The 54,408-nt window shown below is 73.8% G+C and carries 59 protein-coding genes and 2 tRNA genes (1 of these 61 running past the window's edge); 24 read left to right on the top strand and 37 right to left on the bottom strand.

Annotation, left to right across the window (positions count from 1 at the left end; translation table 11 throughout):
• Positions 1 to 44: 44 nt before the first annotated feature.
• Positions 45 to 248, top strand: coding sequence for a DUF397 domain-containing protein (locus tag ND486_RS20315; protein ID WP_374231467.1), 204 nt, complete (start codon positions 45 to 47; stop codon positions 246 to 248).
• Positions 249 to 255: 7 nt separating this feature from the next.
• Here ND486_RS20315 and ND486_RS20320 read toward each other — a convergent pair whose 3' ends face one another.
• Positions 256 to 1,305 (bottom strand): nitronate monooxygenase, encoded by a 1,050-nt coding sequence (locus ND486_RS20320; RefSeq protein WP_251785821.1) that lies wholly within the window; start codon positions 1,303 to 1,305, stop codon positions 256 to 258.
• 102 nt (positions 1,306 to 1,407) lie between these two features.
• Between ND486_RS20320 and prcB the strand changes: the two genes are divergently transcribed.
• Complete coding sequence (prcB, locus tag ND486_RS20325; protein ID WP_251785829.1) at positions 1,408 to 2,199, top strand: proteasome subunit beta; 792 nt, start codon at positions 1,408 to 1,410, stop codon at positions 2,197 to 2,199.
• Between the two features lie 9 nt (positions 2,200 to 2,208).
• Here the strand turns inward: prcB and ND486_RS20330 are convergent, their stop codons facing one another.
• Positions 2,209 to 2,766, bottom strand: coding sequence for a GrpB family protein (locus ND486_RS20330; protein WP_251785832.1), 558 nt, complete (start codon positions 2,764 to 2,766; stop codon positions 2,209 to 2,211).
• 29 nt (positions 2,767 to 2,795) lie between these two features.
• Here ND486_RS20330 and ND486_RS20335 point away from each other — a divergent pair, with 29 nt between their 5' ends.
• Complete coding sequence (locus tag ND486_RS20335) at positions 2,796 to 3,149, top strand: VOC family protein (protein ID WP_224403517.1); 354 nt, start codon at positions 2,796 to 2,798, stop codon at positions 3,147 to 3,149.
• 5 nt (positions 3,150 to 3,154) lie between these two features.
• Here ND486_RS20335 and ND486_RS20340 read toward each other — a convergent pair whose 3' ends face one another.
• On the bottom strand, positions 3,155 to 3,361 hold the full coding sequence (locus ND486_RS20340; RefSeq protein ID WP_208818810.1) for a hypothetical protein: 207 nt from the start codon (positions 3,359 to 3,361) through the stop codon (positions 3,155 to 3,157).
• 85 nt (positions 3,362 to 3,446) lie between these two features.
• On the opposite strand from ND486_RS20340, the gene ND486_RS20345 reads away from it, so the two are divergent.
• From ND486_RS20345 to ND486_RS20360, 4 genes are all read left to right on the top strand, one after another.
• Positions 3,447 to 4,046 carry a TetR family transcriptional regulator gene (locus ND486_RS20345; protein WP_224403519.1) on the top strand — a complete coding sequence of 200 codons (600 nt, stop codon included), beginning with the start codon at positions 3,447 to 3,449 and terminating at the stop codon, positions 4,044 to 4,046.
• Between the two features lie 8 nt (positions 4,047 to 4,054).
• Entirely contained in the window at positions 4,055 to 4,549 is a 495-nt protein-coding gene (locus ND486_RS20350; protein WP_251785834.1) for a hypothetical protein, read from the top strand.
• A 182-nt stretch (positions 4,550 to 4,731) separates the two neighbouring features.
• Positions 4,732 to 5,265 carry a putative immunity protein gene (locus ND486_RS20355; RefSeq protein ID WP_251785836.1) on the top strand — a complete coding sequence of 178 codons (534 nt, stop codon included), beginning with the start codon at positions 4,732 to 4,734 and terminating at the stop codon, positions 5,263 to 5,265.
• A gap of 29 nt (positions 5,266 to 5,294) precedes the next feature.
• Positions 5,295 to 5,579: a putative quinol monooxygenase gene (locus ND486_RS20360; protein ID WP_208818807.1), complete on the top strand. Its 285-nt coding sequence runs from the start codon at positions 5,295 to 5,297 to the stop codon at positions 5,577 to 5,579.
• A gap of 152 nt (positions 5,580 to 5,731) precedes the next feature.
• Here ND486_RS20360 and ND486_RS20365 read toward each other — a convergent pair whose 3' ends face one another.
• Both ND486_RS20365 and ND486_RS20370 read right to left on the bottom strand, forming a co-directional pair.
• Positions 5,732 to 6,286, bottom strand: coding sequence for a dihydrofolate reductase family protein (locus ND486_RS20365; RefSeq protein WP_251785838.1), 555 nt, complete (start codon positions 6,284 to 6,286; stop codon positions 5,732 to 5,734).
• 5 nt (positions 6,287 to 6,291) lie between these two features.
• Positions 6,292 to 6,930: a dihydrofolate reductase family protein gene (locus tag ND486_RS20370; RefSeq protein ID WP_251785840.1), complete on the bottom strand. Its 639-nt coding sequence runs from the start codon at positions 6,928 to 6,930 to the stop codon at positions 6,292 to 6,294.
• 393 nt (positions 6,931 to 7,323) lie between these two features.
• Here ND486_RS20370 and ND486_RS20375 point away from each other — a divergent pair, with 393 nt between their 5' ends.
• A complete protein-coding gene (locus tag ND486_RS20375; RefSeq protein WP_251785841.1) occupies positions 7,324 to 8,667 on the top strand; it encodes a GAF domain-containing SpoIIE family protein phosphatase in 1,344 nt (447 codons plus the stop codon).
• 234 nt (positions 8,668 to 8,901) lie between these two features.
• On the opposite strand, the gene ND486_RS20380 is transcribed toward ND486_RS20375, so the two are convergent.
• From ND486_RS20380 to ND486_RS20390, 3 genes are all read right to left on the bottom strand, one after another.
• Entirely contained in the window at positions 8,902 to 9,201 is a 300-nt protein-coding gene (locus ND486_RS20380; protein WP_251785842.1) for a DUF1905 domain-containing protein, read from the bottom strand.
• Positions 9,202 to 9,401: 200 nt separating this feature from the next.
• A complete protein-coding gene (locus ND486_RS20385) occupies positions 9,402 to 9,845 on the bottom strand; it encodes a hypothetical protein (protein ID WP_251785843.1) in 444 nt (147 codons plus the stop codon).
• A 555-nt stretch (positions 9,846 to 10,400) separates the two neighbouring features.
• Positions 10,401 to 10,721, bottom strand: coding sequence for a putative quinol monooxygenase (locus ND486_RS20390; protein WP_251785844.1), 321 nt, complete (start codon positions 10,719 to 10,721; stop codon positions 10,401 to 10,403).
• 179 nt (positions 10,722 to 10,900) lie between these two features.
• Between ND486_RS20390 and ND486_RS20395 the strand changes: the two genes are divergently transcribed.
• Entirely contained in the window at positions 10,901 to 11,062 is a 162-nt protein-coding gene (locus ND486_RS20395) for a hypothetical protein (protein WP_374231474.1), read from the top strand.
• A 130-nt stretch (positions 11,063 to 11,192) separates the two neighbouring features.
• Here the strand turns inward: ND486_RS20395 and ND486_RS20400 are convergent.
• A tRNA-Leu gene (locus ND486_RS20400) sits at positions 11,193 to 11,265 on the bottom strand.
• Positions 11,266 to 11,298: 33 nt separating this feature from the next.
• Between ND486_RS20400 and ND486_RS20405 the strand changes: the two genes are divergently transcribed.
• Positions 11,299 to 12,117 carry a class I SAM-dependent methyltransferase gene (locus ND486_RS20405; RefSeq protein WP_251785845.1) on the top strand — a complete coding sequence of 273 codons (819 nt, stop codon included), beginning with the start codon at positions 11,299 to 11,301 and terminating at the stop codon, positions 12,115 to 12,117.
• 104 nt (positions 12,118 to 12,221) lie between these two features.
• Here ND486_RS20405 and ND486_RS20410 read toward each other — a convergent pair whose 3' ends face one another.
• Complete coding sequence (locus tag ND486_RS20410; RefSeq protein WP_251785846.1) at positions 12,222 to 12,938, bottom strand: uracil-DNA glycosylase; 717 nt, start codon at positions 12,936 to 12,938, stop codon at positions 12,222 to 12,224.
• On the bottom strand, positions 12,935 to 13,888 hold the full coding sequence (locus ND486_RS20415; RefSeq protein ID WP_251785847.1) for a Ppx/GppA phosphatase family protein: 954 nt from the start codon (positions 13,886 to 13,888) through the stop codon (positions 12,935 to 12,937). The genes ND486_RS20410 and ND486_RS20415 overlap by 4 nt, the downstream gene beginning before the upstream one ends.
• A gap of 86 nt (positions 13,889 to 13,974) precedes the next feature.
• Between ND486_RS20415 and ND486_RS20420 the strand changes: the two genes are divergently transcribed.
• On the top strand, positions 13,975 to 15,618 hold the full coding sequence (locus tag ND486_RS20420; protein ID WP_251785849.1) for an acyl-CoA dehydrogenase family protein: 1,644 nt from the start codon (positions 13,975 to 13,977) through the stop codon (positions 15,616 to 15,618).
• Here ND486_RS20420 and ND486_RS20425 read toward each other — a convergent pair.
• From ND486_RS20425 to eno, 3 genes are all read right to left on the bottom strand, one after another.
• On the bottom strand, positions 15,615 to 16,139 hold the full coding sequence (locus ND486_RS20425) for a DUF501 domain-containing protein (RefSeq protein ID WP_062400304.1): 525 nt from the start codon (positions 16,137 to 16,139) through the stop codon (positions 15,615 to 15,617). The two genes, ND486_RS20420 and ND486_RS20425, sit on opposite strands and share 4 nt — an antisense overlap.
• A 4-nt stretch (positions 16,140 to 16,143) precedes the next feature.
• A complete protein-coding gene (locus ND486_RS20430) occupies positions 16,144 to 16,515 on the bottom strand; it encodes a septum formation initiator family protein (protein ID WP_251785851.1) in 372 nt (123 codons plus the stop codon).
• A gap of 398 nt (positions 16,516 to 16,913) precedes the next feature.
• Positions 16,914 to 18,209: a phosphopyruvate hydratase gene (gene eno, locus ND486_RS20435; protein ID WP_062400300.1), complete on the bottom strand. Its 1,296-nt coding sequence runs from the start codon at positions 18,207 to 18,209 to the stop codon at positions 16,914 to 16,916.
• Between the two features lie 153 nt (positions 18,210 to 18,362).
• On the opposite strand from eno, the gene ND486_RS20440 reads away from it, so the two are divergent.
• From ND486_RS20440 to efeB, 4 genes are all read left to right on the top strand, one after another.
• The gene (locus ND486_RS20440; protein WP_043279643.1) at positions 18,363 to 18,773 is read left to right on the top strand and encodes a tetratricopeptide repeat protein; all 411 of its coding nucleotides are present in this window, start codon (positions 18,363 to 18,365) and stop codon (positions 18,771 to 18,773) included.
• Positions 18,774 to 18,906: 133 nt separating this feature from the next.
• Positions 18,907 to 19,731 (top strand): iron uptake transporter permease EfeU, encoded by an 825-nt coding sequence (efeU, locus tag ND486_RS20445; RefSeq protein ID WP_251785853.1) that lies wholly within the window; start codon positions 18,907 to 18,909, stop codon positions 19,729 to 19,731.
• Positions 19,732 to 19,775: 44 nt separating this feature from the next.
• On the top strand, positions 19,776 to 20,924 hold the full coding sequence (gene efeO, locus ND486_RS20450) for an iron uptake system protein EfeO (RefSeq protein WP_251785855.1): 1,149 nt from the start codon (positions 19,776 to 19,778) through the stop codon (positions 20,922 to 20,924).
• Complete coding sequence (gene efeB, locus ND486_RS20455) at positions 20,921 to 22,150, top strand: iron uptake transporter deferrochelatase/peroxidase subunit (protein WP_251785857.1); 1,230 nt, start codon at positions 20,921 to 20,923, stop codon at positions 22,148 to 22,150. Before efeO ends, efeB begins: the two co-directional genes overlap by 4 nt.
• 67 nt (positions 22,151 to 22,217) lie before the next feature.
• Here the strand turns inward: efeB and ND486_RS20460 are convergent, their stop codons facing one another.
• From ND486_RS20460 to ND486_RS20490, 7 genes are all read right to left on the bottom strand, one after another.
• Positions 22,218 to 22,955, bottom strand: coding sequence for a lytic transglycosylase domain-containing protein (locus ND486_RS20460; protein ID WP_251785859.1), 738 nt, complete (start codon positions 22,953 to 22,955; stop codon positions 22,218 to 22,220).
• A gap of 42 nt (positions 22,956 to 22,997) precedes the next feature.
• The gene (locus ND486_RS20465; protein WP_251785861.1) at positions 22,998 to 23,924 is read right to left on the bottom strand and encodes a MazG family protein; all 927 of its coding nucleotides are present in this window, start codon (positions 23,922 to 23,924) and stop codon (positions 22,998 to 23,000) included.
• Positions 23,924 to 24,847, bottom strand: coding sequence for a SurA N-terminal domain-containing protein (locus ND486_RS20470; RefSeq protein WP_251785863.1), 924 nt, complete (start codon positions 24,845 to 24,847; stop codon positions 23,924 to 23,926). The genes ND486_RS20465 and ND486_RS20470 overlap by 1 nt, the downstream gene beginning before the upstream one ends.
• A 13-nt stretch (positions 24,848 to 24,860) precedes the next feature.
• Positions 24,861 to 28,430 (bottom strand): S41 family peptidase, encoded by a 3,570-nt coding sequence (locus tag ND486_RS20475; protein WP_251785865.1) that lies wholly within the window; start codon positions 28,428 to 28,430, stop codon positions 24,861 to 24,863.
• Complete coding sequence (locus ND486_RS20480; RefSeq protein ID WP_251785866.1) at positions 28,427 to 29,614, bottom strand: type III PLP-dependent enzyme; 1,188 nt, start codon at positions 29,612 to 29,614, stop codon at positions 28,427 to 28,429. Before ND486_RS20480 ends, ND486_RS20475 begins: the two co-directional genes overlap by 4 nt.
• A 285-nt stretch (positions 29,615 to 29,899) precedes the next feature.
• On the bottom strand, positions 29,900 to 33,523 hold the full coding sequence (gene mfd / locus ND486_RS20485; RefSeq protein ID WP_251785951.1) for a transcription-repair coupling factor: 3,624 nt from the start codon (positions 33,521 to 33,523) through the stop codon (positions 29,900 to 29,902).
• A gap of 197 nt (positions 33,524 to 33,720) precedes the next feature.
• Positions 33,721 to 34,545 (bottom strand): siderophore-interacting protein, encoded by an 825-nt coding sequence (locus ND486_RS20490; RefSeq protein ID WP_251785868.1) that lies wholly within the window; start codon positions 34,543 to 34,545, stop codon positions 33,721 to 33,723.
• 190 nt (positions 34,546 to 34,735) lie between these two features.
• Between ND486_RS20490 and ND486_RS20495 the strand changes: the two genes are divergently transcribed.
• The 4 genes from ND486_RS20495 to ND486_RS20510 all read left to right on the top strand — a co-directional run bounded on the left by ND486_RS20495 (position 34,736) and on the right by ND486_RS20510 (position 37,236).
• Positions 34,736 to 35,617, top strand: coding sequence for a hypothetical protein (locus ND486_RS20495; RefSeq protein WP_062400283.1), 882 nt, complete (start codon positions 34,736 to 34,738; stop codon positions 35,615 to 35,617).
• An 89-nt stretch (positions 35,618 to 35,706) separates the two neighbouring features.
• On the top strand, positions 35,707 to 36,288 hold the full coding sequence (gene nthA, locus ND486_RS20500; protein WP_178374482.1) for a nitrile hydratase subunit alpha: 582 nt from the start codon (positions 35,707 to 35,709) through the stop codon (positions 36,286 to 36,288).
• Entirely contained in the window at positions 36,285 to 36,944 is a 660-nt protein-coding gene (gene nthB, locus ND486_RS20505; protein ID WP_251785870.1) for a nitrile hydratase subunit beta, read from the top strand. Before nthA ends, nthB begins: the two co-directional genes overlap by 4 nt.
• On the top strand, positions 36,931 to 37,236 hold the full coding sequence (locus tag ND486_RS20510) for a nitrile hydratase accessory protein (protein WP_062400279.1): 306 nt from the start codon (positions 36,931 to 36,933) through the stop codon (positions 37,234 to 37,236). Before nthB ends, ND486_RS20510 begins: the two co-directional genes overlap by 14 nt.
• Here ND486_RS20510 and ND486_RS20515 read toward each other — a convergent pair.
• The 3 genes from ND486_RS20515 to ND486_RS20525 are packed head-to-tail and all read right to left on the bottom strand — an operon-like array spanning position 37,233 to position 41,613.
• A complete protein-coding gene (locus tag ND486_RS20515) occupies positions 37,233 to 38,738 on the bottom strand; it encodes a GntP family permease (protein ID WP_251785872.1) in 1,506 nt (501 codons plus the stop codon). The genes ND486_RS20510 and ND486_RS20515 overlap by 4 nt on opposite strands.
• On the bottom strand, positions 38,735 to 40,366 hold the full coding sequence (locus tag ND486_RS20520; RefSeq protein WP_251785874.1) for an amidohydrolase family protein: 1,632 nt from the start codon (positions 40,364 to 40,366) through the stop codon (positions 38,735 to 38,737). The genes ND486_RS20515 and ND486_RS20520 overlap by 4 nt, the downstream gene beginning before the upstream one ends.
• The gene (locus tag ND486_RS20525; protein WP_251785876.1) at positions 40,366 to 41,613 is read right to left on the bottom strand and encodes an amino acid deaminase; all 1,248 of its coding nucleotides are present in this window, start codon (positions 41,611 to 41,613) and stop codon (positions 40,366 to 40,368) included. The genes ND486_RS20520 and ND486_RS20525 overlap by 1 nt, the downstream gene beginning before the upstream one ends.
• A 120-nt stretch (positions 41,614 to 41,733) precedes the next feature.
• Here ND486_RS20525 and ND486_RS20530 point away from each other — a divergent pair, with 120 nt between their 5' ends.
• The 3 genes from ND486_RS20530 to ND486_RS20540 are packed head-to-tail and all read left to right on the top strand — an operon-like array spanning position 41,734 to position 43,882.
• Positions 41,734 to 42,708: a sugar kinase gene (locus ND486_RS20530; RefSeq protein ID WP_226369402.1), complete on the top strand. Its 975-nt coding sequence runs from the start codon at positions 41,734 to 41,736 to the stop codon at positions 42,706 to 42,708.
• Positions 42,705 to 43,469: an IclR family transcriptional regulator gene (locus ND486_RS20535; protein WP_251785878.1), complete on the top strand. Its 765-nt coding sequence runs from the start codon at positions 42,705 to 42,707 to the stop codon at positions 43,467 to 43,469. The genes ND486_RS20530 and ND486_RS20535 overlap by 4 nt, the downstream gene beginning before the upstream one ends.
• Positions 43,466 to 43,882: a RidA family protein gene (locus tag ND486_RS20540; protein ID WP_167379109.1), complete on the top strand. Its 417-nt coding sequence runs from the start codon at positions 43,466 to 43,468 to the stop codon at positions 43,880 to 43,882. Before ND486_RS20535 ends, ND486_RS20540 begins: the two co-directional genes overlap by 4 nt.
• A gap of 144 nt (positions 43,883 to 44,026) precedes the next feature.
• Here the strand turns inward: ND486_RS20540 and ND486_RS20545 are convergent, their stop codons facing one another.
• The 5 genes from ND486_RS20545 to ND486_RS20565 all read right to left on the bottom strand — a co-directional run bounded on the left by ND486_RS20545 (position 44,027) and on the right by ND486_RS20565 (position 48,243).
• Positions 44,027 to 44,296, bottom strand: coding sequence for a DUF2277 domain-containing protein (locus ND486_RS20545; RefSeq protein ID WP_251785880.1), 270 nt, complete (start codon positions 44,294 to 44,296; stop codon positions 44,027 to 44,029).
• 71 nt (positions 44,297 to 44,367) lie between these two features.
• Complete coding sequence (locus ND486_RS20550) at positions 44,368 to 45,393, bottom strand: NAD(P)-dependent oxidoreductase (RefSeq protein WP_251785882.1); 1,026 nt, start codon at positions 45,391 to 45,393, stop codon at positions 44,368 to 44,370.
• A 31-nt stretch (positions 45,394 to 45,424) separates the two neighbouring features.
• Complete coding sequence (locus ND486_RS20555) at positions 45,425 to 46,099, bottom strand: PIG-L deacetylase family protein (protein WP_251785884.1); 675 nt, start codon at positions 46,097 to 46,099, stop codon at positions 45,425 to 45,427.
• Between the two features lie 28 nt (positions 46,100 to 46,127).
• Positions 46,128 to 46,967: a sugar phosphate nucleotidyltransferase gene (locus ND486_RS20560; RefSeq protein ID WP_251785885.1), complete on the bottom strand. Its 840-nt coding sequence runs from the start codon at positions 46,965 to 46,967 to the stop codon at positions 46,128 to 46,130.
• A gap of 1 nt (position 46,968) precedes the next feature.
• Positions 46,969 to 48,243 (bottom strand): class I SAM-dependent methyltransferase, encoded by a 1,275-nt coding sequence (locus ND486_RS20565; protein ID WP_251785887.1) that lies wholly within the window; start codon positions 48,241 to 48,243, stop codon positions 46,969 to 46,971.
• Positions 48,244 to 48,405: 162 nt separating this feature from the next.
• Here ND486_RS20565 and ND486_RS20570 point away from each other — a divergent pair.
• Both ND486_RS20570 and ND486_RS20575 read left to right on the top strand, forming a co-directional pair.
• Positions 48,406 to 48,476: transfer RNA gene (locus ND486_RS20570), tRNA-Gln, on the top strand.
• Positions 48,477 to 48,670: 194 nt separating this feature from the next.
• Positions 48,671 to 48,958 (top strand): hypothetical protein, encoded by a 288-nt coding sequence (locus ND486_RS20575; protein ID WP_251785889.1) that lies wholly within the window; start codon positions 48,671 to 48,673, stop codon positions 48,956 to 48,958.
• Between the two features lie 13 nt (positions 48,959 to 48,971).
• Here the strand turns inward: ND486_RS20575 and ND486_RS20580 are convergent, their stop codons facing one another.
• The 8 genes from ND486_RS20580 to ND486_RS20615 form a co-directional block, all read right to left on the bottom strand.
• Entirely contained in the window at positions 48,972 to 50,126 is a 1,155-nt protein-coding gene (locus tag ND486_RS20580; RefSeq protein ID WP_251785891.1) for a tyrosine-type recombinase/integrase, read from the bottom strand.
• Positions 50,126 to 50,314 (bottom strand): excisionase family DNA-binding protein, encoded by a 189-nt coding sequence (locus tag ND486_RS20585; RefSeq protein ID WP_062404163.1) that lies wholly within the window; start codon positions 50,312 to 50,314, stop codon positions 50,126 to 50,128. The genes ND486_RS20580 and ND486_RS20585 overlap by 1 nt, the downstream gene beginning before the upstream one ends.
• Positions 50,314 to 51,675, bottom strand: coding sequence for a replication initiator (locus ND486_RS20590; protein ID WP_251785893.1), 1,362 nt, complete (start codon positions 51,673 to 51,675; stop codon positions 50,314 to 50,316). The genes ND486_RS20585 and ND486_RS20590 overlap by 1 nt, the downstream gene beginning before the upstream one ends.
• A 99-nt stretch (positions 51,676 to 51,774) precedes the next feature.
• Entirely contained in the window at positions 51,775 to 52,431 is a 657-nt protein-coding gene (locus ND486_RS20595) for a hypothetical protein (RefSeq protein WP_251785895.1), read from the bottom strand.
• Entirely contained in the window at positions 52,428 to 52,643 is a 216-nt protein-coding gene (locus ND486_RS20600; RefSeq protein ID WP_251785897.1) for a hypothetical protein, read from the bottom strand. The genes ND486_RS20595 and ND486_RS20600 overlap by 4 nt, the downstream gene beginning before the upstream one ends.
• Complete coding sequence (locus tag ND486_RS20605; RefSeq protein ID WP_251785899.1) at positions 52,643 to 53,746, bottom strand: FtsK/SpoIIIE domain-containing protein; 1,104 nt, start codon at positions 53,744 to 53,746, stop codon at positions 52,643 to 52,645. The genes ND486_RS20600 and ND486_RS20605 overlap by 1 nt, the downstream gene beginning before the upstream one ends.
• A gap of 430 nt (positions 53,747 to 54,176) precedes the next feature.
• Complete coding sequence (locus ND486_RS20610; protein ID WP_161152823.1) at positions 54,177 to 54,365, bottom strand: hypothetical protein; 189 nt, start codon at positions 54,363 to 54,365, stop codon at positions 54,177 to 54,179.
• Between the two features lie 3 nt (positions 54,366 to 54,368).
• A protein-coding gene (locus ND486_RS20615; protein WP_251785906.1) for a hypothetical protein crosses the window boundary here: on the bottom strand, positions 54,369 to 54,408 show its 3' portion. Its footprint extends 299 nt past the window's final position; only the last 40 of its 339 coding nucleotides appear in the window; its start codon lies off the right edge, out of view; the stop codon is at positions 54,369 to 54,371.

The raw sequence follows: 54,408 nt of genomic DNA on the forward strand, positions 1-54,408 counted from the left end.
CCATGTCCCACCCGAACGGCACGCGCGCAGCGGATCTCGGCCCCGTGACGTGGCGCCGCCCGGCCGGCGGGACCGCCGACAAGCAGAACGTGGAGTTCGCCGTCCTGGACGACGGCCAGGTCGCGGTCCGCAACGCCCGCGACCCCGAGGGCCCGGTGCTCGTCTACACCCCGGCCGAGATCTCCGCGTTCGTCGACGGCGCCAAGAAGGGCGAGTTCGACGACATGGTCGACCCCTTCCGCGACTGAGCCGGGCTCACGGCAGCAGCGGGTCCGCCTCGCGCCACAGCCGGGCGACGACCTCGGCCGCCGGGTCGGTCGTCGCACGTCCGGCGGCCTGCCCGGCCCAGTGGTTGACCCGGTCGACCGCGCCCGGCTCGCCCGCGCGGTAGCGGGCCACCAGGCGTCGCTGATGGGGATAGGGCGCCGGGGCCGGGGCGCCCGGCACGGTCCAGGCGCGGACGTAGTCGGTGGCGATGCCGCGGGCCAGCCGGCCGGTGTAGGCACGGGTGGTCGTCGTGCCGGTGGGGTCGAGGCCGTCGAGCCGGGCGGACCAGCCGTCGTCGATCCCGGCCTCGGGGCTGCGCAGCAGCGCCGTCCCCACCTGCACCGCGCTCGCGCCGAGGGTGAGCGCGGCGGCCAGGGCCCGGCCGTCGCCGATCGCGCCGGCGGCGACCACCGGGACACCGACGGCGTCGGCCACCCACGGGACGAGCGCGAGCAGCCCGACCGAGACGGCCTCGGCGTCGGCGGGGTCGGTGGTCCCGCGGTGCCCGCCGGCCTCCATGCCCTGCACGACGACGGCGTCCGCCCCCGCCCGCTCCGCCGCGAGGGCCTCGGCGCGGGTCGTGACCGTCGCGAACCAGGCGCAGCCCGCACCGTGCACCGCGGCGACCTGCTCGGCCGTGAACAGGCCCATGATCGTCGAGACGACCGCGGGCCGGGCGGCCAGGACGGCGGCGAGCTGGTCGGGGAACGACGGTCCGGGGCCGCCGGCCGGTGCGGGTGTGCCGCCCAGGGTGTCGAGGTAGGCGGTCTGCAGGCCCACGTCGTCGTCGGCGGGCGGGTCGGGGATCCACAGGTTGAGCTGGAACGGCGCGGTCCCGGCGAGCGCGCGGAAGCGGGCGGCCCAGTCGGCGATCGCCTCCGGGGTGTCGTTCACGACGCCCGCGGCACCCATGCCGCCCGCCGCGGCCACCGCGGCCGCCAGCTCCGGTGGGCAGGCCCCGGCCATCGGGGCCTCCAGGACGGGCACCCGCAGCCCGTGGCGTGTGCAGAAGGACTCGGCCCGGCTCCGTGCGCTCACCGCCCTGAGTGTGCCATTGCACCGCGGGTGGACCGGGGCGCCGCGGACGGGAAGGATCGGTCCCGTCCCCGCCCCGCAGTGCGAAGGAGCCCGCTCCCCCTCATGACCGGACCCTCGTTCCTCGAGCAGCTGCGTGCCCACGCCCCGGAGCTGCTGCCCTCGCACCTCCCGCGCGACCCCGCCCAGCGGGTCCCCGCCGACCTGGACGTCCCGCACGGCACCACGATCATCGCCCTGACCTGGGCCGACGGCGTGCTGCTCGCCGGTGACCGGCGCGCCACCTCCGGCAACCTCATCGCCCAGAAGGACCTGGTGAAGGTCGTCGGCATCGACGACACCTCCGCCGCCGGGTTCGCCGGGTCGGTCGGGCACGCGCTGCAGATGCTGAAGATGTTCGCGGCCGAGGTGGAGCAGTACGAGAAGGTCGAGGGCGCGCCGATCAGCCAGGACGGCAAGGTCCGCAGGCTGTCGAGCATCGTGCGGGAGAACCTGGGCGCGGCGATGCAGGGCTTCGTCGCGCTGCCGCTGTTCGTCGGCTACGACCCGACCGACCCCGACCCGGTCCGCATCGTCACCTACGACCCGACCGGCAGCATCAAGCGCGCCCGGTCCGGCTACGTCGGCATCGGGTCCGGCTCGCAGTTCGCCGAGGCGTCGCTGAAGAAGCGGCACGATCCGGGCGTCGACCGGGCCGGCGCGATCGCGCTCGCGGTCAACGCGCTGTGGGACGCCGCCGACGACGACACCGCCACCGCGGGCCCCGACCTCACCCGGGCGATCTTCCCGAACCTGATCACGGTGACCGCCGACGGCGTCGAGGAGATCGGTGTCGACGAGGTCCGGGCGGCGACCGAGCGGATGCTCGCCGAGCGGGCGGAGCGTCCCGGCGGCTGATCCGGCGGGTCAGGGCCGGGGCGGGCCGCCGGCCCGGCCGATGATCTCCTCGACGACCGGACCCTTGGCGTCGGCGTAGAGGTTCATGTCGGCCCACTCCCGTCCGGCGAGGCCGCGCTTGTGCGCCTCGTAGCGCGCGCGCTCGTCGTCGTGGGCGCGGAGCCGGTCGCGGAACACCAGGTAGCGGGTGATCTCCGGGCTGCCCTGTGCGTAGCAGTGCAGGTTCACCGGCAGGTCCCCGACGGCGCCGCGCAGGCAGCGGTGCCCGGGCTCGCGGACCCGCAGGTCGTAGCCGTCGGCGAGCAGGTCGGACAGGTAGGCCGCCTCGTCGTCGGGATCGTCGAGCGCCACGACGACGTCGATCACCGGCTTCGCCGCGAGCCCCGGCACCGCGGTGGATCCGATGTGCTCGATCCGGTGGGCCCGCTCCCCCAGCGCCGCACGCAGCCGGGCCGCCGCCGCGTCGAAGGCGGCGGGCCAGGCCGGGTCGGGCTCGGCGAGCTCGACGACGACCGGACGCATCCCGTGCACGAGTGCCCGGTTCAGCTCGTCGTGGCGTCTGGTCACGGCGGCGAGCATGCGGGCAGACTGCCTCGGTGTCCACGCTGCGCTCGGTCGCCCCGGTCTTCGCCACCACCGATCTCGACCGGTGGCTGGACCACTACCGGGCGCTCGGGTTCACCGTCGAGCGCTACGACGACGGTTACGGCTTCGCCGTCCTCGGCGGCGTCGAGCTGCACGTCTCGGTGCTGCCCGACCACGACCCGGCCCGCACCGCGGGTTGCGCCTACCTGCACGTCGACGACGCGGACGCGCTCCACACCCGCTGGTCCGCCGTGCCCGGCGGCCGCGAGGTGGCGCCGGTCGACACCTCCTACGGGCTGCGCGAGGGCGCGCACCACGACCCGGACAACAACCTGCTGCGCTACGGCTCGCCGCGGCAGGACTGACCGGGTCAGCCCGCCTTCTCCCGCCGGTCGGCCACCACGACCACGACCGCGGTGACCACGAGCAGAACCGCGGGGTAGGCCCACGGCAGCGGCGGCGCGTCGCCGACCACGAAGGACCACAGGCCGATCCGGCCGGTGACCAGGTACTGCAGCAGCGGGATCACGCCGAGGACCACCCCGAGGAACCCGGCGACGTTCTGTGCCGTCTTCACATACCCTCCCCAGATTGCAATGCACTCGCATTGCAACAGGGTGCGGCGTGAGTTGTCAATGCGACCGCATTGCTACGGTGGCGTCGTGCCCCGCTCCGTCGACCATGACACCCGACGCTCCGAGATCGCCGACGCCGTGCTCGCGCTCGTCGCACGGTCGGGCACCGAGGCGGTCTCGCTGCGCTCGGTCGCAGCCGAGGCCGGCATCTCGATGGGCCGCGTCCAGCACTACTTCGCCAGCAAGGACGCACTGCTGCTGCACGCCCTGGACCGGTCGCACCGGCAGATGGAGGAGCGCATCGAGGCCAGGGCCCGGGCTGTGGGCGGCGGCGACCGGACCGTCCTCGCGACGATCCTCGACGAGCTGCTCGGCGAGCACCCGCGGACCCGCGACGCGCTGCGCATCCACGCCGCCTTCGCCACCCGCGAGGTCGACGAGCGCGCGCGGGCGATCCTCACCGACGGCGACGACGAGATCCGCGCCCTCGCCGTCCGGGTCGTCGCCGACGCCGGATCGGCCGACCCCGACACCGACGCGCACGCCCTGCTCGCCCTGACCGGGGGGCTCAGCGCGGAGGTCGCGCTGCACGGCGCCCCCGTCGACCGCGCCCGGCGGACCCTGACCGCGATGCTCGACCGGCTCGCCCCCGCCACGGCGCGCGGACCGGCCGGCGACCCGGAATGATCCGGGCGGTGCGCCCCTGGTTCCCGCTCCTCGCCGGTTCGGTGTTCTACGCGTTCGCCCTGGTGTGGGCGGCCGGGGAGCTCCCCGAGGACGGGGTGCCGCTGCACTTCGACCCCACGGGCGCGCCGACCGCGTTCGGCAGCCGCGCCTGGTTCCTGACGCTCGGCACGCTGTTCGGGCTGCTCGTCGCCGGGATCGGCGCCGGGCTCTACCGCCTCGTCGCGACCGGCTCGCTGGCGCGGGTGTCGGTGCCGCACCGCGACTACTGGATGCGGCCCCAGCGGATCGGGCGGCTGCGCCGCATGCTCGCCGAGGACATGGGCCGGATCTTCGGCGCGACCCTGTTCCTGCTCACCGTGGTCCCGGTGACGGCGGTGTACGCCACCCGCACCGATCCGCCACGGCTGCCGGTCGGACCGCTCTGGGTGGTGCTGGCGCTGCTGGTCGCCGGGATCGTCGGGTACTGCCTCTACCTGGCGCGCTACCGGTACCGCCCGGCCTGAGCGCCCGTGATCACCGCGTCGGTGACGGGCCGGCGCAGGACGTGCGCAGCTTCTCCGGGGCCGTCCGGCGGGGTCGCCGAGGTGGATCTCGTGGTGGCGGCCGGTCATGCGCAGCCCGGTTCCACCGTCGTCGGCCCGAGCCCGTCCTGGCGGAGGTGCGCACGGTACGGGAAGGTGCGGCGATGGCACGGATCGGACCGGGGGACGTCACCCTCACCATGGCCGACCTGCGGGTCGTGACCCGGTTCGCCGCGGAGTGCGCCGCCGAGGCCCTCCCCCTGTTCGACGTGCCCGGCGACGGCCGCCCCCGCGCGGCGCTCGCCGCGGCGTGGGCCTTCGCCGACGGCGCCGAGCGGTCGCGGCTGCAGCGGGTGACCGCCGTCGACGCGGCGCGGGCGGCGAAGGACGCCCACACCCCGGCCGGCAGGCACGCCGCGCTGGCCGCCGCCGACGCCGCCGCGTCCGCCTACCTGCACCCGCTGGCGAAGGCCGCCCAGGTCGGGCACATCCTGCGCGCGGCCGCCCACGCCGCGCACGCCGTCGAGCTGGCCGACGGCGACGCGCCCCGCAGCGGCGACGCGCAGCTCGACCGTGCCCGGCGGCGCGCGACACCGGAGCTGGTCGACGTCCTGTGCCGCTACCCGCGCGCCGCGGCCGGGCGCAGCCGCGTCGCCGCGCTGACCACCGCACTGGACGACGCGCTGCGAGACCGATGAGTCCGGGGCCGAGCTGCGGTCTCTCCTGCATGCTGATCGTCGCGGGCCACCTGCTCACCGACCCTGCCGACCGGGACGCCCTCGTCGCCGAGGGGACGCGGGCGGTCGCGCTCGCGCGCTCGGCGCCGGGCTGTCTGGACTTCGCCCTGACCGCGGACACCCTGGACCCGGCGCGGGTGAACGTCTTCGAGCGCTGGGCGTCGGAGGAGGAGCTGCTCGCGTTCCGCGGCTCCGGGCCGGACGGGGACACCGCGGCCCGGATCCTGGGCGCGGACGTGCGGCGCTATGCCATCTCCTCGGTCGGCGACGCCTGACGCCCACGCGCCGCGGGCGCCCCGGCGGGTGCGTCCTTCGGCGAACGCCTCCGGCCGTCCGCCGGGCACGAGGTGCCCGGCGCCGTCGACGGTCCCGATGTGCGGTCCGGGGCGACGGCGGCGCAGGTCGGCGTACCACGCGCTGCTCCGGGTCAGCGGACCCGCTGGTAACGCAGGTGCACGGTCCCGCCGTCGAACACGCGCTGCTCCACCAGCCGCAGCCGCAGGTCCGCGCCGAGCGGCAGGTACCGCTTCCCGCCGCCGAGGACGACCGGCACCACCCGCGGGCGGAACTCGTCGATCAGGTCCACCAGCGACGCGGCCAGCCCGGGCCCGCCCACGGCCAGCTCGCCGTCGGTCTCCTCCTTCAGCCGGGCCACCTCCTCCAGGGCGTCGGCGCGGCGGACGAGACGGCACCCGGGCGCGACGGAGGTCAGCGAGTCGGAGAACACCACCCGGGGGATCGCGGTGTAGAGCTGCGCGAACTCCGCCTCCACCGGGTGGCCGTCGGCCCGCTCGGGGGCGGTCCAGAAGTCCTCCATGACGTCGTAGAGGTTGCGGCCGAACAGGAACACCGACGTCGCCCGGGTCTGGTCGTTGGACAGGCGGTGCACCTCCTCGTCGGGGTCGCCGAAGGCGATGCTGCCGGCGGGGTCCTCGACGAAGCCGTCGAGGGACATGCTCATGGAGTAGCTGAGGAAACCCACGGGCGTCAGACCTTCCGGTTCCAGAACTGGTGGATGCGCCCACTCGGCGAGGCGACCGACTCGACCGTGAACCGGTCCTCGACGCCGGTCAGTCCCTCCCACGGGGACACCCCACGCCCCAGCACGATCGGCAGGATCACCACGTGCATGACGTCGACGAGGTCGGCGTCGAGGAACTGCCGGATCGTCGAGGGTCCCCCACCGAGTCGCACGTCGAGGTCGCCCGCGGCCTCCTGCGCGACCGTCAGCACCTCCTGCGCCGACCCGTCGACGAAGTGGAAGCTCGTCCCGTTCGCGAACTCGATCGGCGGCCGCGGGTGGTGGGTCATGACGAACACCGGGGTGTGGAACGGGGGCTCGTCGTCCCACCAGCCCTGCCAGCCGTCGTCGGTCCAGGGGCCGGTCTGCGGGCCGAACTTGCGCCGCCCCATGATCTCGGCCCCGACGCCCTGGGCCCACGTGCTGGTCAGGGCGCGGTCCAGGGTGACCGGGGCGTCCACCCCGCCGATCCCGTGGATGAACCGCCCGTCGAACCCGGCGAAGAGCCGTCCGGCGTCGCCGATCGGGGCGTCGAGGGCCACGTGGTCGCCGGCGGCGTAGCCGTCGAGCGAGATGAACAGGTTGTGCACCCGGGTGCGGGGCATGGGGCCTCCTCGGAGAACACGCGGACCGCGTCACGACGGTGGACCGCAGGGGGCGGCGGAACTCATCGGTCGACGCGGGGTCCGGCTGCCGGCCGGCGTCGTCCGGGGCCGGTTCGTCGTCGAGGCGGGGCGCGGTCCGGCACGGGCCGACGCCCGCAAGGGAGCGCATCGTGGACACCGTCGTGGCCGGACCGGCCGAGCAGCACCGCGTCCTCGACGAGCTGCTCACCCCGTCGACGCCGGACCGGTCGTCGCGGCTGGAGCGGGAGACCGTGCGCGTGACGGACCCGGCCGCCCTACGCTGTGCCATCGGAGGGCCCCGCACCGATCTCGCGGGCGGGGGTCGGTCCGCCGGGTCGTGGACCGGCCGATCACGTGGGCCAGGAGGCGGTTGTGGGCGAGGCGGTCGTCGGCGGGCTGACCCAGGCGGGCGGGTACCCGGACGCCGAGCGGGCCGTGTGCGACCGGGCGCGGCTGCTGGCGCTGGCCAGGACCGGGCTCGGTCCGGCGGCCGACCCCGAGATGGACCGCATCGCGGACTGGGTGCGCCGCGCGCTCGGTGTGCCGACGGCGCTGGTGTCGCTGGTGCAGGTCGACCGACAGGTCTTCCCGGGGATGGTCGGCCTGCCGGAGCCTGCTGCCGCCGAGCGGGCGACGCCGCTGACGCATTCGTTCTGCCAGCACGTCGTCGCGTCGGCGCAGCCGTTGGTGATCCGCGACGCCCGCGCGCATCCGCTCGTGTGGGACAGCCTCGCGATCCCGGATCTCGGCGTCGTCGCCTATGCGGGTGTCCCCCTGACCGACGAGCGGGGCAGGGTCCTCGGCTCGCTGTGCGCGATCGACGGGCGACCGCGCGACTGGTCCGACGACGACCTCGCCACGCTGCACGACATCGCCCGCTCCTGTTCGGCCGAGCTCCGGCTGCGGCTGGCCCGGTACGACGCCGGTATCGAGGCCGGGCGCCGCGACCTGGTCGAGCAGTGGCAGCAACAGGTCGTCCGCGAGCTGCAGGCGGCCATGCTGACCGTCCTGCCCGCCATCGACGGGTTGTCGATGGCCGCCCGCTACCGGCCCGCGGACTCGCGCCTGAACGTGGGGGGCGACTGGTACGACGCGATCGCGCTTCGCGGTGCCCGCGACCGGGACGGTCAGGCGGTGGCCGTCTCGGTCGGTGATGTGATCGGGCACGACCTCCCGGCGGTCACGCTCATGGGGCAGGTCCGGTGGATGCTGCGCCAAGCGGCGTGGGACCACTCGGCGGGGCCTCCGACGGCGGTCTTCGGCGCCTTCGAAGCCGCCAACCGGGGGATCGGCCCGGGCGCCGCGGGCACCGCGGTGGTGGCCCACATGCACCGCCCGCCGGGCGCCCCGTGGGTGGTGCGCTGGACCAACGCGGGGCACCCCGCTCCCCTCCTGCTGCGGCCCGACGGCCGGACCGAGCTCCTGGCCGAACACGACGCCCTGTTCGGTTTCGCGATCACCGACGGGCTCACGCGCACCGACCACGAGCTGGTCGTGGAACCGGGATCGACGCTGTTCCTCTACAGCGACGGACTGGTCGAGCGACCCGGTTCCGACATCGACGAGACGACCCGGTCTCTGGTCGCGCTCCTCGACGGTGTCCGCGACGACGGACCGGAGGCCGTCGTCACCGCGGCGATGGAGTCGCTGCCCGAGAACACCCACGACGACGTCGTCGCCTTCGCCGTGCACTTCCACGCCGATCCGTCCGGATGAGGGTGGAGCCCGTGACCCTGCCGGGCGCTCGGTAGCCGATCGCGACGAACACGCCGAGGACGACGCCGAGAACGAGGTCTCGGACCAGCTCCACGACCACGGTCGCGCCCACCGAGCGGCAGGGCCCGGCGCCGGCCGGGAGGAGGCCCGTCGGCCGGGACCCGGGTACGGCGTGGGAGACGCTGCCGAGCACGAACGCCGCGACCACCGCACCGAGCGTGGCGAGGACGGAGGTCAGTGACAGCCCAGGCGCTCGTCGAGATGGACGGTGACGGTGTCCCCGGTCTGCTTGCCGATCGTCGTCCGCACCGCAGCGGTCACGGGCAGCTTGTGCGTCCCGTCGCCGAGCGCCATGAAGGAACTCCGGAACGGGTGGCCGTCGATCGTGCCCCGGACCTTGACCGGTCCGCGGGTGCCGAAGAACTCGGCCGACCAGTCGGTGCGCAGGTAGACCCACCCGCCCGGTGCGTCGCTCTTCTCGAGCGTGGCGGTGAACGTGTGGTCGAGGGCGTGGGGGGCGACGGGATCGCTCATCGGGTTCTCCTTGTCGGACGGCTGTCCACGGGTCGGCCGACCTGGACAACGAGGGAGACCGGCACGGGGCCGGGGAATCATCGACGGCGAAGCCGTGGCGACACCGCAGGCACCACCCCTGCGGCCGGCGCCGCGGACAGTCGGTCCGTCGGGGCCGACCGGCTCGCTGTCCCGCCTCGAGGGTCACGAGCGGGAATGCACTACCCCTCCGGGAATCGCTGACACGCCTCGGTGACGGACTGATTCGTCCCGGTGTTCAGATTGACGTCCGGAACGTACCCGGTCTCCGTGCGGTACCAGAGCGTGCTTCCGACGTTCTGTGAGTTCACGACGTACTCGCCCTGCACGCTGCAGAAGAGGTTGATCGATACACCGGAGTTGACCTGTCCTACGGTCGGCGCGGTCGACAACGGATCCGAATAGATGAGAGCACCGTGTCCGGCAGGGACGAGAACGGTCGCGACGAACGGAGCGGGCGCGGCCGACACGCTCGGCTCCGGAGGAGGCACGGGATCGCTCGGCCGAGGTTGTGCTCGGGGAATCTTCGAACCGATGTCGGCCAGACCGAGGACGAGCGCCAGGAGTAGAAGAACCGAGCCGACGGCGAAACAGGCCACTCGCGGAGCGCGCCCCACCGTCGGCATGACGGAACCCGAGAACGTGAAACCACCACCTATCAACCCGACCAGCAGGAGAACGACACCCGCTCCCCCCGTGCGGCACGAAGCGACCCCGGTTCAGGGCGACGATGGTGTCACCTTCCTCAACGAGGCTGTCGATGATGACCTCAGCGCTACCGGTGCCCAAGTCCTCCAGACCTATCAGCCCATGTGATCCGGCCCGACGATCGTGGAGTCACGCCACCCTAAAACTCGTTGTCGAGGGATCGGTTCTACAGAGAGCTGCCAAACCAGCCCTGACCTGCAGCTTAAGCACGGACCACCCGCCCGCGTACGCGTATCGTCCGTGAGCGGCACCGACGGGGGCTTCTCCCCCACATGCCCGGCCTGCTGGTGATCTCCTCGCGGCGCGGGTTCACCCCTGCCAGGCCGGGGAGTGGGGTGCAGGGCACGGGGTCCCGCCTTGCACCCCACTCCCCGGCCTGGTTGCCGTCTCGGCGCGCCGTGAGGAGATCACCGGCCCCTGCCGCACTTCCCTGATCTCCGAGCGGTGTCGGGTCCGGGCGGAGCCCATTGGTTCTAGAACGGCGACCCAGACGATGAGATCAGGTGCAGTTGCACCTCGTCGCGAATGATGGGGGGCACGTCGGCCGGCACAGGCGCCATCGCTCGCCATTCCTGCAGTCGCTCGTCTGACTCCCACAGCTCGAAGAGGTAGACCCGGGCGGCATCGACGGGGTCAGGCGTGACGGCGATGTCCAGGCATCCCGGGAAGGCCCGGGCCGCACGAATGAGGTCCTTATGAGCATCGACGAACGCTCGCTGTTGACGTGGGTCGACGTAGACCGCTCCGGCGATCACGAGCGTTCCGCTGTGGTCCGGCTTGTGTGCTGGGGTCATGTGAGGGTCGACCGCTCGGATCGTGCGGAGTCATCGGTCGATCGGCCCCCGGGGTCAGTCGCTGCCCCGCGAGGTGGGGGCCGCGTAGCCGGACCACGGCGCCGCGAACGGGCCGGGGGTGTAGTGAGCGAGCGACGGGGGCCGGCGTGGCCGGCCCCCACGCCGCCGGAGGCGGCGCCTTGACGTGGCTCAACGCAGGTGTGCCGTCGACCCAGGTCGCCGAGTGGGCCGGACACAGCGTCGGGGTCCTGCATCAGATGTACGCGAAGTGCATCGTCGGCCAGGAGGACGCGGCACGGGAGCGGATCGCAGCGGCGCTCGGGGACGACTCCGGTGCCTGAGTTCTCAGCGCCTATTCAGCGCAGGCACCCGGTGAACCCCGATCAGCACCAGTGCCCGCCGGACAACATCATCGTGGTCGTGGCGGGTGTAACGGCTGCTCAGAGGCGTAGTCTCGAAGTGGACTCGGGGTGCCCCCGGTCGGACTCGAACCGACACTGGGACCCTTTTAAGGGGCCTGCCTCTGCCGTTGGGCTACGGGGGCGCCGCGACAGCGTAGCCAGGGCGGGAAGGACTCATGCCGAGCACCGAGAAGGTCGACCTCCGGGGCGCCGCGGCGACCCTGCTGATGACCCTCTACATGCGACGCCTGGACGCCCGGTCCCGCCGCCCGATCCTGGGCGACCCGTGGGCGGAGCCCGTCTGGGACCGCATCGACCACGACGTCCACGGCCTCTGGCAGTTCACCGGCGACGTCTCGACCATCGTGTGCCGCGCCGCGATCCTCGACGGCTGGACACGGGAGTTCCTCTCCGCCGAGCCCGCCGGGCAGGTCCTGCACCTGGGCTGCGGGCTGGACAGCAGGCCGTTGCGGGTCGGGGTGCCCTCGACGTGCCGCTGGGTCGACGTCGACCAGCCCGAGGTGATGGAGGTCCGACGCCGGCTCTACGACCTCCCCGACAGCATCGAGCAGGTCTCCGGCTCCGTCACCGACGACGACTGGTGGCCCGCCGTCGACCCGACGCTGCCGACGCTCGTCGTCGCCGAGGGGCTGTTCATGTACGTCCCGGCCGAGGCCGTGCACGCCACCGTCGACCGGGTCGTGTCCGGAACCCCCGCGGCGACGCTGGCGTTCGACGCCGTCGCCCCGTGGACGGTGCGTGCCTCGCGGTGGACGCCGACGTTCCGCGCCGTCGGTACCGAGTTCCGGTGGTCGTGGAGTCCCGCGGAGTTCGCGCACCGGCACCCGTCGCTGACCGAGCGCGACGACATCTCGATCTACGACGAGGTGTCCCTGCGTGAGCCGCGGGTGTGGCTGCGCCCGCTGTTGTCGGCGGCCGGACACCTCCCCGCCATGCAGGACGCGATGCGCCTGCACCGCTTCACCACCGGCTGAGCCCCGGGACCGGGACGCCCGCCGAGATGCAGCTCAGCGGGCGGCGCCCCGTACCGGAACCCCGCTGAGCTGCATCTCGGCGGCGGCAGCGGCGGCGACGACGTTCATCGTCGGATCGGCGACAATCCCGCGGCCCGCGCGGTGTCCGCCAGGACCTGCTCGACCATGGCCGGGGTCAGCCGGCCGGTGAAGGTGTTCTGCTGACTCACGTGGTAGCAGCCGAACAGCTCCAGCGGCTCCCGGTCGGGCCGGGCCGGGGCCAGCGTCACCGACGCCCCGTGCCCGAACTTCGGGGCCGGCCGCGGGACCGTCCACCCCGCCCCGGCGAGCACCGGCAGCAGCGCCTGCCACCCGAAGCCGCCGAGCACCATGACCCCGCGGACCGTCGGCGCGAGCAGGTCGAGCTCCTGCTCCAGCCAGTTCCGGCAGGCGTCGCGCTCCGCCGGGGTCGGCTTGTTCGCCGGCGGTGCGCAGTGCACGGGCGCGGTGATCCGGACCCCGTGGAGCTCCAGGCCGTCGCCGATGTGGGAGGCGGTCGGCTGCGAGGCCAGTCCGACGGCGTGCAGCGCGGCGTAGAGCACGTCGCCGCTGCGGTCGCCGGTGAACATGCGCCCGGTCCGGTTGGCGCCGTGCGCGGCGGGAGCCAGCCCGACGATCAGCATCTGCGCGTCGGGCGGGCCGAAGCCGGGCACCGGGCGTCCCCAGTAGGTCTCGTCGCGGAACGCGGCCCGCCTGTCCCGGGCCACCTGCTCGCGCCACTCGACCAGCCGCGGACAGGCCCGGCACTCGGAGATCCGCTGGTCCAGGACCGCCAGGTTCATGCGATCGATCGCGCGATCCCGTCGAGGATGTCGTGCTCGGAGACGACGACCCGGTCGATCCCGGCGCGCGCATGCAACTCGTCGGCCAGGGCCTGCACGACCAGCGCCCCGGCACCGATGACGTCGACGCGGCCCGGGTGCAGCGAACCGTGCTTCTCCCGCTCCGCCCGCGACGACCGGATCAGCAGGTCGGCGACCCGGTGCAGGTCCTCGCGGGTCAGCGTCGAGCCGTGCACCTGCTCGCGGTCGTAGGCGGGCAGCTCCTGGGCGATCCCGGACAGCGAGGTGATCGTCCCGGCCACCCCGACCCAGGTCGTCGCGGTCTCGAGCGGCACCGATGCGAACGCCTCGGCCAGCACCTCGGCGGCGACCGCACGCGCGGAGTCGATCTCGGCGTCCGACGGCGGGTCAGAGGGCAGGCAGCGCTCGGTCAGCCGCACCGACCCCATGTCGACCGACTTCGCCGCGGTCACCACGGCGACCCCGTCGCGCAGCTCCCCCACGACGACCTCGGTGGACCCGCCGCCGACGTCGGTCACCACGAACGGGCCGTCGTCGGGGTCGAGGTCGCCGACGGCGCCGACGAACGACAGGCGCGCCTCCTCGTCGCCGGAGATGATCTCCGCCTCGACGCCCAGGGTGTCGCGGACCATCGCGAAGAAGTCCTCGCGGTTCGACGCGTCCCGGGTCGCCGACGTCGCGACCATCCGGATCCGCTCGGCTCCCTTGCGGCGGGCGGCGACGGCGTAGTCCACCAGCGCGACCCGGGTCCGCTCCAGCGCCTCCGGGTCGAGCCGGCCGGTCGCGTCGACGCCCTTGCCCAGCCGCACGATCCGCATCTCGCGGTGCAGGTCGCGCAGCTCCTTCTGCCCGTCGAAGGCCTCGGTCACGTCGGCGACCAGCAGCCGGATCGAATTGGTTCCGCAGTCGATGGCGGCGACCCGCGACATCGGCACTCCCTGCTCTCGGCGACCGTCGGGCCTCACCGTAGTCGGGATCGGCCGGTGGAGCCGCCCGTCCGGGTTACCCTCCGGTAATGGCGACGACGCACACCCCGGCCCCGGTGTCCGACCTCGGCACCCACGAGGTCCTCAACCAGGTCCCGCCGCGCTCGGACGGCGACCTGCTCTCCGCGGACCCGGCCGTCGTCGAGGCGCTCGCGCGGGAGGGCGGGGACGCGGCGGCGCTGGAGTCGGTGGCCGCGGCCGTCGGGACCGCGGAGCACCGCGAGCACGCCCGCTCCGCGAACGCCTGCGAGCCGGAGCTGCGCACGCACGACCGGACGGGGCACCGCGTCGACGAGGTCACGTTCCACCCGTCCTGGCACGCGCTGATGCGCACCAGCGTCGGACACGGCCTCGCCGCCGCTCCGTGGGCGGAGGAGCCCGGGACCGGCGCGCACGTCACCCGCGCGGCGGGCTTCTACCTCACCTCGCAGGTCGAGCAGGGTCACCTGTGCCCGATCTCGATGACCTACGCGTCGGTGCCCGCGCTGCGGCACGCGCCCGAGCTCGCCGCCGCCTACGAACCCGGTCTGACCGCCCGCCGCTACGTGCCCGGCCTCGCGGTCCCGGCCGGCAAGGACGGCCTGCTCGCGGGCATGTCGATGACCGAGAAGCAGGGCGGCTCCGACGTCCGCGCCGGCACCACCGTCGCCACCCCGCAGCCCGACGGCAGCTACCGCCTGACCGGGCACAAGTGGTTCACCAGCGCCCCGATGAACGACCTGTTCCTCACCCTCGCCCAGGCCCCCGGCGGCCTGACCTGCCTGGTCCTGCCCCGGGTGCTGCCCGACGGCACCCGCAACGCGATCCGGCTGCAGCGGCTCAAGGACAAGCTCGGCAACCGGTCCAACGCGTCGTCGGAGATCGAGTACGCGGGTGCGGTCGGCTGGCGGGTCGGCGACGAGGGCCGCGGCGTCCGGACGATCATCGAGATGGTCTCGATGACCCGGCTGGACTGTGTGCTGGGCTCCGCGGCGACCGCGCGGGCCGCGGTCACCGAGGCCGCGCACCACGTCGCGCACCGGTCCGCGTTCGGGGCGCGGCTCGCCGACCAGCCCCTGATGCGGGAGGTCCTCGCCGAGCTCGCCGCCGAGACCGAGGCCGCGACCGTCCTGGCGCTGCGGCTGGCCGGCGCCGTCGACCGGGGTGAGTCGGCGCTGCTGCGCCTGGCCCTGCCGGTGTCGAAGTACCTGGTGTGCAAGCGGACCTCGACCGTCGTCGCCGAGGCGCTGGAGTGCCTGGGCGGCAACGGCTACGTCGAGGAGTCCGACCTGCCCCGGCTCTACCGGGAGGCGCCGCTGAACTCGATCTGGGAGGGCTCGGGCAACGTCACCGCGCTCGACGCGCTGCGCGCCATCGCCCGCGAGCCGCACGCCGTCGAGGCGCTGCTCGCCGAGATCGACCTCGCCGCGGGAGCCGACCCGCGGCTGGACGCGACGGTCACCGCGCTGCGCGCCGAGCTGACCGCGCCGGAGGAGCGCCGGGCCCGCCGTCTCGCGGAGCTGGCCGCGCTGGCGCTGCAGGGGTCGTTGCTGGTGCGCCACGCCCCGACGGCCGTCGCGGACGTCTTCCTCGCGACCCGGCTCGACGCCGACGGGCCGCTGCGCACCGCCGGGACCCGGCCGGGCAAGGGCAGCGTCGGGGTGCTGCTGGAGCGGGCGACGCCGGGGATCTAGAGGCAGGGCGGTCCGGACCGCCACCACTCCCCGATCTCGTCGAGGGCCTCGTCGCCGAACGGGTTCACCCCGGACCCGGCGGCGAGGGCGTGCGCGACGTGCACGTGCAGGCACTTGACCCGGTCCGGCATCCCCCCGGCCGTGACGTCGGGGTGCGTGGCGAGCGGCTCGATGGCGTCGCGCTCGGCGAGGTAGGTCTCGTGGGCGCGACGGTAGGCGGCGGCCAGCTCGTCGTCGACGGCCAGCCGCTCCTCCATCTCCCGCATCCGGCCCTCGGCCTCGAGGGTCCCGATCCGCGACGCCAGCCGGGCGCAGGTCAGGTAGTACAGCGTCGGGAACGGGGTGCCGTCGGGCAGCCGCGGCGCGGTCTGCACGACCGCCGGGTGCCCGGACGGGCAGCGGTAGGCGACCGCGAGGACCCCGCGCGGGGCGCGACCGAGCTGGTCGGCGACGGCGTCGAGGTCGGCCTGGGCGACCGGGCCCGGCTCCAGACCGGGCGGACGGGAACGAGTGCTGCTCACGCCCTCATCGTCGCGGGTCGCCCGTGACGTCGTTCCAGAGGGTGTGGAACCAGGGCACGCCGGGCTCGGCCTGGCCGTCCTCGACGACCGGCGCCGGCGGAGCCGGGAACTGCACGACGTAGGGGGTCTCCCCCGGCTGGACCATCCCGAGCCGGGACCGGGCCTGGGCCTCGACCTCGGCCGGGTCCGAGAGCCGGGCGCGGTCGGAGGACAGCCGCGCGACGTCGGCCTCCAGCGCCTGCTGCCGGTCGGAGACGTCGGCCAGCTCCTGGCGCTGGGCGACGAAGTTGTGCAGCGGCACCGCGACGGTCAGCGCGAGCGCGCAGACCACGATGGCCAGGATGGCGGCCCGCTTCGTCGACGACAGGCCCAGCATCCCGGTCGTGCGGGCGACGACCTCACCGGCGCGGGACCGGGCGCGGGTCAGACGGGGCCGGGCGCCCTGCGGTCCGGCCGGCCGCGACCGCGCACCGGAGCCGCCCGTCGACGCGGGGGCCCGCGCCGAGCGTGCGGTCGTGGTCCGCGGCTTGGCCGCGGCACGGCCACGCCCCGTGCCGGTCGTGCGCGCACGAGCGTCCCGTCCACGTCCCCGACGGTCCGCCATGCACCCTCCCGTCCGTCCCGGGTTCCCTCACCCGTCGGTGCCGCCCGTGCCCCTCCGTGGCGACCCGTCCAGCATGCCGCCCGATCGGGCACCGGTGGGGGTGCCGCGCCGGACCGTCCGCAGACGATCCGGGCGGCACCGGTGTCACCGACGGGGGAACGACCGGAGCGTCAGCTCTGGCCGGGCACCTGGTAGCGCGGGAACGCCAGCTCGCCGTTGTAGCGCGCGGCGTCACCGAGCAGCTCCTCGATGCGCAGCAGCTGGTTGTACTTCGCCACCCGCTCGGACCGCGCCGGGGCGCCGGTCTTGATCTGGCCGCAGCCGGTCGCGACGGCGAGGTCCGCGATGGTGACGTCCTCGGTCTCCCCGGAACGGTGACTCATCATGCAGCGGTACCCCGCGTTGTGCGCCATCGTCACCGCATCGAGGGTCTCGGACAGGGTGCCGATCTGGTTGACCTTCACCAGCAGCGCGTTCGCGGCGCCCCGGGCGATGCCGTCCTCGAGCCGCTCCGGGTTGGTGACGAACAGGTCGTCGCCGACGAGCTGCACCTTGTCGCCGATGGCCTCGGTGAGGCCGACCCAGCCGTCCCAGTCGTTCTCGTCCAGCGGGTCCTCGATGGACACCAGCGGGTAGGAGTCGACCAGCTCGGCCCACACCTCGGACAGCTTGTCCGCGGTGATCTTCTTGCCCTCGAAGGAGTACTTGCCGGCGTCGTGGAACTCGGTCGCCGCGACGTCGAGCGCCAGCACGACGTCGGTACCCAGGGTGTAGCCGGCCCGCTGCACGGCGGCGGCGATCAGGTCGAGCGCCCCGCGGGTGCCGCCCTTGACGTCGGGGGCGAAACCACCCTCGTCGCCGAGGCCGGTCGACAGGCCCTTGTCCTTCAGCTCCGACTTCAGCGCGTGGTAGACCTCCGCGCCCCAGCGCAGCGCCTCGCGGAAGGTCTCCGCACCGATCGGGGCGACCATGAACTCCTGCACGTCGACGGAGGTGTCGGCGTGCGCACCACCGTTGAGGATGTTCATCATCGGGACCGGCAGGACGTGCGCGTTGGAGCCGCCGACGTAGCGGAACAGCTCCAGGCCCGAGGACTCCGCCCCGGCCTTCGCGACGGCCAGCGACACGCCCAGCAGGGCGTTCGCGCCGAACTTCGACTTGTCCGGGGTGCCGTCGAGGTCGACGAGGCGCTGGTCGACCAGTCGCTGGTCCACCGCCTCGACGCCGACGAGCTCCGGCCCGATCTCGTCGAGGACGGCCGCGACGGCCTTCTCGACGCCCTTGCCGCCGTAGCGGTTCTTGTCGCCGTCCCGCAGCTCGACGGCCTCGTGTTCGCCGGTCGAGGCGCCCGACGGGACCGCGGCACGCGCCAGCGTGCCGTCGTCCAGCGCGACCTCGACCTCCACCGTGGGGTTGCCCCGGGAATCGAGGATCTCGCGTGCCCCGACCTGCTCGATGACCGCCACCGTGACTCCTGTTCTGATCGCGGGTGTCGTCCGGTGCGTCAGCGTAGTCACCGGTCGGCCCCCGGCGGGGGACGCTTGCGTCACCCTGCTCCGCACCGGCGGTCTGTCAAGACCTCGCATCCCGCCCGGATCGCACCTAACGTAAGGGTGACCATGAGCAGTCCCCGTGCGAACCACCAGGACCCGGTCGCGGCGTTCCGCCGTGCCGACCGGCTGCTCTCGCGGCACCGCCCGCTCGAGGCGCTCGACGCGCTCCGCCCGGTCCTCGACGCCCACGGTCCGGACGAACCCGGCGACGCCTCGGTGCACCTGCTCGCCGGCCGCGCCTACCTCGACTCGGCACAGCTGCGGAAGGCCGAGGCGGCGTTCGTCCGGGTCGTCGAGATGGATCCGGCCGACCACTACGCCCGCTTCGCACTCGGCAAGACGCTGCAGCGCCAGGGCAGGCTCGGCGAGGCCGAGACGCAGCTGAAGATCGCCTCGGCGATGGATCCGCGCCCGGAGTACCAGGAGGCACTGGGCGAGGTGCGGGCCCGCATCGCGCTCGCACCCGACCGTCCCTGACGTGCGAAAACGGATCTTCCGGGGCGAATGCCGCGCGACACTTCCCCGCTCGATCGGGTGAGGTTAGCCTTCCCGCCCGGCAGCACACCCTCACCTGGTGACTGCTCGTCGTGGTCACGCTGCAGGAGGTCGCATGCTGGGGAACGCGCTCATCGGGCTGCGCGAAGGGCTCGAGGCCGCACTGGTCGTGGCGATCCTGGTCGCGTTCCTGGTCCGCACCGGGCGTCGCTCCGAGCTGCCCAGGGTGTGGGCGGGCGTCGCGCTCGCCGTCGCCGTCAGCGTCGGCGTCACGCTCGGGCTGACCCTGACCCAGCAGGCACTGACCTTTGAGGCCCAGGAGGCGCTCGGCGGCTCGCTCTCGATCATCGCGGTCGGCTTCGTCACCTGGATGATCTTCTGGATGCGCTCGCACGGCCGGACCCTGTCCCGGGAGCTGGAGGGCGCCCTGGACCGGGCCGTGTCGATGGGGCCGTGGGCCGTCGTCGTGATGGCGGCACTCGCCGTCGGCCGCGAGGGCCTGGAGACCGCGATCTTCTTCTTCGCCGCCGCGCAGGCCGCGGGCGAGACGGCCGGGCCGCTGGTCGGGTTCCTGATCGGCATCGCGATCGCCGTCGCGCTGGCGTACGCGATCTACCGTGGCGCGCTGAAGATCGACCTGGGCCGGTTCTTCACCGTCACCGGCTTCCTGCTGATCTTCGTCGCCGCCGGGATCCTCGCCTACGGCGTGCACGACCTGCAGGAGGCCGGGATCCTGCCGGGGCTGACCACGTTGGCCTTCGACGTCAGCGACGTGATCCCCGCCGACTCCTGGTACGGCACGCTCCTCAAGGGGATCTTCAACTTCTCACCGCAGACGACCGTGCTCGAGGCCGTCGTCTGGTCGCTCTACGTCGTGGTGGTCCTGGCGCTGTTCCTGCGCCCCGCCCGCCGGCGCGCCCACGCCACCACCGACGCCTGAACCCCGCACCGTCCACGGTGTCGACCCCTCTAGGAGAACGCACGATGTCCCCCGTCACGCGCACGGCCGCCGGCCTGGCGTCGCTCACCGTCGCCGGCGCGCTGCTGGCCGGCTGCACCTCGACCGCCCCCACGGCGCAGGGGGCGGGCGACGGCGGCCCGATCACCGTGAACGCCACCGACACCGCCTGCGAGATCTCGACCGCGCAGGCCCCGGCCGGCACCGTCACCTTCCGGATCACCAACGCCGGCAGCAAGGTCACCGAGTTCTACCTCTACGCCACCGGTGACCGGATCATGGGCGAGGTCGAGAACATCGGCCCGGGGCTGTCCCGCGACCTGATCGTCGAGGTCCCCGACGGCGGCACCTACACCACCGCCTGCAAGCCCGGCATGTCCGGCGACGGCATCCGCGCGCCGTTCACCGTGACCGGCTCCGCGCAGCGCGCCACCGACACCGACGCCGAGCTCGCCGCCGCCACCGCCGGCTACAAGCGCTACGTCGACTCCCAGGTCGGCGCGCTCGTCCCGAAGACCCAGGAGTTCGCCGACGCGGTCAAGGCCGGCGAGGTCGAGAAGGCCAAGGCGCTGTTCCCGGTCGCGCGCACCTACTGGGAGCGCATCGAGCCCGTCGCCGAGTCCTTCGGCGACATCGACCCGAGGATCGACGGCCGGGAGGACGACGAGCGTGACCCGGGCGTCGGCTTCACCGGGTACCACCGGCTGGAGAAGGACCTGTGGGTCACCGGCCTGCAGCCCGACTCGGCCGCGATCGCCGACCGGCTCACCGCCGACATCACCGACCTGGCCGCGCGCACCCGGACCGTCGAGCTGACCCCGGTCCAGCTCGCGAACGGCGCGAAGGAGCTCCTCGACGAGGTCGCCACCGGCAAGATCACCGGCGAGGAGGACCGCTACTCCCACACCGACCTGTGGGACTTCGCCGCGAACGTCGAGGGCTCCCGCGCCGCGGTCGCCGCACTCCGCCCGACGATCGACGCCAACGACCCCGCGCTCGGCCCGGTGCTCGACCAGCGGTTCGAGGCCGTCGAGACGCTGCTGCAGGGCTACCGGGTCGGCGACGGCTACCGGCTCTACACCCAGCTGACCCCGGAGGACACCCGCGCGATGACCGCGGCCGTCGACGCGCTGTCCGAGCCGGTCAGCAAGGTCGCGGGCACCGTGACGGCATGAGCCCGTGGCACCTGTCCCGGCGACGGCTGTTCGGCCTGGCCGGCGCCGGAGCGGCGCTGGCCGGGGCGGGCGCGGCCGCGGGCTACGGGCTGTCCGGCGCGCCCGCCGCCGACGGCGTCGTCGCCTTCCGCGGCGAGCACCAGGCCGGGATCGTCACCCCGGCCCAGGACCGGCTGCACTTCGTCGCGCTCGACCTCACCTCGACCGACCGCGCCGCCGTCGCCGACCTGCTGCGCCGCTGGACCGCCGCGGCCGAGCGCATGACGAGTGGCCGGGAGACCGCCGAGGGCGGCGCGATCCCGGCCAACCGCTACGCCGCCCCGGCCGACACCGGCGAGGCGCTCGGGCTCCCGGCCGCGTCGCTGACGCTGACCTTCGGCGTGGGCCCGGGGTTCTTCGACAAGCTCGGGATCGCCGACCGCCGCCCGCCCCAGCTCGCCGGGCTCCCCCGGTTCCAGAGCGACCGGCTCGACCCGGCCCGCTCCGGCGGGGACCTGTGCATCCAGGCCTGCGCCGACGACCCGCAGGTGGCCGTGCACGCGGTCCGCAACCTGGTCCGCGACGGCTTCGGCGTCACCGAGGTGCGCTGGTCGCAGCTGGGGTTCGGGCGGACGTCGTCGACCTCGACCGGGCAGGCGACCCCGCGCAACCTCTTCGGCTTCAAGGACGGCACGAACAACCTCAAGGCCGAGGAACCCGATCTGCTCGCGCAGCACGTGTGGGTCGGCGACGAGGGCCCGGACTGGCTGCGCGGCGGGTCCTACCTGGTTGCCCGCCGGATCCGGATGCACATCGAGACCTGGGACCGCTCCGGGCTCGACGAGCAGGAGCAGATCATCGGCCGAGACAAGGGTGAGGGCGCTCCGTTGACCGGCACGGCCGAGTTCGACCTCGCCGACCTGGCCGCCTCCGGTCCGTCGGGGCCGGTCATCCCGGACGACAGCCACATCCGGCTCGCCTCCGCCGAGGCGAACGGTGGCGCTCGGATGCTGCGGCGCGGCTACAACTTCGTCGACGGCACCGACGGCCGCGGCCACCTCGACGCCGGGCTGTTCTTCGTCGCGTTCGTGCGCGACCCGCTGGCGCAGTACGTGCCGATGCAGCGCAGGCTGGCCCGGTCCGACGCGCTCAGCGAGTACCTGGAGCACAACGGCTCGGCGGTGTTCGCGGTCCCACCCGGCCTCGCCGAGGGCGACGACCACTGGGGCCGCGCGCTCCTCGGCTGACCCGCACGCCGCGTCCCGGCACGGCCGCGCCCGCCGGGGTGCGGGCCGGGCCAGGGGGCGGGCCGGGTCAGGGGGCCGGCGGCGCGGGGGCGGTGGTGCGCTGCGCGTAGTCCGCGGCGGCGGCCCACACGTCGCGGGCGTAGTCGCCCGAGGCGTTGTAGGCGAGCACCCCTCGCCACCAGTCGTCGGCGTCGGCGACGTCGCGCCCGTTCGCGCACAGGTACCCGGCCGCGGCGAGCGCGGCGTCGTCGACCTGCTGCGGGTCGGCGACGCCGTCACCGTTGCCGTCCGCGCCGTAGCGCGCCCAGGTCCCGGGCAGGAACTGCATCGGCCCGACCGCGCGGTCCAGCACCGGGTCGCCGTCGAGGCGGCCGCCGTCGGTGTCGGCCACCCGGCGGGTGCCGCCGGTGCCGTCGAGCGGGATGCCGATGATCGGCGGGTCGACGCGGCCGTCCGGGCCGGGCTCGGCACCGCGGAAGGTCGCGTGCCGGGACTCGATCCGCCCGACCCCGGCCAGCGTCGCCCAGCTCAGCCGGCAGTCCGGGGTGCGCTCGCGCTGGCGCAGCTCGGCGTTCGCGTAGGCCTGCAGGGTCCGCTCGGGGATGTCGGCCTCGGCCGCGGTCGCCCGGGCCCACGCGACGACGTCGGTGCCCGCGGGCAGCGGCGCGGACGCGGGCGGGGCGGACTGCCTGTCGACCGGGGTCCGGGGCAGCGACGGCCCGAAGTCCGGGCCGGTCGCCAGCGAGACGAGCACGATCAGGGCCAGGATGCCGCCGATGGCCGCGAGCAGCGACTGGGTGCGCACGCTCACACGTTACCGGCGGGTATCACCCGATCGGGGTGGGGGTCAGGGACCGTCCCAGTAGCGGCGCCAGTCCTCGGCGGTCAGCGCGTGCGGGTCGAGCCCGTCGGCGGCGGCGGCCTTCTCCGCCGACCGCACCCGCGCCTCGAACTCCCGGGCGGCCGTGCGCAGCGCGGCCTCCGGGTCGGCACCGCCGAGCTGTGCGGCCGCGGCCAGCCGGAACAGCGCCGCACCGGCACCGTCGTCGGCGGGCAGCAGGTCCGCGGGCAGCCCCGCCTTCGCCGTGCGGGAGGTCAGCTTCGCGGCGAGCGCGACGGCCGGCTGCACCGTCGCGATGCCGTCGACACTGGACTCGCGCTGCTTCTCGGCGCGCTTGAGCTCGTCCCAGCGGCGGTCCTGGTCGGCGGCCGTGGCGACCTGCTCCCCCGCGGCGAACACGTGCGGGTGGCGGCCGACGAGCTTGTCGACCAGCCCGGTCGCGACCTCGTCGATCCCGAACGGGGCGCCGTCGTGCTCGGTGGCGACGCGGGCGTGGAACAGCACCTGCAGCAGGACGTCGCCGAGCTCCTCGCGCAGCTCGGTGCGGTCACCGTCCTCGATGGACTGGTAGAGCTCGTAGCACTCCTCGACGAGGTAGCGCAGCAGCGAGGTGTGGGTCTGCTCGGCGTCCCACGGGCAGCCGCCGGGCGAGCGCAGCCGGTCCATCACCGCGACGGCGTCGAGCACCGCGTGCCCGGTGGGCGGCGGCACCGCACCGGGGTGCACGGCGGCGGGGTGGCCCGCCGGGACCAGCAGCACCGTGCCGTCGGCGAGCCCGGCGGGGTCGGTGCCGGTCCAGTCGGCGGCTCCGGCGGCGGCGCCGGCGTCGAGACCGGGCACGGCGAGCACGTCGGTCGCGGAGCGCAGCAGCGGCAGCGCCGCGGCCGGGAGCGCGGCCCCGCGCCGAGGGCAGACGACGACCGTGGCGGCCATCAGGGAGCGGGCGGGGTCGGGTTGCCCGCGGCGACCGGGAACACCACGGAGGCGTCCTCGGCGGTCGGTACGGCGAGCATCTGGATCGGGTCCCACTCGCCGTAGCGGGGGTTGAGCTGCACCCCCGTGCGCAGCGCGGTGGGGGTGAGCATGCGGATCCCCGCCTCGGACAGCGACCGCTGGTCCAGCTGGCCGACCGCGTCGCCCGGGGCGGGGGCGCCGAGGTCGCGCTCGGTCACCCGCACCACGACCCAGCCCTGGCCGCTGCCCAGCGGGAACGCCGCGACCCAGCCGGCCGGGATCCCGATCAGCGGGGTGAGCGCGGCCTGCGGGGTCTCGGCCGGGCGGATCGCGAGCCCGCGCTGGGTGGTGCCGGCACCGGCCAACGCCGTCTCGGCCCGCTGCCCGCCGGCGGCGACCTCACGGGCCAGCGTGGTGGCCTGTGCCCGGTCCTGGGCGACCGCGACGTCCGCGGTCACCGACAGCCGCGGCAGCTCGCGGCGGGCGAGCTCGGACAGGGTCAGCTCGTCCCGGGTGGCGGCCTGCGCACCGCCGACCGCCAGCGACGACTCCTGCACCGCCTGCTCGCCGCCCTGCCGGGCGATCGCCGCGGCGACCTGCTGGTCGGACACGGTGACACCCTGCTCCGGGGCGGTCAGGCCGATCAGGTCGCGGATCACCAGCTGGGACACCACGGCCCGCCCGATGTCGGCCTCGGACCCGCCCTGGGCCTTGAGACCGTCGACCAGCCCGGGCCGGGTGAGCACCGAGGTGATCGCGGGCTGCACGGTGGCGAGCGGGATCGACGTCTCGCCGACGATCGCGGCTGAGTCGACCCGGCTCGGTCCGGTGCCGCAGCCGGCCCCGGTGACAGCGACGGCCCCGACGATCAGCAGGGCGGCGGTGATCCTGCGAGTGCGCACGGCGGTCAGCCTCTCACGCGATGTGGTGCCGATCTCCCCCGCCCGGCCGACCCGGTAGCGCGGGCCGGGCCGCCGACGGCCGCCCCGCGAGGTCCGGCGGCCGCGCGGGCGGGTGCTCGTCGAGCCGGGCCAGGGCGATCGCGATCGCCCGGTCCAGCTGCGGGTCCCGTCCCGCCGCCCGGTCCTGCGGGGTCACCACCACCTCCACGTCGGGGTCGACGCCGTGGTTCTCCATCGTCCAGCCGACGTCGTCGAACCAGGTGGCGTAGCGGGGCTGGGTCACCAGGGTGCCGTCGACGAGCCGGTAGCGGCTGTCGATGCCGATCACCCCGCCCCAGGTGCGGGTCCCGACGACCGGGCCGACCCCGAGCCGCTTGATGGCGGCGGTGACGATGTCGCCGTCGGAGCCCGAGCGCTCGTCGGCCAGGGTCACCACCGGCCCGCGCGGCGCCTGCTCGGGGTAGGTGGCGGGTGCGCCGTGCCGGGGCAGGTCCCACCCGATGACGCGGCGGGCGAGCTTCTCCACCACCAGCTGCGAGGTGTGGCCGCCGCGGTTGCCGCGCACGTCGAGCAGCAGGCCGTCCTTCGCGGTCTCGCGGGCGAGGTCGCGGTGCAGCTGGGCCCAGCCGTAGCCCATCATGTCCGGCACGTGCAGGTAGCCCAGCCGCCCGCCGGAACGCCCGGCGACCTCGGCGCGCAGCCGGGCCACCCGGTCCTGGTAGCGCAGCTCGTCCTCGGAGTGCAGCGGGCGCACCGCGACGCGGCGGACGGTGCCCGCGTCGGGCCGGTCGGGACCGGAGCGCACGGTGAGCTCCACGGTGCTCCCGGCCGTCGCGACGAGCAGTGGCGCGACCCCCCAGTGCGGGTCCAGCGGGCGCCCGTTCACCTCCAGCAGCACGTCCCCGGCCCGCACGTCGACGCCCGGCCCGGACAGCGGGCTGCGCGCGGCGGGCGCGGAGGTCTCCGGCGGCAGGACGCGCCGGACCCGCCACCCCGGTCCGCCTGCCGGGTCGGGTTCCAGGTCCGCCCCGAGCAGGCCGGGGCGCCCGGTCGGGTCGCCGCCGGCGCCGCCGCCCAGGACGTAGGCGTGCGAGGTCCCCAGCTCGCCGTGCAGCTCCCACAGCACGTCGAGCAGGTCGTCGTGGCTCCCGGCCCGGTCGACCAGCGGCCGGTACCGGGCGGTCTCGGCGGCCCAGTCGACCCCGGCCATGTCCTCGACCCAGAAGTGGTCGCGCATGAGGCGGGCGGTCTCGTCGAACATCTGCCGCCACTGGGCGACCGGGTCGACGGTGACCACGAGCCGGCGGGTGTCGATCGTGAACTCGTCGCCGCCCGCGTCGTCCTCGGGTGCCGCGGAGCCGCCCCGGTCGGCGCGCAGCAGCCGCACCGTGCCCCGGTCGCGGACGACGAGCCGGGTGCCGTCGCCGCTCACCGCGAACGACGACGCCGGATCGGCGACCACGGTGACCGTGCGCCGGGCCAGGTCGAACCGCTCCAGCACGGCGCGGTCGGGCTCGGCGTCGTCGTCGGGGAGGCTGTCGCCGAGCACGCCGGTGCCGCCGGGCAGCCGCAGCCACACCAGGCCGCCCCGGACCGCGGAGAGCCGGGTGTAGCGGGCGGCCTCGACCGGCACGCCGACGATCCGGTCGGCCAGCCCCTCGACGTCGACGACGACCTCCGGTGGTACCTCGTCGGCGTCGCGTCCGGACCGGCGACGGCCGCCGCGCGCCCCGCTCCGGGCCTGCGTCCCGGCCCCGGTCGCCGCGGCCACCGCGCGGCCCGCACCGTCGGCGGCTCCGTCACCGGACGGCTCGGGCTCGTCGCCGGGCTCCGGCGGGGCCGGGGGCGTCGGCGGGGTCGCGGGCGGGTCGTCCGGGCCTTCGTCGGCCGGGTCCACCGGGCGGCCGTCCGGCCCCGCCCCGAACGGCGACGGCGTCCGCGCGGCCAGCGGCACCAGGAACGGCTTCCAGCCGGTGCCGAAGGTCAGGTCGAAGGAGTGCTCGTCGTAGCTGGGGTCGAACACCCGCCGGGACAGGAACGCCAGGTGCCTGCCGTCCGCGGTGAAGACCGGGTCGCTGTCGTGGAAGCGGGCCGGGGTGACCTCGGCGTGCTCGCCGTCGGCGACCCGGGTGAGCACGATCCGCGACAGCCCCTCGGGGGCCGGGTCGCACCAGGCCAGCCAGGCCGAGTCCGGTGACCAGGACACGTCGGAGGGCTCGCCCGCGGTGCCGCGGTGCAGCTCGCGCAGCTCCCCCACCGCCCGGGCCGGGACGGCCTCGTCGACCACGCCGTCGTCGGGCCGGTCGTCGGGGCCGGGCGCCGGGTCCGGTGCGGGATCGGCGCCGGTGTGCAGCACCAGCAGCCTGCCGTCGTGCGTGGTGAGCGCGACGGCGGACCCGTCCGGTGCCGGGGCCAGCTCCAGGACCCGTCCGATGCCGCCCGCGGCGTACCGCGCCCGCTCCGGGGCGTCCGGGAGGTGCGGGTCGAGCGGGGCCACGACCACGGCGTCCTCACCGGTCGCGTCGTCCACCCACACGGCGCGGTGCGTGCCGAGCGGGTGCGCGAGCCGGGCCCGCACACCGGGCTCGGCGAGCAGCGCGCGGGCGGGACCGTCGCGGTGGGTGAGCCGGTGCACGGTCCCGCGCACCGACACGATGCTCGTGCGGCCGGTGCGGTCGGGCCGGACCGGGCCGAGGTCGGCGGGCAGCGACGCGCGGAACGTCTCGCGGGCGCGCCGCGGCCCGCCGGGCCGGACGTCGATCCGGCGCGGCTGCGAGACGGCGGACAGGTCGTCCAGCAGGAAGATCTCCCCGGCCGACTCGTAGACCACCCGGCGCCCGTCGGTGCTGGCGTGCCGGGCGTAGAAGTCGGTGCCGCCGCCGGAGCCGTGGTCGGTGTGCCGGCGCAGGTCGGTGCCGGGGTCGGCGAGCGGGACGGAGTAGACGTTCCCCCAGCCCTCGTGGTCGGAGACGAACGCCAGCCGCGGGCCCGACCCGTCGTCGACGATCATGGGGCACTCCAGCTGCCCGGCCAGAGCGGCGAGGACCCGGGTGAACTCCCCCGTCCCGGCGGTGTCGAGCCACAGCCGGCCGGCGCGCCCACCGCGGTAGCGCTTCCAGTGGGCCGCGTCGCGCCCGCCCTCGACCTGGGTGAGCACGGCGGGTCCGCCGGGCTGGTGGGCGAGCGCGGTGAGCGTGCCGTACGGCAGCAGCCGCGGCGCCCCGCCGGTCGCCGGGACCGCGTACGCCCACAGCCGCGAGGTCGCGTCGCCGTGCGCGGACAGCGCGACCACCGCGCCGTCGGGGGTCCAGCCCGCGGCGCGCGTCGGCGCCTCGCCCCACCAGGTCAGCCGGGTGGGCGTGCCCCCCTCGGCGTCGACCCGGTACACCTCGGGTGCGCCGTCGCGCCGGGACGCGAACGCGACGGACCCGCCGTCGGGCGAGAAGCGCGGTGCGGTGACGGGCACCCCGTCCGCGGTCAGGCGGTGGGCCCGCCCGCCCTCGACCGGAGCCGTCCACAGGTCGTCCTCCGCGACCAGGACGACCGTGTCACCCGACAGATGGGGATGGCGCAGGAAGCTCACACGGCGACGTTAGCCGCACGCACCGACGATCCGGGCCCGCCCGCGGCGGGGTCGCCGGTGCAGACGCAGCGCAGCGGGGCGAAGCCGTTGAAGCCCACCGAGGAGTAGCTGGCGGTGTAGGCGCCGGTGTGCAGCAGCCGGACCACGTCACCGGCGCACAGGTCGTCGGGGAGCAGGTAGGGGTGCCTGCGGTAGAGCACGTCGGCGCTGTCGCAGGTCGGCCCGGCCAGGACGACCGGGGAGCGGGGGCCGTCGTCGTGCGCGGTGCGGATCGGGTAGCGGACCAGCTCGCCCTCGGTCTCGGCGAGCCCGCCGAAGCGGCCGACGTCGAGGTAGACCCAGCGCGGACCGGCGTCACCGTCCCGGTCGGACACGAGCACGACCTCGCTGTGGAGCGTCCCCGCGTCGGCGACGAGACCCCGGCCCGGTTCGATCATCAACTCCGGCCGGTCGTCGCCGAACTCCGCGGCGACCGCCTCGTGGATCGCGTCGCCGTAGTCCGACAGCGGGCGGACCTGCGTGTCGTAGTGCGCGGGGAAGCCGCCGCCGAGGTCGAGCAGGTCGGGTCGCAGCCCGCGGGCGCGGACCCGGCGGAACACCTCCGCGGCGTCGGCGATCCCGGCCCGCCACGCCCCCGGGTCGAGCTGCTGGGAGCCGACGTGGAACGACACGCCCGCGGCGCGCAGACCGGCCGCGTCGGCGTCGAGGAGCAACGACGCGGCCGCGGCCGTCGAACACCCGAACTTGCGGTCCAGCGGGAAACAGGAGCCCGCGCCGGTGCAGGTGACCCGGACGAACACCTCCGCCCCCGGCGCGCAGCGCGCGATCTTGGCCAGCTCGGCGGCCGAGTCGACGGCGAACCGGCGGACCCCGCTGCGGTGCGCGAACGCGATGTCGCGTTCCTTCTTCACGGTGCTGCCGTAGGAGATGTCAGCGGGCCGCGCGCCGGCCGCGAGGCACAGTTCCAGCTCCGGCCGGCTGGCGACGTCGAATCGCGCGCCGAGACCGACCAGGAATGCGACGAGCCGCGGGGCCGGATTCGCCTTGACCGCATAGAAAAGTTCCGCTCCGGGAAGTGCACATCCGAATTCGGCATACCGTTCCCGGACGGCGTCCAGGTCCAGCACCAGGTACGGAGTGCAGAGTTCGACGGATTCGGTGGAGACGGGACGGCGATCGGACATCGGACACACCTCTTTCCCGGAAACGGGGGGTTCACGACGGAAACGGCGTTCTGATCCGCCGTTGATCCGATCGTAAAACAGTGTGGATCACGCGCGTGGGGTGCCGTGGATCACCGGAGGAAACGGGAACCCACGTCGCGCGATTGATCCCGACAACTCCGGCGAGCAGTTCGCCGGCGTCCGTCCCGTTCCGTCCCGGAAACGGCACGGACGCCGACACCCGATGTTCTCCGGTGCAGCACCCGGTGTTCATCAACGCGGCGTCAACGCCGCGTCGGGGCCGCGTCAGGACGAGGCTGAGCTGTGCACCGGGGTGGAGGTCGGCACGATCTGCAGCAGCAGCTCCGCGCACCAGCCGAGCAGCTCGACGTCGCGCATGGCGGCGCCGCCGATCCGGTTGCCGTGCACCGGCTTGGGCACCGTGACGACCTGCGCGGCCGCCTTGTACTGCGCCTTGGGGTAGAGCCGGCGCAGCCGCAGCTGGGCGGAGTCGGGCAGCTGCATCGGACCGATCCGCAGCTGGGTGCCCGCCGAGGCGACCTCGCGGATGCCGAGGCGGCGGCAGAGCTGGCGGAACCGGGCGACCTCCAGCAGGTTGCGCACCGGGGTCGGCGGCTCGCCGTAGCGGTCGGTCAGCTCCTCGACGATCGCGGTGAGCGCGGCGTCGTCCGGCGCCTCGGCGATCTTGCGGTAGACCTCCAGGCGCAGCCGCTCGCCGTCGACGTAGTCGTGCGGGACGTGTGCGTCGACCGGGAGGTCGACCCGGACCTCCTGCAGCTCCTCCGGCTCGGCCCCGATCTCCCCGCCCGCCTGCCTGCGGAACGCCGCGACGGCCTCCCCGACCAGGCGGATGTAGAGGTCGAACCCGACGCCCGCGATGTGGCCGGACTGCTCGGCACCGAGGATGTTGCCCGCGCCGCGGATCTCCAGGTCCTTCATCGCGACGGCCGCGCCGGAGCCGAGCTCGGAGTGCTGGGCGATGGTGGCGAGCCGGTCGTGCGCGGTCTCGGTGAGCGGGTGCTCCGCCGGGAACAGGAAGTAGGCGTAGCCGCGGTCACGGCCACGCCCGACCCGGCCGCGCAGCTGGTGGAGCTGGGACAGGCCCAGCGTGTCGGAGCGCTCGACGATCAGGGTGTTGGCGTTGGAGATGTCCAGGCCGTTCTCGACGATCGTGGTGCAGATCAGGACGTCGAACTCGCGGTGCCAGAACGCGCTGACGGTCCGCTCCAGCAGGTCCTCGTTCATCTGCCCGTGCGCGACGGCGACCCGCGCCTCGGGGACGAGGTCCTGGATCTTCTTGGCCGCCCGGTCGATCGAGCTGACCCGGTTGTGCACGTAGAACACCTGGCCGTCGCGCAGCAGCTCGCGGCGCAGGGCGGCGGCGACCTGCTTGTCGTCGTAGGCGCCGACGTAGGTCAGGGTCGGGTGCCGCTCCTCGGGCGGGGTGGTGATCGCCGACATCTCGCGGATGCCGGCCAGGCTCATCTCCAGGGTCCGCGGGATCGGCGTCGCCGACAGGGTCAGCACGTCGACGTGCGCCCGGAGCGCGGTGATGTGCTCCTTGTGCTCGACGCCGAAGCGCTGCTCCTCGTCGACGATCACCAGGCCGAGGTCCTTGTAGCGGATGCCGGTCTGGAGCAGCCGGTGCGTCCCGACGACGACGTCGACCTGCCCGTCGGCGAGCTTCTCGATCGTCTCGCGCGCCTCGGCCGGGTCGGTGAACCGCGACAGCCCGCGCACGGTCACCGGGAACTGGCGCATCCGCTCGGAGAACGTCGACAGGTGCTGGGTGGCGAGCAGCGTCGTCGGGACGAGGACCGCGACCTGCTTGCCGTCCTGCACCGCCTTGAACGCCGCCCGCACCGCGATCTCGGTCTTGCCGAACCCGACGTCGCCGGAGATGACACGGTCCATCGGGACCGGACGCTCCATGTCCCGCTTGACCTCGTCGATCGCGGAGAGCTGGTCGGGGGTCTCGGTGTAGGGGAAGGCGTCCTCGAGCTCGCGCTGCCACGGGGTGTCCGCGCCGAACGCGTGCCCCGGCGAGGCCTGGCGCGCCGCGTAGAGCTGCACCAGACCGGCCGCGATGTCCTTGACCGCCTTGCGGGCGCGGCTCTTGGTCTTGGCCCAGTCCCCGCCGCCGAGCTTGTTGACGGCGGGCTGCTCGCCGCCCACGTAGCGGCTGATCTCGTCGAGGGCGTCGGTCGGCACGAACAGCCGGTCGGCGGGCTGGCCGCGCTTGGAGCTGGCGTACTCCAGCACCAGGTACTCGCGGGTGGCGCCCTGGACGGTGCGTTCCTTCATCTCGATGAAGCGACCGATGCCGTGCTGGTTGTGGACGACGAAGTCGCCGGGCTGCAGCACGGCCAGGTCGACGGCGTTGCGCTTGCGGGGGGTGGTCTTGCGCGGCGCGGTGTCGAGCCCGGCGCGGCTGCCGGTCAGGTCGGCCTCAGAGACGACGACCAGCCCGACCTCCGGCGCGGTGAACCCGTTCAGCACGCGCCCGCAGGTGACGGTGACGATCCCCTTCTCCGGGGCGTCGGCGAGCACCGGGACGGCGGAGGCGGGGACCTCGGCCTCGCGCAGCTGCTCCAGCGAGCGGTCGGCGGTGCCCTGCCCGGCCAGCACGAGCACCGCGGCGCCGCCGGTGGCGACGTGCGCGCGCAGGTCGGTCAGCGCGCGGTCGGTGTCGCCCCGGTAGGGCTCGATCTCGTGCACGCCCGCCACGACGACGTCGTCGGAGCCCGACAGCAGCGGCGACAGCGAGACCACGGGGCGGCCGGTCGCCGTCGCGTGGTCCAGCGTGACGCGCAGGTCGCGGTAGGCCGACCCGGAGACGTCGATCGGGGCCTCGCCGCCGGAGCCGGACGCCAGCCAGGACGCCTCCAGGAACTCCTGCCCGGTGCGCACGAGGTCCGCGCAGCGGGTGCGGATGCGCTCGGGGTCGGCGAGCAGCACCCGCGTCCCGTCCGGGAGCAGGTCGGTGAGCGTCTGCATCTCCCCGCCGACCAGCGCCGGGATCAGCGACTCCATGCCCTCACCGGGGATGCCCTCGGACAGCTTCTCCAGCAGCTCGCGCAGCGGGTTGCGGTTGAGGCCCGCGGTCTCGGGCTGCTCCAGGGCCAGCTCGCCGGCCCGCTCGCGCACCGGCGTGGTGAGCAGCAGCTCGCGGCACGGCGGCACGTCGATCCGCGTGACCTCGCCGACCGAGCGCTGGTCCGCGACGGAGAACGACCGCACCTCGGAGACCTCGTCGCCCCAGAACTCGACACGCACCGGGTGCTCGGCGGTCGGCGGGAAGATGTCGAGGATGCCGCCGCGCACGGCGAACTCGCCGCGGGTGGTGACCATCTCGGCGCGGCTGTAGGCCAGCTCGACCAGCCGCACCAGCAGCTGCTCGAAGTCGTACTCCTCGCCGACGGCCAGCGTCACCGGGGCGAGCGTGCCCAGCCCGGGCGCGACCGGCTGGATCAGGCTGCGCGCCGCGGTCACGACCACCCGAGGGGCGGTCTCCGCCGAGGAGAGCCGGTGGAAGATCGTCAGCCGGCGGGCGACGGTGTCCGGGCGCGGGGACAGCTTCTCGTGCGGCAGCGTCTCCCAGCTCGGCAGTACGACGACCGGCGCGCCCGCGCAGTCGTGCACCGTGTCGGCGGCGGCGCCCGGCGCCTCGCCGTGGCCGAGCAGGTCCGACACCGCGGCCGCGAGGTCCTCGGCCTCCCGGTCGGTGGCGGTCACGGCGAGCACCGTGGAGGTCTCGGCGAGCCCGGCGGCGAGCAGCGGACGCACCGCGGAGGGGCCCTCGACCTGCACGGCAGGCGTCTCACCGGCGCGGGTGTCCGCGGCACGGGCGGCGTCGACGGCGGCGCGGAGACCGGCGTCGGACAGGGCGGAGGTGAGCAGACCGGACAGGATGGCCACGACGGCGCTGGCTCCTCGGTGGAGGTGGGCTGGCGGTGCGCGCGGCGACGGGGACCGGCCGCGGGCAGGACAGACCCCTGCCCGGGTCGCGGTAGGGCTCCCGACCCGGTCGGGGTGCCGACCTCCGAGTTTACGCCTGACCCACGCGGGCGCCGACCGAGGCGTCCGTGTCCCGCGGCACGCCTCGCTCAGAGCAGCCCGTCGCGCTCCAGGGTCGCCTCGTAGATGTCGAGCATCCGCTCGTCGTCGCCCCCGGCGGCGACGGCCGCGTCGGCGTAGGCCTTCTCGAAGCGCTCCTGATTGGCCTGCCAGGTGCGACGGAAGGTGTCGGCGTCACGACGCCAGTAGCCGAGCACGCCGTAGGCGCCGGGCGGCAGGCCGCGCTCGTGGCGCAGGTGCTTGCGGGCGGCACGGGTCGCGGACGCCTCACCGCCGACGTAGACGTAGCCGGGCCCGTCCGGCAGCGCCAGCCCGGCGACGATCTCCGCCAGCCGACTGCCGGTCTCGCTCGCGGGCTCGCGCCGGACCCGCGCCCGCGTGGGGAAGTCGGCCGGGACCTCGTCGATCTCCAGGACGACCTCGGTGTCGATGCCCTCGGGGGTCTCGGTGACGATCCGGGCGAGCGCGGGGAGCGCGGCCGCGTCGCCGACGAGGATCTGCCAGCCGACGCCGGCCGGGCGCTTGAACCAGCTGTTCGAGTGCGAGACCTCGATCTCGTCGCCGACGCAGGCCCGCCGGGCCCAGCCCGCGCCGACCCCGCCGGGGTGGCAGACCAGGTCGATGGACGCCCGGGTGCGGCAGGGGCTGACCTCGCGCAGGGTGTACCAGCGACCGTGGTCGTCGCGGCCGCCGTCGGGCAGCGGGAAGTGGAAGACGCAGGCCTCGTCGGGGACGCCCGGCAGGCCGAGACCGGCGAGCCCCTCCCCCTCGAGCTCGGCCCGGACGAAGACGTCCGAGAGCCGCTGCAGACCCACCACGCGGACCGCCGCCCGGTCCTCGGTCACGACCGACATCGCCGCCTCCTCCATAGGTGAGGCTCAGCTAACCACGACGGAGCGGGCCACACCAAACGGATCTTCCGGACACGGTGTCGCACAGCACGACTACTACGACGCATCGTAGATGCTCACCCGATCGTGTGCGCTAGCGTCGACAGGCGTCAGGCGGGTTTACGACCCCCGAGCCAGCACGGAGGAGCAAGCGGTGATCACGGTCTACCTCAACCGCCGGATCGACGACGACGCGCGCCGCGAGTCCCTGTTCCGGGGCGACTTCCACCTCTACAGCGGGATCGGCGGCGCGAACGCCCTCGCCGACCACGCCAAGGACCTGATCGGTCAGGCCTTCGAGGGTCTGGACCCGGAGCGGGCCCAGTACGAGATGGACGTCGACGAGTTCGTCCGCCGCGTCGAGCCGCTCAAGCGCGAGTTCACCAACGGCGACCGGACCAAGGCGCTCTGCCAGCAGTTCGCCGTCGACTTCGGCGTCGACCCCGAGCGCACCTACTTCGACATCCCGCGGCTGCGCGTGATCCCGGCCGACCAGTTCCTCACCGCCGGTGTGTCCTACAACTACAAGGCGCACCGCGACATGTGGTACGGCCACCCGCAGCAGCTCGTGAACTACTGGACCCCGGTGTTCGACGTCGTCGGCGACAACGTCATGAGCATGTACACCGACTACTTCGACCGCCCGGTGAAGAACGGCTCGAACCAGTACGACTACGACGAGTGGGTCGCCAAGCACCGCACCGCGGCCGCCGGCGAGAAGACCACCGACACCCGTCCGCACCCGCTCCCGCTGGAGGACTTCGAGTCCCGCGGCGAGATCCGGATCGCCGGGCAGTCGGGTGACGTGTTCATGTTCTCGTCGAACCACCTGCACGCGTCGGCGCCGAACACCTCCGACGTCACCCGGTTCTCCTACGACCTGCGCACGATCAACCTCGACGACGTCAGGGCCGGCCGCGGCCCGCGCAACGTCGACTCGGGCGCGACCGGCACCACGCTGGGCGACTTCCTGCGGGTCTCCGACCTCGCCCCGCTGAAGGCCGAGGAGTTCGAGGACGCACTCACGCACGCCTGAGCCCACCGCCCTCCCGACGGCCCGGTACCGCGAGGTGCCGGGCCGTCGTGCTCTCGACGCCCCGGCCCCGCCTGGCTAGCGTCCTCCCGATGAGCGGTGAGCTGCGACCGGTGGACGCCCGCGTGCGGGCACTCGAGTCGATCCTGGTCGAGAAGGGCTACGTCGACCCGGCCGCACTCGACGAGATCATCGAGACCTACCAGCACCGGGTCGGCCCGCGGAACGGCGCGCACGTCGTCGCCCGGTCCTGGACCGACCCGGACTTCGCGGCCCGGCTCGCCGACGACGCGACCGCGGCGGTCGCCGAGCTCGGCTACGGCGGTCGCGGCGGCGAGCACCTCGCCGCGGTGTTCAACTCACCGCGCGAGCACCACCTCGTCGTCTGCACCCTGTGCTCCTGCTACCCGTGGCCGGTGCTGGGCCTGCCGCCGGTCTGGTACAAGTCGCCGGCCTACCGGTCGCGCGCGGTGCTGGACCCGCGCGGCGTGCTCGCCGACTTCGGGACCGTGCTCGACGACGACGTCGCCATCCGGGTGCACGACTCCACCTCCGAGCTGCGCTACCTGGTCGTCCCGCAGCGCCCGGCCGGTACCGACGGCTGGTCCGCCGACGAGCTCGCCGCGATCGTCTCCCGCGACGCCATGATCGGTACCCGGCTGGTGTCGGCGTGAACGGCGCGCACGACCTCGGCGGCGCGATGGGCTTCGGACCGGTGGAGCCCGAGCCGGAGGACGTCCGGTTCCACGCGGGCTGGGAGCCGCTGGTGCTGGCTCTGACCCTCGCCGCGGCCCGCCCGGGCGGCTGGTCGATCGACGAGTCCCGGCACGCCCGCGAGTCGCTCCCGCCGCCGGTCTACCTGACCCTGACCTACTACGAGATCTGGCTCGCGGCGACCGAGGAGCTGCTGGTCACCCACGGTCTGGTCGGCGCCGACGAGCTCGACGCCGGGCGTTCCCTGCGCCCGCGCTCCGACGCCCCGGCCGCGCTGGACGCCGACGCCGCCGCCCGGGTGCTGGCCACCGGCGCCCCCACCGAGCGCGACGGCACCGGCCCACCCCGGTTCGCCCCCGGCGACCGCGTGCGGGCCCGGGTGATGCACCCGCGCGGGCACACCCGGCTCCCCCGCTACGTCCGCGGCCGGTGCGGGACCGTCGAGACCCACCGCGGGACCCACGTGCTGCCCGACGCCCGCGCGCACGGCCACGGCGAGTGCCCGGAGCCGCTCTACACCGTGGTGTTCACCGGCCCCGAGCTGTGGGGCCCGGACGCCGACCCGACCACGACCGTCTCCGTCGACGCCTGGGAGTCCTACCTTGAGCCCGCCTGACGGCCCGGTCTTCGACGAGCCGTGGCAGGCGAGCGCGTTCGCGCTGGCCGTGGCCCTGCAGGACACCGGGACGCTGGACCGGCAGGAGTTCGCCGAGACCCTGGGCGCCGAGCTGGACACCGGCCTGGCCTACTGGGACGCCTGGCTCGCCGCGCTGGAGCACCTGCTCGACGGGCTCGGCGTCGCCGACCGCGGCTCGGTCGAGGAGCGGACCGGCGCCTGGCTGCGTGCCGCCGTCGCGACCCCGCACGGCGCGCCGGTCACGCTCGACGCCGACCCGCTGCGCTCCTAGACGACGGCCCACACCAGCGCGGCCGCGGCGAACCCGACGACGGACAGGATCGTCTCCAGCACCGTCCAGGTCATCAGGGTCTGCTTCACCGTCATGTTGAAGTACTTGGCGACGATCCAGAACCCGCCGTCGTTGACGTGACTGGCGATGATCGACCCGGCCGACACGGCGACGACGATCAGCGCGAGCTGCGGCTGGCTGTAGCCGCCCGCGGCGACGGTCGGGCCGATGATGCCCGCCGTCGTCACGATGGCGACGGTCGCCGAGCCCTGGGCGATCCGCAGCGCCGCGCTGATCAGGTACGCCGAGGCGATCACCGGCAGCCCGATCGCGGTCATCGAGCCGGCCAGTGCGTCGCCGACGCCGGTGGTCTGCAGGACCTTGCCGAAGAACGCCCCCGCCCCGACGACGAGCAGGATCATCCCGACCGGGCGCAGCGACTCGCCGGAGATCCGGCCGAGCTCGGCCATCGACGTCCCGCGCCGGATGCCGAGCAGGTACAGCGCGAGCAGCACCGACAGCGTCAGCGCGATGGCCGGGGTGCCGAGCAGCACGAGGACGTCGCGGAGCACCGTGCCCTCGGGGAGCGTCACCCCCGCGACGGTCGCGGCGAGGATGAGCACCAGCGGGACCGCGATGATCGAGGAGATGAGCGCGACCGACGGGGGCGCGGCCACCCCGACCGCGGTCTGCGGGCCGGCCGTCTCCGCGGTGCGGACACCGGCCGTCCCGCCGCCCGGGTCGCCGTCGCCGTCGCCGGTGTCGCGCGCGGAACCGGCCGGGCCGGGGGCCGCGGCCGGGGCGGCCCCGCCGGGCAGGTCCTCGGGCACGCCGACCTGGATCCGCCGCCCGATGAACGAGCCCCACCAGACGCCGCTGACCAGCCAGGCGGGGATGCCGCAGAGCAGGCCCATCGCGATCACCCAGCCCATCCCGACGCCGAGCAGCCCGCCCGCGGTGACCGGTCCGGGGTGCGGCGGCAGGAACGCGTGGGTCATCGACAGCCCGGCGAGCATCGGCATCGCGTAGAGGACCAGCGAGCGGCCGCCGCGGCGCGCGGCCACGTAGACCAGCGGCGCGAGCACGAAGATGCCGATGTCGAAGAACACCGGGATGCCGAGCACCAGCCCGGTGACCCCCATCGCGAGCGGTGCGCCCTTCGGCCCGAACAGCCGGAGCAGCCGTTCGGTCAGGGCGTCCGCGCCACCGGAGCGCTCCATGATCGCGCCGAGCACGGTGCCCAGCCCGATGATCGGGGCGATGTGGCCGAGGATCCCGGCGAAGCCGGTCTCGAACAGCGAGTCCGACGCCTTGATCGGGGTGCCGACGAGGTCGGTGACCGACACGCCCGCGACGAGCGCGACCAGCACGCCGGTGACGATCAGCGCGATGAACGGCTCCAGCCGTAGTCGCATGATCATGATCAGCAGCAGCGCGACGCTGACGGCGGCGAGGGTGAGCAGGCCGGCCGTGTCGTTCTGCAGCCAGTCGAGGAAGGTCATCGTCGTCCTCCGGTGGGGTGGGTGCCCGGTGCGGTCCGGCCGTCGGCCCGGCGGCGCAGCGCGCGGCCGGCGAGCGCGTCGGTGCGCTCCCCGCCGTCGACCGCGAAGGCCCCGTTGACCAGGACGTACGGGATGCCGGCCGCCTGCTGGGCGGGCTCGGCGAAGGTGGCGGTGTCGGTGACGGTGTCCGGGTCGAACACGACCAGGTCGGCGGCCAGGCCCGGCCGGACGCGACCGCGGTCGGCCAGGCGGAGCCGGTCGGCGGCGCGCCCGGTGAGGTGGTGGACGCACTCCTCCAGGGAGAACAGCCCGAGCTCGCGGCAGTAGTGACCGAGGTAGCGGGGGAAGGTCCCCCAGGCCCGCGGGTGCGGCTTCGCGCCGACGAGCAGGCCGTCGCTGCCGCCGGTGTGCCGCGGGTGGCGCATGATCGCGCGGACGTTCTCCTCGTGCCCGACGTGCTGCAGGATGCCGGTCCCGAAGTCGTCGCGGAGCAGGATGTCCACGCAGGTGTCGAACGGATCCGCTCCGGTCGCGCCCGCGATGTCGGCGACCGTCCGCCCGACCGTCCCGGCGAGCTCGGGGTTCGTGACCCCGCTGATCTCGATCGTCTCCCACTCGGCGACGACGCCGTGGCAGCCGTCGGAGCCGTGGACCTCGAGGTCCTCGCGGATCCGGGCGAGTGCGGCCGGGTCGCGCAGCCGCTCGCGGGCCGCGTCGAGGCCGCCGGACTGGCACCAGCTGGGCAGGATCGCCGACAGCGTCGTCGCACCCGGCAGGTACGGGTAGGTGTCGAGGGTGATGTCGACGCCGCGGGCGACGGCCGTGTCGAGCAGCGTGATCAGCTCCCCGGCCCGGCCCTTGTTGGGGCCGAAGTTGAGCGTGGCGTGCGCCAGGTGCAGCGCGCACCCGGACCGCTCGGCGACGTCGACCATCTCGGCGTAGGCCTCCAGCGCGCCCGCGCCGTAGCTGCGGTGGTGCGGGGCGAAGAAGCCGCCCCGCTCCCCCACCGCGGCGCACAGCGCGGCGAGCTCGGCGCCGTCGGCGTACATGCCGGGGGTGTAGGTGAGCCCGGCCGAGAGACCGACCGCGCCCTGGTCCATGCCGGTGCGGACGACGTCGGCCATCCGGGCGATCTCCGCCCGCGTGGCGGGGCGGTCGTCCCAGCCGCAGACCAGCGCGCGGACGGTGCCGTGCGGGACGAGGTAGGCGGCGTTGCCGGCGATGCCCTCGTCGAGCCGGTCCAGGTACTCCGCGACGGTGCGCCAGGTGAAGAAGTCCGCGCCGGGGTCACCGTTCCAGCCGGCGATCGCGCGGCGCAGCACGGGCAGCACGTCGTCGTCGACGGGGGCGTAGGACAGCCCGTCCTGGCCGAGGACCTCGGTCGTCACGCCCTGGGAGACCTTCGCGAGGTGCGCGGGCTCGGTGAGCAGGCGCAGGTCGGAGTGGGCGTGCATGTCGACGAACCCGGGGGCGACGACCATCCCGTCCACGTCGACGACCCGCCCGGCCCGTCCGGCCGCGTCCGGCCCGACCGCGGCGATCCGGTCGCCCTCGACGAGCACGTCCGCGGTGTACCGGGGCCCGCCGGTCCCGTCGACGACGGTGCCGCCGCGCAGCAGCGTGCCCATCAGAAGAACGTCCGGACGAGCTCGACGACCTGCGGGTCGGGGTCCGCGCCGTCCAGCACCGGGATCCAGCGCCACTTGTCGAACGCGGTGCACGGGTGCGAGAGCCCGAGCCGGACGACCTGCCCGATCCGGACCTGCTCCTCGGTGCGCAGGAACGCGTGCTGGTCGTTGACGGCGGTGACGGTGCCGGTCAGCGGCCGCGAGGGCGACCCGAGGTCGTCGGCGATCCGCTGCGGCTCGGGCAGCCCCTCGTCGAACGGGACGTCGCGCTTTCCCGCGTCGAGCAGCGCGAGGCCGGGCTCGGGGGTCGACACCACCCGGGCGGTCACGTGCATGGCCGAGCGGAACGGGCGCTGCTCGTCGTCGCGGGCCAGCGGGGAGATGCCGCGGTAGAAGCCGTCGTCGTGGACGAGGTAGGCGCCCGAGCGCAGCACGACGCGGGTGCGCGCGTCGGCGAGCCCGGCCAGCGCGGCGACGACCTGGTCGAAGTAGGCGCTGCCGCCCGCGGTGACCACGACCTCGTCGGTCCCGTAGGACGGGGCGAGCCGGCGGTGCAGCTCGGCGAGGTCGTCGAGGTAGGCGCGGACGGTCGCCAGCGACGCCTCCGACGGGTCGTGCGCGAGCGCCCCCTCGTAGCCGCCGACCCCGGCCAGCGCCAGCGCCGGGCTGGCCACGACGGCCGAGGCCACCCGCTCGGCCTCGGCCAGGGTGCGCGCGCCGGTCCGGCCGCCGGGCGCCCCCAGCTCGACGACGACGGCGAGCGGCCGCGCCGGGGACCCCGCGGCGGTGGTCATCGCGGCGACGGCGTCGACCGAGTCGACCCAGCTCAGCACCTCCAGGTCCGGGTCGGCGTCACGCGCGGCGGCGACGGCCCGCACGCCCGCCGGGTCGACGAGCGCGTTCGCCAGCAGCACCCGTCGCACGCCGGCGTCGATCGCGATCCGCGCCTGCCACGGCGTCGCGACGGTGATCCCCCAGGCGCCGTGGCGCAGCTGCAGGTCCCACAGCGCGGGGGCCATCGTCGTCTTGCCGTGCGGGGCGAGGTCGACGCCGTGCGCGGCACACCAGCCGGCCATCCGCTCGGCGTTGGCGTGCAGGGCAGCCCGGTCGAGGGTGAGGACGGGTGTGGCCAGGTCCGACAGCCGCGGCCCGCCGGCGAGCCACTCGTCGACCGTACCGGGCAGCGGCGGGACCGACTTGGCGTACGGGCCGGGCCGTTCGGCGCCGAGCGACGCGTACCGGAGCATCCCGTTCTCCCCTCTGAGCAGGTACGTTGCGTATTCTGCAGCGATGGTTGCGTATTTCGGTGCGGCTGTTCTAGCATCGCCGCGACAGATCGGTCAACGACGGCGGAGGAGAACCCAGCAGTGGAAACCCCGGGCCGCAGCGCTGTGGTGTGCTTCGGCGAGGCCCTCGCCCTGGTCCCCGACGCGGCCGCCGTCGACGACCCGCGGGCCCCCGCGCACGCCGCGGGCGCCGAGGTGAACGTCGCGCTCGACCTGGCCGCGGCCGGCGTCGCGGTGGCCTGGGTCGGGCGTCTCGGCGACGACCGGCACGGCGCCCTCGTGCAGCACACGCTCGCCGCCGCCGGGGTCGACACCGGTGGGATCGGCGTCGACCCGGACCTCCCGACCGGCCGTTACGCCAAGTCCCCGGCACCCGACGGCGGCACCGTCATGACCTACCGGCGGTCCGGGTCGGCGGCCTCGGCGGCCGGGCCCGAACTGCTGGAGGTGCCCGCGGTACGCGACCGGATCGCCGTCGCGGACTGGGTGCACGTCGGCGGGATCACCGCGGCCGTGTCGGCGTCCTGCGCGGCCGCGCTGGCCGCGCTGCTGGCCCGCCCCCGCCGGTACCGGGTCGTGTTCGACGTGAACTGGCGCGAGCAGATGTGGCCCGACGGCGACCCGGCCCCGGTGGCCGCGCTGGCCGATCGGGCCGACGTCGTACTCGTCGGGGCGGACGAGGCGCGGCGGGTGTTCGGCACCGACGACCCGGCCCGGCTGCGCGCGCTGCTGCCCGGCCCGGAGCTGGTCGTGGTCAAGGACGGCGCCCGGCGCGCACTGGCCGTGCACCGCGACGGTGCGGTCACCGAGCGCGCGGCGCTGGTCGTCGACGTCGTCGAGCCGGTCGGGGCGGGCGACGCGTTCGCCGCCGGGCTGCTCACCGGCCTGGTCCGCGGCGAGGACGTGGGCCGCTGCCTGCGCCGGGGCCACCTCGGTGCCGCCGCGGTGCTCGTCGTTCCCGGCGACTCCGCCGCACCGCTGCCCGAGCACCTGCTCGACCTCGACGACGACGCCTGGGCGACCCTACGCGTGAGCGCCGACCGGGAGGCCGTGTGAGTACCAGCCTGACCAAGGCGCTGCGGATCCTGGTGGTCCTCGGGGAGGGCCCGGCGTCGCTCGACGAGCTCGCCACGGCGCTCGAGGTGCACAAGACGACCGTCCTGCGGCTGCTGCGCACCCTGGCCGACGAGCACTTCGTGCACCGCGACGACCACCACCGCTACCGGCTCGGCTCACGGCTGTTCGAGCTGTCCTCGCGCGGGCTGGACCAGCGCGAGGTGCGCACGGTCGCCGCACCGCACCTGCACGCGTTCAACCGGGCCCACGGCCACACCGTGCACCTGTCCGAGCGCGACGACGGCGAGATCGTCTACATCGACAAGCTGGAGTCGCTCGACAACGTGCGCATGGCGTCGCGGGTCGGGCTGCGCGGACCCGTGCACTCCACCGCCGCCGGGAAGGTGCTGCTCGCCGACCTGCCCGCGGCGGAGCGGAACCGGGTGCTCGACGACGTCGGCTTCCCCGCCCGCACCCCGCACACGATCACCGACCGCGACGCCTACCTGGCCGAGCTCGCCCGGGTGCGTGAGCAGGGCTGGGCCCAGGACCGCGAGGAGAACGAGGCCTCGATCAACTGCATCGGGGCGCCGGTCCGCGGACCGGCCGGAACCGCCGTCGCGGCGGTGTCGGTGTCCGTGCCGACCATCGTCGCCGGCTACGACCAGCTGATGGAGCTGGTCCCGTCACTGCTGGCCGTCACCGGGACGATCTCCCGCGACCTCGGCTGGCGCCCGACCCGAGAGGATCCCCCCGCATGACCACCGCCGCCAACGGCACCGTGACCACCACCGACGCACCCGCCCCCGCGCACACCTTCAGCCAGGGCGTGCGCAAGGGCGGCCTGCTGCAGGTCTCCGGGCAGGGCCCGATGGACCCGGCCACGAAGCAGTACATCGCGCCGGGCGACGTGCACGCCCAGACGCTGCGGACCCTGGAGAACGTCCGCGCGATCCTGGAGGCGGGCGGCGCCTCGGTCGGCGACGTCCTGATGTTCCGCGTCTACCTCACCGAGCGGGAGCACTTCTCCGCGATGAACGACGCCTACGGCGAGTTCGTGTCCCGGCACGTCCCCGACGGTGCCGCGCTCCCCGCCCGCACCACGGTGTTCGTGGGCCTCCCCCACGCCGAGATGCTGGTGGAGATCGACGCCCTGGCCGCCCCCGCCGCGTAGTGCTCGTCGAGACGCACGTTCTCGCCCCCGGCAGGGCGGAAACGTGCGTCTCGGTGGGCGTCGAGCGGTGGTCCGCCGCGGGCGAGGGTGCGCCACGTGGCACGTCGCCTGGTCGGGGCGGGACAGCGGGACGCCCGCGGGCGCTCAGCGGGCGTAGCGCAGCTCCGCCCGCGCCCGGGCCTTCGCCGCCTCCACCTCACGGTCCTTCGGCGGGGCGGTCGTGGTCAGCCCGTCCAGCAGCTCCCGGGTCGCCTCGGCGACGGCGGCGACCGCCCGTTCGAACACCTCGGCGTTGGCCTGCGAGGGCTTCGCCGACCCGGCGATCTTGCGGACGTACTGCAGCGCCGCGGCGTCCACCTCGTCGGGCGTGGCCGGCGGCTCGAAGTTGTGCAGCGTCCGGATGTTGCGGCACATGGGCACCCCCTGGATACGACGACGGCCCGCCCCGCGACGGTAGCGCGGGACGGGCCGTCGGCCGAGCGGTCCTACTTCACGACGTGCATCGACCCGTCGAGCTCCCCCGCCGCCTGACGACGGTTGAGCACCGCGAGCCGGGTGAAGGAGTTGTCGAACGCGTCCTGGGTCAGGCCGCGGTCCCGGTACTCGGTGGCGAGCTGCTCGGCACCGGCCGGGATCGTCCAGGACGCCTCGAAGCCGAGCTCCTTGCGCGCCCGGGAGAAGTCCACCCGGTACGACCGCGGGTCGTTGCCGGCCTCGCCGGTGATGTTCAGCGTCGAGCCGGGGACGGCGTCGATCACGGCCTGCGCGATCTCGGCGACGGTCCGGTTGTTCCGCTCGGTGCCGACGTTGTACGCCCGGGCCCGCACGACGTCGGCCGGCGCGCCCAGCGCCGCGACGACGGCACCCGCGATGTCCTCGGCGTGCGCGAGCGGGCGCCACGGGGTGCCGTCGGAGAGCACCGTGACCTCGTTCGTCAGGACCGCGCGCCCGACCAGGTTGTTCAGCACGATGTCCGCGCGCAGCCGCGGGGAGAAGCCGAAGGCGGTCGCGTTGCGCATCGAGACCGGCACGAAGTCGGCGTCGGCGAGCTCGGCGAGGTCGTCCTCGACGCGGACCTTCGAGATCGCGTACGGGGTGACCGGCTTGAGCGGGGCGTCCTCGTCGACGAGGTCGTCGCCGGACTGGGCGCCGTAGACCGAGCAGGTGGAGGCGTAGACGAAGCGGCCGACACCGGCCTCCTTCGACAGCCGCGCCAGCCGGGACGACGCGTGGTGGTTGATGTCGTAGGTGATCTCCGGGGCGAGCGAGCCCAGCGGGTCGTTCGACAGCGCCGCCATGTGGACGACGGCGTCGAACCCGGCGAGCTGCTCCACGGTCACGTCGCGGAGGTCGGTGTCGAAGCCCTCGACGTCGGGGGTGTCCAGCGAACCCAGCACGCAGTCCGCGAACAGCCCGGAGTCCAGGCCGGTCACGTCGTGACCCGCGGCCGCCAGCAACGGCGCCATCACGGTCCCGAGGTAGCCCTGGTGCCCGGTGAGCAGTACGCGCATGAATATCCCTTTCTCGGCGGTGTGTGCGGGGTCAGAAACCGTTCGGCTCGGAACCGACCATCGGCGCTGCGGACAGCGTGAGCTTCTGGACGTGGAAGCCCTCGGCGTAGCGGGCGTGGCACTGCACCCCGCGCACGCGGGCCAGGCCGCGGAAGGTCTCGTCGTCGAACCAGGTCCGGTCGCGCTGGCTGCCGTAGTGCTCGTTGAGCTTGGCGATCTTCTCGGTGAGCACCGGCTCGGACAGCGGCAGGAAGACCGTCGGCTGGGCGAGGTCGCCCTCCCACTTGAGGATCTCGTAGCCGAGCGTCAGGTGGTCGCGGAACGCGGTCGGGACCATCTGCGACAGCGTCCGGTGGTCCTGGTGGGCGTCGTGCGGCGACGGGCCGATCACCAGGTCCGGCTCGCTGCGGCTGCGCAGGTCCTCCAGCGCCATCTTCGCCCGCTCCCAGTGCTGCGGGACGCGGCCGTCGGGCAGGTCCATGACGACGACGTCGAGGTGCGCGCCCGGGGTGAACGCGGCCAGTGCGGCCCGCTCCTCCTCCTCGCGCAGCGACCCCGCCCCGGTCAGGACCAGCGCGGTGACCTGCACCCCCGGATAGGCGCGGCACAGCTCCAGGAGCATCCCGCCGGCCCCGATCGGGATGTCGTCACAGTGGGCGCCGAGCAGCAGGATGCGGTCCAGCCGCTCAGGCAACAGGTTCAGCACGGTCTCTCGTTCCCCCCGGAATCGCGGCCTAGTCGCGCTGGTGGCTGCTGCGGTGCATCTCCGCGATCGCGGCCTGCAGCGGGTCCTGGTCGGTCTCGTGGGACTCCCAGAGCATCCACGGTCGCGCGCCGCTCTGGTAGGCCGCCTCCAGCGCGTTGCGCTCCTTGACGGTGTCCGCAGGCTGCCAGAAACCGCGGTGCCGGTAGGCCGACATGCGGCCCTTGCGCGCCAGCGGGGCGGCGGCGTCGGCGATCAGGTCGCAGTCCTTCTCGAGGAAGTCGAAGATCTCCGGCCGGAACATGAGATAGCCGCCGTTCTCCCAGATCGGCATCTCCTGCAGCGTGGTGATCGACTCGAGCCTGCCGTTGTCGTCGACGTCGACGCAGTGGAACGCCGACTGCGGCGGCACCGCCATCAGCTGCCCGACGGCGTCGGTGCCGGCGAACTGCTCGACCATCCTGTCCAGCGGGGCGTCGGTGAGGACGTCGGCGTAGTTCGCGTGGAACATCTCCTCGTCCTTGACCAGCGCCTTCACCCGGCGCAGACGCTCACCGATCGGCGAGTCCAGACCGGTGTGGACGAACGTGATGTTCCAGTCCTTGATGTCGCTGCCCATGAGCTCGACCTCGCCCTGGTGCAGCACGAAGTCGTTGGACTCGGTCTCGTCGTAGTTGAGGAAGTAGTTCTTGATGTGGTGCGCGCCGTAGCCCAGGCACAGGACGAAGTCCTTGTGGCCGAAGTGGGCGTAGTAGCGCATCACGTGCCAGATCAACGGGCGCGGGCCCACCGGGTGCATCGGCTTGGGGAGGTCGGACGCGCCATCGCGCATCCGCATGCCGTAACCACCGCAGAACAGGACGACCTTCACGTCAGACCACCTCGAGCGACGGGATCGGGAAGACCAGCGTGCCGCCCCACTCGCGGACGTAGGACAGCTGCTCGGTCAGCTCGGTGCGCAGGTTCCAGGGCAGGATCAACACGTGGTCGGGGCGGTCCTGCGCGATCCGCTCCGGAGCGAAGATCGGGATTCGGGTGCCCGGCGTTAGCCGCCCGTGCTTGTACGGGTTCCGGTCCACCGTGTACTCGAGCAGGTCGGGCCGGATGCCGCAGTAGTTGAGCAGGGTGTTCCCCTTGCCCGGGGCGCCGTAGCCGACCACGCGCTTCCCCTGCCGGCGGGCGTCGATGAGGAACGCCACCAGGTCGTCGCGGATGGTGGAGACGGCCTCGGCGAACCCGTCGTGCCCCTCCGGCGTGTGCAGCCCGGCGGCCGCCTCGGCGGCCAGGACCTCGCGGACCGTCGCGCTCGGCTCACCGGCGACCTCCGCCGGGCGCGCCCACATGCGGATGGAGCCGCCGTGGGTGTCGAGCAGCTCGACGTCGACCAGGGTCAGCCCGCCCGCGGCGAGCGCCCGCTGCCCGGTGAGCAGCGTGTAGTACTGGAAGTGCTCGTGGTAGATCGTGTCGAACTGCTTGCGCTCGACGAGCGTGAGCAGGTGCTGGACCTCGATGGAGACCCAGCCGTCGTCGGCGACCATGGCGCGCAGTCCCCGCGCGAAGCCGACGACGTCGGGGATGTGGGCGAACACGTTGTTGCCGCAGACCAGGTCGGCCGGGCCGTGCTCGGCGCGCACCCGGGCGCCGGTCTCCGGGGTGAGGAACGCGGTGAGCGTCGGGACGCCCTTCTCGCGGGCGGCCTCGCCGACGTTCACGCTCGGCTCGACGCCGAGGCAGCGGATGCCCTTCGCGACGACGTGCTGGAGCAGGTAGCCGTCGTTCGACGCGACCTCGACGACGAACGAGCCCGCGTCCAGTCCGGCGCGCTCCTGCGCCGAGTCGACGAATCGGCGCGCGTGGTCCACCCAGGACGAGCTGAACGAGGAGAAGTAGGCGTACTCCTCGAACGTCTCCTCCGGGCTGATCTCCGGGGGCAGCTGGGCGAGCAGACACGAGTTGCACACCCGCACGTGCAGCGGGAAGGTCTGCTCGGGCTGCTGTGCCGTCTGCTCGGTGAGGAACAGCTCGCAGGGCGGTGTGGCGCCCAGGTCGCAGAAGCTGCGCAGGTCGGTCGTGCCACAGAGACGGCACGTCAACGCGGTTCCGGACCCGATCGACGACGTCGTCCCGGAAGCATCCGTGTTCAGCACGCACGGGAGTGTGTCAACCCGACGCGGATCCGCCGCGCCCGGGGTGCGGATCACCCTTTCGTGGGCGTTTGTCCGTGATCCCGGTCATCCCCGGCCGACGCGCAGGCCGGGTGCGCTGCGAGGACGGCGTCGCCGACGTGTCACGATGACGAGGCCCCACGATCCGCCGTGGTGTAACGGCAGCACCTCGGATTTTGGTTCCGATGGTCCAGGTTCGAATCCTGGCGGCGGAGCACCAGGTCAGGCTCGGGCTCGGTCGAACTGCTCGGTCCGGCAATCGCCTCTGACATCACCTTTTGACATCAACCGCCCCGGTTCAGGGCAGTTGATGTGGCCCGTAACACATGTCAAGGGTTCACCGAGGGATGGTCAAACCACCTTGGGAGTGACCATGGCGCAAAACTCGAACCCGACTCTCCTGTATGCCGTGCTCGGGTTCGCGCTGATCGTGATCGTGCTGCTGTCCCTGCTCCAGGCCATCCGCTTCTACAAGGACGGCAAGTGGAGCATCAACTACATCGTGCTTGTCGGCCTGATCGTGGTTGCGGCGCTGGCTACGACGTTGGCCCTGAGTGCCATCCCGGACACGGTGCAGACTGCCGCCTTCACCCTCTTCGGCACCATCGCCGGTTACCTGGCGACCCGCAAGATTCCGACTGCTTCCAGCGGAGGTGCCAACGACACCGCGGGGGTTTCCACCAGCCCGCCCGAGTGAGCCGATCCGCGGTTCATCCAAACAGGCCGTCCATGCGCGAGGCCATCCGACGCTTCGAGTCGTCGAGGACGTGCGCGTAGGTGTTCATCGTGATGCCGATCGAGCTGTGCCCCAGCAGCTCCATGACCTCCCGGTCCGACGCTCCCTCCGCCAGCAGCAGGGTCGCGCAGGTGTGGCGGAGGTCGTGTACGCGCGAGTGCGGCACCTCCGCCTTGGTCAGCAGCCGGTCGAACGCCCGGTTCACCGAGCGCGGGTCGATCGGCTGGCCGGACGTCGACACGAACACCAGGTCCGCGGGCTGACCGTCCACCCGCCGCTGCTCACCGGCAGCCCTCCCCCGGTTGATCTCGGGCTGCCGACGCAGGGCCGCCACGCACACGGCGGGCAGCGTGAGGACCCGCCGCGACCGAGCGCTCTTCGGCTCGCCAAAGACGAACGCACCGTCGAGCTTCTGCACCGTGCGCCGGACCCGCAGCGTTCCCGCGTCCAGGTCGACATCCGACCAGGTCAGCCCCAGCACCTCACCGCGCCGCAGACCGGTCGTCAGCAGGATCAGCCAGAGTGCCGCGAGCCAATGGGTGTTCGCGACCCGCAGGAACTTTCGCGCGACCTCCGGCGAGAGCGGCGTGATCTCTGGCGGGGTCGCCCGCGGTGGGCTGACCAGCTTGGCGACGTTGCGGCCGATCAGCTCGTCCCGGACGGCGTGTTGCAGCGCGCTGCGCAGCACGGCGTGGATGAACTGGATCGTCCGAGGCGAGAGCACGCGCCCGCTCGTGCCCTTGGTGCGTCCCAGCGTGGCCATCAGCCCGCGGACGTCGGACGGACTGAGCCGGTTGAGCTTCTTCCGGCCGAGGTGCGGGGTGATGTAGTCCCTGACCAGCGCCCGGTAGCGGGCGAAGGTCGACGGGCGCAGGTCGTGCACCGCGATGTGGTCCAGCCAGTACGTCAGGTACTCGTCCAGCCGCATCGCCGAGGACTCCGACGGCACCCCCTTGCGGTTGTTGTCCAGCAGCTCCAGCCGCTTGTCGTTGGCCTCGTCCCAGGTGCGGCCGTAGACGAACTTCCGGCGGCGGTGTCCCGTCGGGGTGAGGACGTAGACCGCGGCCTGGTAGCGCCCGTCCGAGCGCTTGACCACGGTGCCCATGCCGTTGCGCTCGCGGCCGGCCATCAGGACGCCTCCCGACTCTCCTGGACCAGCCGGAGGGCGTACTCGTGCACGGCGCTCACCGGGATGCGACGCAGCTTCCCGATCTTCACCGAGTCGATCTCACCAGCGATGATCAGGTCGAAGACCTTCGAGCGCCCGACGTGCAGCGCCTCCGCGACCTCCTGGACGGTCAGCAGCACGCGTTCCATCACGCCCCCTCCCCCGCTCGTGTCCCCCGGCTCTGCCTCTGCTCGCGTCGTCGTTCGGCGATGCCCAGTGCGATCTCCCGTTCCGCGTCGTTGCGGTGCCCGATGTGGACGACGGTCCAGTCATTGACCACCAGCACCGCCCCGGGCTCAGTCGGGGTGTCGAGAGCGGCCAGCGTCTCCCCGAGCCGGTAGGTGCGCCGGTCCCCGCGGATCGCACCGAACGTCGTCGAGTAGGCCCGGGACTTGGTGAGGAAGTGACCGCGGAACCCGAGCATGTGCGCCCAACGCCGCAGGTTCAGATCCTCGTACTCCTCGCGGCCGCCGAGCTCCCACGCCGTCTCGATCAGGCGCCGGTGGTGCGGGGTGATGTCGAGGTGGTCGAGGTGGGCGATGTCGCGGATCGGCCGGTCGGTGGCTTCGCTCTTGCCGGTGCCCTTAGTGGCGTACTTCGCGACGTAGGCGGCCAACGCTGAGTCGGTGATCTCGCCGTCGTCGTTCTCCAGCGCCGCCGCGCTCGCGCTTGTGATCGGCCGGATGTCGACCTGCGTCCCCCAGGCCAGCACCTGAAGGGAGCCGTCGGGCCGGTCGACAGTCAGTGACACGTCGTGGGCGGCGTCCCGGATGGCGGCGTGCAGAGCGTCGGCGGTGATCCCGGCGGGTGGGGCGGTCCAGGGTCCGTCGGGGCCGTCGAGGCGCACGACGGCATGGAAGTGGACCAGCCCACGACGTTGGTACTCGGCGACCTTGGCGTAGGACAGCCGGGCGTGATCCCGGAAGTCGCGGACCCGGACACCGAGGACCTGGGCGAGCAGGCGCCGGAGGCGGATGGCGAAGCGGTTCCACAGGACCCCGGAGTGCGCCTGCCAGAGCACCGCGCCCACGTAGTCGTGGGTATCGGGGTCCAGCGCGCAGCCGACGCGGGGATCGTCGCGGTGGTGCTTGTCCCCGCAGCGGCAAGGGATCACGAGGCCGCGAGCGGTGACCCGGCGGGTGTGGACCGGCCCGAATGAGGGCGCGGTCAGGGTGATGAACAGCCGCGGGTGGGTGGCGGCGGTGTCGGGGACGCCCTTGCCACCGGCCATCCCGGAGCGGAGCAGGTGGTAGGCGTCGGAGGCGTAGCGATCCGAGCACGCGGGGCAGACCGATGCTCGGCGGTTGCCGCACGGGGCCAGGATCTCGCCTTCCCGCTCGGCTAGGACGGTGCCGGTGGCGCGGTCGTAGATGCGGGATGAGCCGGTGAGGTGGATCGGTGCGGCGCAGCCGCCGATGGCGGTGACCTCCCGCCGCCAGGTCTGGAAGTTCTCCGAGCGCAGCAGGTGGGACAGGTCGTGGTCGTGTGCGGTGCTGGTGGCAGCCGTCATCACGGCATCCCTCCGAGGGACGGGGCGAGTGGGTGTGGGGTGGCGCCGGCCCCGCCGGGAGCTGGACTCGCGCGGCGGGACCGGGCCGGATTGCCGGGGTCAGCGGCGGTAGAGGCGGTGCTCGTGCTCGATCTCGACCGGACCCGGTGTGAAGCCGTGGTAGCGGGCCAGGAGCCGGGCAGCGGCCCGGTAGGACGAGGCGTGGCCGACGGTGGTGCCGTGGTCGTTCTCGACGCGGTAGCGGCCCCCATCGCGCAGCACAGTCCCGCCCTGCCCCGTGGTGCCGAGGCAGACCAGGGCCTTGCCGGGCTCGACGACGTCGACGCCGATCACCCCGGTGGAGCGCTGCGGATCCTTCTGCGGCTCCGGCGGCCGGGTCGGTTCCGGGACCGGGCGGAGGTGGTCCCAGCGCGACACCATGTCCCGGGTCGCCTTGGGCACGAGCACCGAGCGGGCAGGACCCTCCGCGTTGTTGTGGTGGATGTGATGGGTGCCGCCGAGCCGGAGGTGTCCGGTGTCGAGGAGCTGGCCGACGGTGTCCCCGTCGTGCCGGGCGAGGGCGTCGGCGCAGCCAGGCCGGGCCGGGTCCGCACGCAGGACGAGGCCGGTGCGCTCGATGACGAACAGCCCCGGGTCCTGGGCCAGGGCGACGACGCGGGCGATCTCGCGCGGGTCCTGCGTCGCGGCCGGTGCGTGATCGCTGGTCTCGAGGACGGCCGGGTCCCCGAACAGTGCGTTCTGCACCGTCCCGCTCATGCGGACCACCACCAGGTAGCGCGGGCCTCCCACGACCACTCGCGGGCGAGCTGCCGCACGACGTACCACTCGGCGACAACCGTCCCGGTGAGGACGACCCAGAACCAGCCGGACGCCGATCCGACGTAGAGCCAGGTCCCGGCCACGATGAGGGCGAACAGCAGGGTGAACTTGAGCCAGGTGCGCAGGACCCATGCGGTGGTGGTGCCCATCAGGCGGCCCCCCGCTCGGTGTCGAGGTCGATCACGTCCGCGTCCGGCGGTGGGGTGCAGCGCTGGACCAGCTCGGTGATGTTGTCGTCGGAGACGAACGCCGCGCGGAATCGGACCGGGAGGCGGGAGCCCTTGTCGATGACGAACCCGATCCCGGCGTGGCGGGCGTCGCCGGGGATCTCGTCGGCCAGCGCTCCCCGCTCCCGGGCGCCTTCGCCGAGGACCATGTCGACGTGGGAGGCGGCGGTGACGCCGAGGCAGATTCGCTGGGTGAACAGCTCTCGGACGTCGACCACGTCCTTGGAGGGCTCCTGCAGGTAGCCGTGGACGGCGAACAGCGACGCCCTGCCCTGGGTCATCACTTCGGCGAGGAGGCGGAGTGCGTCGCGGACGGAGGTGCGGTCGCCGTAGGCGGTGAGCATGGCCATCTCGTCGATGACCAGCAGCTCCACCGGCGTCCCCACACTCGGGGTGCAGGCGCGGATGTTCTGGTCGCGCATGTCGTCCTGCCGGTCCCGCATGGCGTCGCGGAACTCCGTGAGCAGCTCCAGCGCGGTGGGCATGGAGGTGGCGTAGCGGTAGAACAGCGGGGCGCCCTGCTCGGTCTCCACCCCACCCTTGAGGTCGACCATCCAGACCCGGACGATCCCGTCGCGGATGCACGGCCCCACCCCACGCAACGTGGACCACAGGACGGAGCCCTTGCCCGCTCCAGAGGCGCCGGCCACGAGGCGGTGTCCACCGATGACGGGGGCGGTGAACGGTTCGCCGCGCTCGTTGTCCCCGATCTCGACCGCGCCCAGGTCGACGTCGTCGGTCTGCTCGGGGATGTCGGGTGCGGGGATGGTGCGGGTGAAGGGCAGCTCCCACTCGATCACGATCGCGACGACGCCCGGTCGGTGGCGGGTGATCGCGACCCGGTGCGCGATGAGCGCCTCCCAGAGGATCGAGGAGCGTTCCTGCCAGTAGGCGACGTCCTGGCCGCGGACCATGCGGACGTAGACGGTGTCGATCGACGCCGCCGACGACCGCACCCGCAGCACCCGCGGGACGAGCAGATCGCCGGTGTGGCGGTGCTCCTTGGTCAGGCCACAGTCGGACATGAGCTGTCCCCACCGACGTCCCCGGTAGACCGTCCAACGCCGCCACGTGGCCCGTAGGGCGGGTGCGGCGAATCGGTCGAAGGTTGCCGGGTGGGCACGGCCCCAGACCGCTACGGAGCCCACCAGCGCGCCGAGGAGGATCGCCGCCAGGATCGGCCCGAGGACGAGCGCCAACCCGAGGACGATCAGGGGGACAGCGACGAACCCGGGATGCCGTGCGGTCCAGGCCAGCGCCTGGAACTCGCGCCCCGGTGGCCGAGTCGCGCGACCCGCATGGGTGCGTGCCGGGCCGTTCATACGTGTTGCGGTGCTACTACGCTTGTTCACTGCTACCAGTCCTCACGAGAGTTTGTGTCGGGTAGCAGGGGCGCCCGCTGTGTGTTTCCGCCAAGAATCAGTGCAGCGGGCGACCCCACCACCCAGAGATGGGTTACTTCTGTTCGCGCAAAGCGCCCCGTGCCGAGTCCAGATGCACGGTCAGGTGCGCGACGTCGCGGGCAAGGTTGTCGTGGGTGTTCTTGAACCCACCCGTCCGATACGGAATCCCATGCAGCGAACGGCGCAGTTCGCGCATCGCGGCATCCAGCTCTTCGACAGTGCGATCGACAGCCTTCGACATGGGTCACTTCCTCCACTCGCGGGAGACCAACTCGGCCTCCCAC

Origin of the sequence: Pseudonocardia sp. DR1-2 (assembly GCF_023717215.1) — a bacterium.
Lineage (GTDB): Bacteria > Actinomycetota > Actinomycetes > Mycobacteriales > Pseudonocardiaceae > Pseudonocardia > Pseudonocardia alni.

Excerpts from the sequence above, each read along its gene's own strand:
- ND486_RS20355 (WP_251785836.1), top strand. The coding sequence starts at position 4,732 with ATGGCACGGATCGGACCGGGGGACGTCACCCTCACCATGGCCGACCTG.
- ND486_RS20390 (WP_251785844.1), bottom strand. The coding sequence starts at position 10,721 with ATGACCCCAGCACACAAGCCGGACCACAGCGGAACGCTCGTGATCGCC.
- ND486_RS20370 (WP_251785840.1), bottom strand. The coding sequence starts at position 6,930 with ATGCCCCGCACCCGGGTGCACAACCTGTTCATCTCGCTCGACGGCTAC.
- ND486_RS20610 (WP_161152823.1), bottom strand. The coding sequence starts at position 54,365 with ATGTCGAAGGCTGTCGATCGCACTGTCGAAGAGCTGGATGCCGCGATG.
- ND486_RS20430 (WP_251785851.1), bottom strand. The coding sequence starts at position 16,515 with ATGCTGGGCCTGTCGTCGACGAAGCGGGCCGCCATCCTGGCCATCGTG.
- ND486_RS20385 (WP_251785843.1), bottom strand. The coding sequence starts at position 9,845 with ATGCCGACGGTGGGGCGCGCTCCGCGAGTGGCCTGTTTCGCCGTCGGC.
- ND486_RS20480 (WP_251785866.1), bottom strand. The coding sequence starts at position 29,614 with ATGTCCGATCGCCGTCCCGTCTCCACCGAATCCGTCGAACTCTGCACT.
- ND486_RS20580 (WP_251785891.1), bottom strand. The coding sequence starts at position 50,126 with ATGGCCGGCCGCGAGCGCAACGGCATGGGCACCGTGGTCAAGCGCTCG.
- ND486_RS20525 (WP_251785876.1), bottom strand. The coding sequence starts at position 41,613 with ATGCTCCGGTACGCGTCGCTCGGCGCCGAACGGCCCGGCCCGTACGCC.
- ND486_RS20465 (WP_251785861.1), bottom strand. The coding sequence starts at position 23,924 with ATGGCCGCCACGGTCGTCGTCTGCCCTCGGCGCGGGGCCGCGCTCCCG.
- ND486_RS20520 (WP_251785874.1), bottom strand. The coding sequence starts at position 40,366 with ATGGGCACGCTGCTGCGCGGCGGCACCGTCGTCGACGGGACCGGCGGG.
- ND486_RS20590 (WP_251785893.1), bottom strand. The coding sequence starts at position 51,675 with ATGACGGCTGCCACCAGCACCGCACACGACCACGACCTGTCCCACCTG.
- ND486_RS20545 (WP_251785880.1), bottom strand. The coding sequence starts at position 44,296 with ATGTGCCGCAACATCCGGACGCTGCACAACTTCGAGCCGCCGGCCACG.
- ND486_RS20420 (WP_251785849.1), top strand. The coding sequence starts at position 13,975 with ATGGCGACGACGCACACCCCGGCCCCGGTGTCCGACCTCGGCACCCAC.
- efeB (WP_251785857.1), top strand. The coding sequence starts at position 20,921 with ATGAGCCCGTGGCACCTGTCCCGGCGACGGCTGTTCGGCCTGGCCGGC.
- ND486_RS20540 (WP_167379109.1), top strand. The coding sequence starts at position 43,466 with ATGACCACCGCCGCCAACGGCACCGTGACCACCACCGACGCACCCGCC.
- ND486_RS20515 (WP_251785872.1), bottom strand. The coding sequence starts at position 38,738 with ATGACCTTCCTCGACTGGCTGCAGAACGACACGGCCGGCCTGCTCACC.
- ND486_RS20410 (WP_251785846.1), bottom strand. The coding sequence starts at position 12,938 with ATGAACCTGGCGGTCCTGGACCAGCGGATCTCCGAGTGCCGGGCCTGT.
- ND486_RS20360 (WP_208818807.1), top strand. The coding sequence starts at position 5,295 with ATGCTGATCGTCGCGGGCCACCTGCTCACCGACCCTGCCGACCGGGAC.
- ND486_RS20380 (WP_251785842.1), bottom strand. The coding sequence starts at position 9,201 with ATGAGCGATCCCGTCGCCCCCCACGCCCTCGACCACACGTTCACCGCC.
- ND486_RS20585 (WP_062404163.1), bottom strand. The coding sequence starts at position 50,314 with ATGGAACGCGTGCTGCTGACCGTCCAGGAGGTCGCGGAGGCGCTGCAC.
- ND486_RS20490 (WP_251785868.1), bottom strand. The coding sequence starts at position 34,545 with ATGTCGGTCGTGACCGAGGACCGGGCGGCGGTCCGCGTGGTGGGTCTG.
- nthA (WP_178374482.1), top strand. The coding sequence starts at position 35,707 with ATGAGCGGTGAGCTGCGACCGGTGGACGCCCGCGTGCGGGCACTCGAG.
- ND486_RS20440 (WP_043279643.1), top strand. The coding sequence starts at position 18,363 with ATGAGCAGTCCCCGTGCGAACCACCAGGACCCGGTCGCGGCGTTCCGC.
- ND486_RS20415 (WP_251785847.1), bottom strand. The coding sequence starts at position 13,888 with ATGTCGCGGGTCGCCGCCATCGACTGCGGAACCAATTCGATCCGGCTG.
- ND486_RS20595 (WP_251785895.1), bottom strand. The coding sequence starts at position 52,431 with ATGAGCGGGACGGTGCAGAACGCACTGTTCGGGGACCCGGCCGTCCTC.
- efeO (WP_251785855.1), top strand. The coding sequence starts at position 19,776 with ATGTCCCCCGTCACGCGCACGGCCGCCGGCCTGGCGTCGCTCACCGTC.
- ND486_RS20550 (WP_251785882.1), bottom strand. The coding sequence starts at position 45,393 with ATGCGCGTACTGCTCACCGGGCACCAGGGCTACCTCGGGACCGTGATG.
- prcB (WP_251785829.1), top strand. The coding sequence starts at position 1,408 with ATGACCGGACCCTCGTTCCTCGAGCAGCTGCGTGCCCACGCCCCGGAG.
- ND486_RS20405 (WP_251785845.1), top strand. The coding sequence starts at position 11,299 with ATGCCGAGCACCGAGAAGGTCGACCTCCGGGGCGCCGCGGCGACCCTG.
- ND486_RS20600 (WP_251785897.1), bottom strand. The coding sequence starts at position 52,643 with ATGGGCACCACCACCGCATGGGTCCTGCGCACCTGGCTCAAGTTCACC.
- efeU (WP_251785853.1), top strand. The coding sequence starts at position 18,907 with ATGCTGGGGAACGCGCTCATCGGGCTGCGCGAAGGGCTCGAGGCCGCA.
- ND486_RS20605 (WP_251785899.1), bottom strand. The coding sequence starts at position 53,746 with ATGTCCGACTGTGGCCTGACCAAGGAGCACCGCCACACCGGCGATCTG.